This window comes from Betaproteobacteria bacterium, from assembly GCA_016720855.1.
GTDB lineage: Bacteria > Pseudomonadota > Gammaproteobacteria > Burkholderiales > Usitatibacteraceae > FEB-7.
On record JADKJU010000003.1, the window covers coordinates 730,635 to 786,568 of the forward strand.

The 55,934-nt window shown below is 61.9% G+C and carries 61 protein-coding genes and 6 pseudogenes (2 of these 67 cut by a window edge); 37 read left to right on the forward strand and 30 right to left on the reverse strand.

Features of this window, described 5'->3' with window-relative positions; translation table 11 throughout:
* Positions 1-108: the final stretch of a D-aminoacylase gene (locus IPP91_17240; GenBank protein ID MBL0143797.1), read on the forward strand. 1,488 nt of this gene lie to the left of the window's left edge; only the last 108 of its 1,596 coding nucleotides appear in the window; its start codon lies off the left edge, out of view; its stop codon occupies positions 106-108.
* Between the two features lie 16 nt (positions 109-124).
* Here the strand turns inward: IPP91_17240 and IPP91_17245 are convergent, their stop codons facing one another.
* The 4 genes from IPP91_17245 to IPP91_17260 all read right to left on the reverse strand — a co-directional run bounded on the left by IPP91_17245 (position 125) and on the right by IPP91_17260 (position 4,143).
* On the reverse strand, positions 125-1,126 hold the full coding sequence (locus tag IPP91_17245; GenBank protein MBL0143798.1) for an MBL fold metallo-hydrolase: 1,002 nt from the start codon (positions 1,124-1,126) through the stop codon (positions 125-127).
* Positions 1,127-1,163: 37 nt separating this feature from the next.
* The gene (locus IPP91_17250) at positions 1,164-1,424 is read right to left on the reverse strand and encodes a hypothetical protein (protein MBL0143799.1); all 261 of its coding nucleotides are present in this window, start codon (positions 1,422-1,424) and stop codon (positions 1,164-1,166) included.
* Positions 1,417-2,532, reverse strand: a complete 1,116-nt coding sequence (locus IPP91_17255; protein ID MBL0143800.1) for a Fic family protein — start codon at positions 2,530-2,532, stop codon at positions 1,417-1,419. The genes IPP91_17250 and IPP91_17255 overlap by 8 nt, the downstream gene beginning before the upstream one ends.
* A gap of 441 nt (positions 2,533-2,973) precedes the next feature.
* Positions 2,974-4,143 carry a hypothetical protein gene (locus IPP91_17260; GenBank protein ID MBL0143801.1) on the reverse strand — a complete coding sequence of 390 codons (1,170 nt, stop codon included), beginning with the start codon at positions 4,141-4,143 and terminating at the stop codon, positions 2,974-2,976.
* A 112-nt stretch (positions 4,144-4,255) separates the two neighbouring features.
* On the opposite strand from IPP91_17260, the gene IPP91_17265 reads away from it, so the two are divergent.
* Together IPP91_17265 and IPP91_17270 are read left to right on the forward strand one after the other, a co-directional pair.
* Positions 4,256-5,527, forward strand: coding sequence for an ATP-binding protein (locus tag IPP91_17265; protein ID MBL0143802.1), 1,272 nt, complete (start codon positions 4,256-4,258; stop codon positions 5,525-5,527).
* 11 nt (positions 5,528-5,538) lie between these two features.
* Positions 5,539-5,781 (forward strand): hypothetical protein, encoded by a 243-nt coding sequence (locus tag IPP91_17270; protein MBL0143803.1) that lies wholly within the window; start codon positions 5,539-5,541, stop codon positions 5,779-5,781.
* Positions 5,782-5,814: 33 nt separating this feature from the next.
* Here IPP91_17270 and IPP91_17275 read toward each other — a convergent pair.
* Together IPP91_17275 and IPP91_17280 are read right to left on the reverse strand one after the other, a co-directional pair.
* Positions 5,815-6,481, reverse strand: a pseudogene (locus IPP91_17275) (ATP-binding protein).
* A 38-nt stretch (positions 6,482-6,519) separates the two neighbouring features.
* A pseudogene (locus IPP91_17280) lies at positions 6,520-8,042 on the reverse strand (IS21 family transposase).
* 123 nt (positions 8,043-8,165) lie between these two features.
* On the opposite strand from IPP91_17280, the gene IPP91_17285 reads away from it, so the two are divergent.
* A complete protein-coding gene (locus tag IPP91_17285; protein ID MBL0143804.1) occupies positions 8,166-8,615 on the forward strand; it encodes an RloB domain-containing protein in 450 nt (149 codons plus the stop codon).
* On the opposite strand, the gene IPP91_17290 is transcribed toward IPP91_17285, so the two are convergent.
* The 10 genes from IPP91_17290 to IPP91_17335 all read right to left on the reverse strand — a co-directional run bounded on the left by IPP91_17290 (position 8,584) and on the right by IPP91_17335 (position 18,860).
* Positions 8,584-9,339 carry a hypothetical protein gene (locus IPP91_17290; protein ID MBL0143805.1) on the reverse strand — a complete coding sequence of 252 codons (756 nt, stop codon included), beginning with the start codon at positions 9,337-9,339 and terminating at the stop codon, positions 8,584-8,586. The two genes, IPP91_17285 and IPP91_17290, sit on opposite strands and share 32 nt — an antisense overlap.
* A 113-nt stretch (positions 9,340-9,452) precedes the next feature.
* Positions 9,453-10,391, reverse strand: a complete 939-nt coding sequence (locus IPP91_17295) for a hypothetical protein (GenBank protein ID MBL0143806.1) — start codon at positions 10,389-10,391, stop codon at positions 9,453-9,455.
* Between the two features lie 94 nt (positions 10,392-10,485).
* Positions 10,486-11,544 carry a DUF2034 domain-containing protein gene (locus IPP91_17300; GenBank protein ID MBL0143807.1) on the reverse strand — a complete coding sequence of 353 codons (1,059 nt, stop codon included), beginning with the start codon at positions 11,542-11,544 and terminating at the stop codon, positions 10,486-10,488.
* 456 nt (positions 11,545-12,000) lie between these two features.
* Positions 12,001-13,089 carry an endonuclease/exonuclease/phosphatase family protein gene (locus IPP91_17305; protein MBL0143808.1) on the reverse strand — a complete coding sequence of 363 codons (1,089 nt, stop codon included), beginning with the start codon at positions 13,087-13,089 and terminating at the stop codon, positions 12,001-12,003.
* A gap of 187 nt (positions 13,090-13,276) precedes the next feature.
* Positions 13,277-13,969, reverse strand: coding sequence for a hypothetical protein (locus IPP91_17310; GenBank protein ID MBL0143809.1), 693 nt, complete (start codon positions 13,967-13,969; stop codon positions 13,277-13,279).
* Positions 13,966-14,532: a hypothetical protein gene (locus tag IPP91_17315; protein MBL0143810.1), complete on the reverse strand. Its 567-nt coding sequence runs from the start codon at positions 14,530-14,532 to the stop codon at positions 13,966-13,968. The genes IPP91_17310 and IPP91_17315 overlap by 4 nt, the downstream gene beginning before the upstream one ends.
* Before the next feature lie 102 nt (positions 14,533-14,634).
* Complete coding sequence (locus IPP91_17320) at positions 14,635-15,534, reverse strand: histone deacetylase (GenBank protein ID MBL0143811.1); 900 nt, start codon at positions 15,532-15,534, stop codon at positions 14,635-14,637.
* A 95-nt stretch (positions 15,535-15,629) separates the two neighbouring features.
* The gene (locus IPP91_17325; GenBank protein MBL0143812.1) at positions 15,630-16,808 is read right to left on the reverse strand and encodes an ADP-ribosylglycohydrolase family protein; all 1,179 of its coding nucleotides are present in this window, start codon (positions 16,806-16,808) and stop codon (positions 15,630-15,632) included.
* The gene (locus IPP91_17330) at positions 16,808-17,806 is read right to left on the reverse strand and encodes a DUF932 domain-containing protein (GenBank protein MBL0143813.1); all 999 of its coding nucleotides are present in this window, start codon (positions 17,804-17,806) and stop codon (positions 16,808-16,810) included. The genes IPP91_17325 and IPP91_17330 overlap by 1 nt, the downstream gene beginning before the upstream one ends.
* Before the next feature lie 70 nt (positions 17,807-17,876).
* The gene (locus tag IPP91_17335; protein ID MBL0143814.1) at positions 17,877-18,860 is read right to left on the reverse strand and encodes a YafY family transcriptional regulator; all 984 of its coding nucleotides are present in this window, start codon (positions 18,858-18,860) and stop codon (positions 17,877-17,879) included.
* Positions 18,861-19,304: 444 nt separating this feature from the next.
* Between IPP91_17335 and IPP91_17340 the strand changes: the two genes are divergently transcribed.
* From IPP91_17340 to IPP91_17355, 4 genes are all read left to right on the forward strand, one after another.
* Complete coding sequence (locus tag IPP91_17340; GenBank protein ID MBL0143815.1) at positions 19,305-19,754, forward strand: hypothetical protein; 450 nt, start codon at positions 19,305-19,307, stop codon at positions 19,752-19,754.
* Positions 19,755-20,133: 379 nt separating this feature from the next.
* Entirely contained in the window at positions 20,134-20,691 is a 558-nt protein-coding gene (locus IPP91_17345; protein MBL0143816.1) for a thermonuclease family protein, read from the forward strand.
* A 92-nt stretch (positions 20,692-20,783) separates the two neighbouring features.
* Positions 20,784-22,547 (forward strand): DUF262 domain-containing protein, encoded by a 1,764-nt coding sequence (locus IPP91_17350; GenBank protein ID MBL0143817.1) that lies wholly within the window; start codon positions 20,784-20,786, stop codon positions 22,545-22,547.
* Positions 22,544-24,817 (forward strand): DUF262 domain-containing protein, encoded by a 2,274-nt coding sequence (locus IPP91_17355; GenBank protein MBL0143818.1) that lies wholly within the window; start codon positions 22,544-22,546, stop codon positions 24,815-24,817. Before IPP91_17350 ends, IPP91_17355 begins: the two co-directional genes overlap by 4 nt.
* Before the next feature lie 67 nt (positions 24,818-24,884).
* On the opposite strand, the gene IPP91_17360 is transcribed toward IPP91_17355, so the two are convergent.
* From IPP91_17360 to IPP91_17390, 7 genes are all read right to left on the reverse strand, one after another.
* A complete protein-coding gene (locus IPP91_17360) occupies positions 24,885-25,298 on the reverse strand; it encodes a hypothetical protein (GenBank protein ID MBL0143819.1) in 414 nt (137 codons plus the stop codon).
* Positions 25,299-25,354: 56 nt separating this feature from the next.
* Positions 25,355-26,719, reverse strand: a complete 1,365-nt coding sequence (locus IPP91_17365) for a recombinase family protein (protein MBL0143820.1) — start codon at positions 26,717-26,719, stop codon at positions 25,355-25,357.
* Complete coding sequence (locus IPP91_17370; protein ID MBL0143821.1) at positions 26,716-27,168, reverse strand: DUF2924 domain-containing protein; 453 nt, start codon at positions 27,166-27,168, stop codon at positions 26,716-26,718. The genes IPP91_17365 and IPP91_17370 overlap by 4 nt, the downstream gene beginning before the upstream one ends.
* A gap of 5 nt (positions 27,169-27,173) precedes the next feature.
* A complete protein-coding gene (locus tag IPP91_17375; GenBank protein ID MBL0143822.1) occupies positions 27,174-27,359 on the reverse strand; it encodes a hypothetical protein in 186 nt (61 codons plus the stop codon).
* A gap of 126 nt (positions 27,360-27,485) precedes the next feature.
* Complete coding sequence (locus IPP91_17380) at positions 27,486-27,686, reverse strand: hypothetical protein (protein MBL0143823.1); 201 nt, start codon at positions 27,684-27,686, stop codon at positions 27,486-27,488.
* Positions 27,687-27,747: 61 nt separating this feature from the next.
* Positions 27,748-28,413 (reverse strand): ImmA/IrrE family metallo-endopeptidase, encoded by a 666-nt coding sequence (locus tag IPP91_17385; GenBank protein ID MBL0143824.1) that lies wholly within the window; start codon positions 28,411-28,413, stop codon positions 27,748-27,750.
* Positions 28,410-28,706, reverse strand: coding sequence for a helix-turn-helix transcriptional regulator (locus IPP91_17390; GenBank protein MBL0143825.1), 297 nt, complete (start codon positions 28,704-28,706; stop codon positions 28,410-28,412). The genes IPP91_17385 and IPP91_17390 overlap by 4 nt, the downstream gene beginning before the upstream one ends.
* Positions 28,707-29,010: 304 nt before the next feature.
* Here IPP91_17390 and IPP91_17395 point away from each other — a divergent pair, with 304 nt between their 5' ends.
* From IPP91_17395 to IPP91_17470, 16 genes and pseudogenes are all read left to right on the forward strand, one after another.
* On the forward strand, positions 29,011-30,240 hold the full coding sequence (locus IPP91_17395; protein ID MBL0143826.1) for a hypothetical protein: 1,230 nt from the start codon (positions 29,011-29,013) through the stop codon (positions 30,238-30,240).
* A 5-nt stretch (positions 30,241-30,245) separates the two neighbouring features.
* Positions 30,246-31,160 (forward strand): hypothetical protein, encoded by a 915-nt coding sequence (locus IPP91_17400; GenBank protein MBL0143827.1) that lies wholly within the window; start codon positions 30,246-30,248, stop codon positions 31,158-31,160.
* A 209-nt stretch (positions 31,161-31,369) separates the two neighbouring features.
* Positions 31,370-31,573 (forward strand): annotated as a pseudogene (locus tag IPP91_17405) (hypothetical protein).
* Positions 31,574-31,583: 10 nt separating this feature from the next.
* Complete coding sequence (locus IPP91_17410) at positions 31,584-32,066, forward strand: hypothetical protein (protein MBL0143828.1); 483 nt, start codon at positions 31,584-31,586, stop codon at positions 32,064-32,066.
* A complete protein-coding gene (locus IPP91_17415) occupies positions 32,066-32,869 on the forward strand; it encodes an ATP-binding protein (GenBank protein ID MBL0143829.1) in 804 nt (267 codons plus the stop codon). Before IPP91_17410 ends, IPP91_17415 begins: the two co-directional genes overlap by 1 nt.
* Entirely contained in the window at positions 32,866-33,093 is a 228-nt protein-coding gene (locus tag IPP91_17420) for a hypothetical protein (GenBank protein ID MBL0143830.1), read from the forward strand. The genes IPP91_17415 and IPP91_17420 overlap by 4 nt, the downstream gene beginning before the upstream one ends.
* Entirely contained in the window at positions 33,090-33,722 is a 633-nt protein-coding gene (locus IPP91_17425; protein ID MBL0143831.1) for a hypothetical protein, read from the forward strand. Before IPP91_17420 ends, IPP91_17425 begins: the two co-directional genes overlap by 4 nt.
* A gap of 3 nt (positions 33,723-33,725) precedes the next feature.
* Positions 33,726-33,980 carry a hypothetical protein gene (locus IPP91_17430; GenBank protein ID MBL0143832.1) on the forward strand — a complete coding sequence of 85 codons (255 nt, stop codon included), beginning with the start codon at positions 33,726-33,728 and terminating at the stop codon, positions 33,978-33,980.
* Positions 33,977-34,456, forward strand: a complete 480-nt coding sequence (locus IPP91_17435; protein ID MBL0143833.1) for a hypothetical protein — start codon at positions 33,977-33,979, stop codon at positions 34,454-34,456. The genes IPP91_17430 and IPP91_17435 overlap by 4 nt, the downstream gene beginning before the upstream one ends.
* Positions 34,453-35,190 (forward strand): hypothetical protein, encoded by a 738-nt coding sequence (locus IPP91_17440; protein ID MBL0143834.1) that lies wholly within the window; start codon positions 34,453-34,455, stop codon positions 35,188-35,190. Before IPP91_17435 ends, IPP91_17440 begins: the two co-directional genes overlap by 4 nt.
* Before the next feature lie 220 nt (positions 35,191-35,410).
* Positions 35,411-37,679, forward strand: a pseudogene (locus IPP91_17445) (hypothetical protein).
* 128 nt (positions 37,680-37,807) lie between these two features.
* Positions 37,808-38,272 carry a hypothetical protein gene (locus IPP91_17450; protein ID MBL0143835.1) on the forward strand — a complete coding sequence of 155 codons (465 nt, stop codon included), beginning with the start codon at positions 37,808-37,810 and terminating at the stop codon, positions 38,270-38,272.
* Position 38,273: 1 nt separating this feature from the next.
* Entirely contained in the window at positions 38,274-38,486 is a 213-nt protein-coding gene (locus tag IPP91_17455; protein ID MBL0143836.1) for a hypothetical protein, read from the forward strand.
* Positions 38,479-38,868, forward strand: coding sequence for a helix-turn-helix domain-containing protein (locus IPP91_17460; protein ID MBL0143837.1), 390 nt, complete (start codon positions 38,479-38,481; stop codon positions 38,866-38,868). Before IPP91_17455 ends, IPP91_17460 begins: the two co-directional genes overlap by 8 nt.
* Before the next feature lie 381 nt (positions 38,869-39,249).
* Positions 39,250-40,652: pseudogene (locus IPP91_17465) on the forward strand (site-specific DNA-methyltransferase).
* Positions 40,649-41,904: pseudogene (locus IPP91_17470) on the forward strand (site-specific DNA-methyltransferase). The pseudogenes IPP91_17465 and IPP91_17470 overlap by 4 nt, the downstream one beginning before the upstream one ends.
* Before the next feature lie 739 nt (positions 41,905-42,643).
* Here the strand turns inward: IPP91_17470 and IPP91_17475 are convergent.
* The 7 genes from IPP91_17475 to IPP91_17505 form a co-directional block, all read right to left on the reverse strand.
* On the reverse strand, positions 42,644-43,108 hold the full coding sequence (locus IPP91_17475; protein ID MBL0143838.1) for a hypothetical protein: 465 nt from the start codon (positions 43,106-43,108) through the stop codon (positions 42,644-42,646).
* A gap of 79 nt (positions 43,109-43,187) precedes the next feature.
* A complete protein-coding gene (locus tag IPP91_17480; protein ID MBL0143839.1) occupies positions 43,188-43,658 on the reverse strand; it encodes a hypothetical protein in 471 nt (156 codons plus the stop codon).
* A 77-nt stretch (positions 43,659-43,735) separates the two neighbouring features.
* Positions 43,736-44,218 (reverse strand): hypothetical protein, encoded by a 483-nt coding sequence (locus IPP91_17485; GenBank protein MBL0143840.1) that lies wholly within the window; start codon positions 44,216-44,218, stop codon positions 43,736-43,738.
* Positions 44,219-44,511: 293 nt separating this feature from the next.
* Entirely contained in the window at positions 44,512-44,877 is a 366-nt protein-coding gene (locus IPP91_17490) for a hypothetical protein (GenBank protein MBL0143841.1), read from the reverse strand.
* Positions 44,878-44,961: 84 nt separating this feature from the next.
* On the reverse strand, positions 44,962-45,279 hold the full coding sequence (locus tag IPP91_17495; GenBank protein MBL0143842.1) for a hypothetical protein: 318 nt from the start codon (positions 45,277-45,279) through the stop codon (positions 44,962-44,964).
* An 11-nt stretch (positions 45,280-45,290) separates the two neighbouring features.
* Complete coding sequence (locus IPP91_17500) at positions 45,291-45,809, reverse strand: DUF3489 domain-containing protein (protein ID MBL0143843.1); 519 nt, start codon at positions 45,807-45,809, stop codon at positions 45,291-45,293.
* Positions 45,810-45,888: 79 nt separating this feature from the next.
* Positions 45,889-46,086: a hypothetical protein gene (locus IPP91_17505; GenBank protein ID MBL0143844.1), complete on the reverse strand. Its 198-nt coding sequence runs from the start codon at positions 46,084-46,086 to the stop codon at positions 45,889-45,891.
* A gap of 95 nt (positions 46,087-46,181) precedes the next feature.
* On the opposite strand from IPP91_17505, the gene IPP91_17510 reads away from it, so the two are divergent.
* The 13 genes from IPP91_17510 to IPP91_17570 all read left to right on the forward strand — a co-directional run.
* Positions 46,182-46,709: an elements of external origin gene (locus tag IPP91_17510; protein ID MBL0143845.1), complete on the forward strand. Its 528-nt coding sequence runs from the start codon at positions 46,182-46,184 to the stop codon at positions 46,707-46,709.
* Positions 46,709-48,682, forward strand: a complete 1,974-nt coding sequence (locus IPP91_17515; protein MBL0143846.1) for a phage terminase large subunit family protein — start codon at positions 46,709-46,711, stop codon at positions 48,680-48,682. The genes IPP91_17510 and IPP91_17515 overlap by 1 nt, the downstream gene beginning before the upstream one ends.
* 7 nt (positions 48,683-48,689) lie before the next feature.
* Positions 48,690-48,896 carry a hypothetical protein gene (locus tag IPP91_17520; protein MBL0143847.1) on the forward strand — a complete coding sequence of 69 codons (207 nt, stop codon included), beginning with the start codon at positions 48,690-48,692 and terminating at the stop codon, positions 48,894-48,896.
* Entirely contained in the window at positions 48,896-50,392 is a 1,497-nt protein-coding gene (locus tag IPP91_17525; protein MBL0143848.1) for a phage portal protein, read from the forward strand. The genes IPP91_17520 and IPP91_17525 overlap by 1 nt, the downstream gene beginning before the upstream one ends.
* Before the next feature lies 1 nt (position 50,393).
* Entirely contained in the window at positions 50,394-51,656 is a 1,263-nt protein-coding gene (locus IPP91_17530; protein ID MBL0143849.1) for a S49 family peptidase, read from the forward strand.
* 3 nt (positions 51,657-51,659) lie between these two features.
* Entirely contained in the window at positions 51,660-52,040 is a 381-nt protein-coding gene (locus IPP91_17535) for a head decoration protein (protein ID MBL0143850.1), read from the forward strand.
* A gap of 12 nt (positions 52,041-52,052) precedes the next feature.
* Positions 52,053-53,057: a major capsid protein gene (locus tag IPP91_17540; GenBank protein MBL0143851.1), complete on the forward strand. Its 1,005-nt coding sequence runs from the start codon at positions 52,053-52,055 to the stop codon at positions 53,055-53,057.
* 3 nt (positions 53,058-53,060) lie between these two features.
* On the forward strand, positions 53,061-53,363 hold the full coding sequence (locus IPP91_17545) for a hypothetical protein (GenBank protein MBL0143852.1): 303 nt from the start codon (positions 53,061-53,063) through the stop codon (positions 53,361-53,363).
* A gap of 5 nt (positions 53,364-53,368) precedes the next feature.
* Entirely contained in the window at positions 53,369-53,815 is a 447-nt protein-coding gene (locus IPP91_17550) for a hypothetical protein (protein MBL0143853.1), read from the forward strand.
* Between the two features lie 5 nt (positions 53,816-53,820).
* Positions 53,821-54,009, forward strand: a complete 189-nt coding sequence (locus IPP91_17555; GenBank protein MBL0143854.1) for a hypothetical protein — start codon at positions 53,821-53,823, stop codon at positions 54,007-54,009.
* Positions 54,006-54,758 (forward strand): hypothetical protein, encoded by a 753-nt coding sequence (locus tag IPP91_17560; protein MBL0143855.1) that lies wholly within the window; start codon positions 54,006-54,008, stop codon positions 54,756-54,758. Before IPP91_17555 ends, IPP91_17560 begins: the two co-directional genes overlap by 4 nt.
* An 11-nt stretch (positions 54,759-54,769) precedes the next feature.
* Positions 54,770-55,174, forward strand: a complete 405-nt coding sequence (locus IPP91_17565; protein ID MBL0143856.1) for a hypothetical protein — start codon at positions 54,770-54,772, stop codon at positions 55,172-55,174.
* A gap of 193 nt (positions 55,175-55,367) precedes the next feature.
* Positions 55,368-55,934: the 5' portion of a hypothetical protein gene (locus IPP91_17570; protein MBL0143857.1), read on the forward strand. It continues 78 nt past the right edge of the window; only the first 567 of its 645 coding nucleotides appear in the window; the start codon lies at positions 55,368-55,370; the stop codon falls past the right edge of the window.

A 55,934-nucleotide genomic window follows, 5' to 3' on the forward strand; every position in this document is an offset into this window, starting at 1 on the left:
GCGACGGGCGTCTCGACCGTGATCGTGAACGGCGAAGTCGTGGTCGACAGCGGGGCCCACACGGGCGCGCTTCCGGGCCGCGTGATCCGCAGGCCCACCGTGCACTAGCGAGGCGGCGCGGCCCTCAGAAGATGAAGGTCCGCCCCACGGCCGAGGGCAGGAGCACGCTTTCGTCGCAGACGCGGGAAAGCGCGGTGAAGGCGCGCCAGCCCGTGCAGTGCGCGGGGATGATGCGCGCGAGCCCGAAACCCATGAGGTCGCGGATCGTCTCGGGGATCGCCTTCTCGACCGTGGGCCCGGAGAGGTGGAAGCCGCCCACGACGGCATGCAGCGGCGTTCCGGCGAAGGTGGTACGCGCATCCGTGAGGACGTTCACCACGCCCGCGTGCGAGCACATCGAGAACACGACGAGGCCCTTGCCCCGCACGTTCACCGCGAGGTAGCGCTCGTCCATGAGCCAGGGGTCGGGCTCCCACGACTGTCCATCCGCGGATCGCCTCATGTGGCCGGGGTAGCCCTGCTCGTACGGTGTCACGCGCGGGATCTCGCCACCGAGGTAGAAGTGGTCGTCGAGCAGGAGACGCGCATCCGGCGAGAGCACGACCTGGGCCCCCGCCTGCTCGAGCTCGGCCGGCTTCGGGACATCCTGGTACGGGAGATACCCGCCATCGGCCAGCGTATTGGCACGGCTCACCAGCATTCCCTCGTTCAGGTGAACGGGCACGCGCCGGCCGCCGTTGGCCGCGTGGATGAGCCGCACGGCCTCCACCAGCCCGCCGCCGTGGTCCCAGTGGCCGTGGGAGAGCGCCACCGCTTCGATGCTGCCGAAGGGCACACCCAGCCGGCCGCCGTTGCGGGTAACCGTGTAGGCCTCGGGCCCGGCATCGAAAAGCATGAAGCGCGTTCGCCCGCCCACCCTTGCCGCGAGCACCAGGGAAAGCCCGTGGTGCGCGCAGCACTTGGCCTCGCCCGACATCTTCGTCATGCCCGCCTTGAGCAGCGTGGCGGTCTCGTTCACCACGCCCTTCGGAACGGTGGAGAGCGCGTCGGTGACGTTGTCGACGAGAACGAGGACCTCGAGCGCATCGACGGGAGCGAGGCGGGTGGCAGTGTCGGCTTGGGTCACGGCGGGCTTTCTTCCGGGGGGTGGCTTCCCGAGGAGTTTACCCGTCGGCCGTGTCGGAACCCAAGCCCGCAACCGCACCCGCGACTGCCTTTTCGAGCAGGCCGGCGTCCTTGGTGATTGCTGAACGATTGCGATGAAACCTGGTAGACAACTCGTTGATCGTCCTGGGCTCATTCATCACTTCAAGCATCAGCCGCCGGCGCGCCTCAGACAGGCCCGTGAACATGCGCTGCGGATCTTCAAAGGACAGCGTGACCTTGACTTCGAAGGCCTGTCCCTGCACTCCAGGTTCACCCATTGAGTTCGTATGCCGTGCTGCGGCCACCACCCGCCGTCTTGCGCAGCACCCCGAGGGCGAGCAGCTCGTTGATGTCGCGCAGTGCCGTGTCGGGGGAGCACTTGGCGATGGCCGCCCATTTGCTGCTGGTGAGCTTGCCCTCGAAACCATCCAGCACGCGGTTGAGCAGTTTTACTTGCCGCTCATTCAGCGGCGTGGTTGCCCAACGTTGCCAGAAGCGCGCCTTGACGAGCACGGTATCCAGCGTGTGCTGCGCGTTGCCCGCGGCGCGGTTGAGCGTGCCGAGGAACCACGACAGCCAATCGGTCACCTCGAGCGTGCCCTTCTGGGTTTGCTCCAGGATGTCGTAGTAGTCCTTGCGCTCTCGCTGGATCTGAGCCGACAGGCTGTAGAAACGCTGTGGGCTGCCATCAGCGCGGGCCAGCAGCAAGTCGCCTGCGGCCCGGCCGATACGACCATTGCCGTCGTCGAACGGGTGCAGCGTTACGAACCACAAGTGCGCAAGCCCGGCCTTCAGCAGTGGGGGCTCCGTCGTGGTCGCATTCACCCATTCGAGGAATCGCACGAGCTCGGCATCCAACCGATCGGCCGGTGGTGCTTCGAAATGCACACGCTGACGGTGGATGGGGCCCGACACGACTTGCATCGGGCCGTTGGCGTCGTCACGCAACGCGCCGACACGAATGCGCTTCAGCCCACCATGGCCGGTCGGGAACAAAGCTGCATGCCAGCCGAACAGCCGCTCCGAGGTCAGTGGGTCGTTGCAGCGGCCGGTGGCATCGAGGACCATCTCGACGACACCATCAACGTGCCGATCCACTGGCGCCAGCGCCCCGATGTCGACGCCCAGGCGCCGGGCGATGGACGAGCGCACGGAATCGGCATCAAGCTTTTCGCCCTCGATTTCGCAGGTCTTGAGGACGTCCTCCGTGAGCGTGGTGAGGCTGGCCTGCTCGCGCAGAGCCAGGCCAACATCGGCGAGACGCCCCAGGAGAACTCCCTGGGCACGACTGACATCCGCCAGCGAGCCAGCCAATGCGGCGAGGTCGAAGCGCCATCTCGGCCAATCGGGGCGCTGCCAGATATAACGATAATCTCCGCTATTCATGCGGCGATTATGACGCCCATTCCCCGCAATGACAAGTTAATCCCCGCATCTTATGCGGCTATTAAGGGTGCCATTCACCGCAAAGCGGTCGCTCCCGGGTCGTGCCCCGGGAAGCGGTGATAGAGACGGTCTCGGCGCGGCAATCGGCTAATTTCGCGCGAGCCTCAGACCCGGCGGGCAACGCACCAACCCGGAAATGCCGTGAATATCGGGGAAATGGCGGACAGAAAAAAAGGCCAGATCGAGATCTGGCCCTTGAATGATGGTGGCGGGGTGGCGACGCACCTTGACGCGGGAATGCCCCGATAATCGACCATCCGAGTTCATGAGCATCAGGTTAATAATCAGCGATTTAGGATTGGATGAGCCGATTGCCTGGCAGACGCAATAAACGTAGCTCGAAGGCACACTCTAGCGCCCGAATTCAGTGCATTCGGCCGCTCAACGGTTCAACCGGAACTTCTCGAACCACTCGTTCAGGTGAGTGAGAGATCGCGCCCGAGGATCAATGGCCTCCGCCTGAGAAAGTGCCCAACTTCGCCAATGCTCGAACGCGGGAACTTCGTTCGACTGCGACCCGATTCGCTCGTCCAGTGCCCCGATAAGGGCTCGGATCTGGTCAGATCGGGCTACGTTGCTAATCGCGTCATTCAGCAGCTTCTGGCGAGAGTCTAGGAGCGCCTGAAGTTCGGAGGCCTTTCTCTTGCGCTCGCTTTCGCAGGCCTTTTCGTATTCTTCAATCGCTTGCTTGCGGTCGTGCAATCGCCAGTCGTAATTCCGCTTCACCGCATCTCGAAATCCTTTCTCCCATTGTTCGATCGCGAGAAGGGCGATGTTCCGAAGCACTGTTCGAGTAAATGCAGGAAAGATCAGGTCGGGCTTTTTGGACTGACGCTCCCAGGTCTCGGTGCCGAATCTGAATTCGAAGCCGGCTGGCTTGCCTTTGGCAACTCTATGACTGGGGGCCGGCGTAGCTTCGGTCCGGGTTACCTCAAAAGACCTACCCCATCCCTTATGACCGACCCACAGTCTTATGTGGCGATGCCCGCTCGAGCTCGGCTTGAATCCGAGATCCGCCCACATCCATAACAGCTGACTCATCCCCTGCAGGAGTTCCTGGCCCTCGGGGGACTGATATTTTGGCTTATCCCAGCTGTATGACTTGGCGACCTTTGCAAGACGCTCATCTTCAGCGATGAACTTCTGCGTGATCGGATGCAAGCCGCGGGTCGCCTTCGGCATTGGAACTTTGTCCACCAGTAGCCTGTAGCGCTCGAGGGTCTCCTCAATGCTGTAGGGAAAGACAGGGGGCGGTGGTACCGGCTGATCGAAGTCTTTCGGATCGAACTTCGGGAAAGATAACCAAACAGCGTCATGGTCCTCTTCAATGCGTTCCGCCAGGGTGTAGTCGAGTGGCGGTTTGACGAACTTCCTCTTTCTGCGGATGCCAGCCAAATTGGCCCAGTAGCCTCGAGGCGGGGCGGGGACGTTCATTTCGCGGCACAACTTGCCTAACCGGACGTCCGAGATCTCGAGATACTTTGCAATTTCGGTCCGCGGCTTGTCCCAAATGAGGTCGTACAGTTCTTTGCGGGTGAGCTTGAGAGTCATCGCAGGCTCCATGAGCCAAGCATTCGCGCATTGGCGATATTAACGCAAAAATAAATTGACTTATGGAATAGAAAATACAAAAATAGCGTTGTTTTGTTGGTAGGAGGCATAAATGCTGGTTGAATTCAGGATCTCGAACTTCCGCTCGATCCGCGAAGAGCAGTGCCTCAGCTTTGTTGCCACCACAGACAAGTGGCTAGAAGACACGCACTGCATTACCACCGGCAAGAGCACCGTGCCAAAGCTGCTGCGCTCGGTGGTCACCTACGGGCCCAATGCTAGCGGCAAGAGCAATCTGATCTTTGCGCTGATGACCATGCAGCGGTTGGTGCTCAACTCCACACGGCTGCTGGAGCCTCAGTTTAGCGAGCAGTACACGCCCTTCTTGCTCGATGCCGACTCGCGCCAGAGGCCGACACAATTTGAGATCACCGTAATGCTGGACGGCGTGCGGTATCAGTACGGTTTCGAGTACGACGCTGAGCGCATACATGGTGAGTGGTTGCTGGTATATAGGGCTAGCAAAGCGCAGCGCTGGTTCGAATACCATTACAACCCCGAGACCAAGCTGAACGAATGGGAACCGTTCTCGGTCCATTTCAAGGGCGAGAAAAAGGGACAAAGAGAGCTCTGGAAGGCTAATACCTCAGCACACTCGCTTTTCCTGACCCAAGCTTCGCAATCGAACAGCCAGCAACTGAAGGCGTTGTTTGACTGGTTCGTCAACGATCTGATCGTTTTGCCGGCCGGCGCAGCGTTCAACCTGCTGCCCACGCTGATACGGCTCGAAGACCCGAAGTACAAGGAGTGGGTGCTACGCCTGATGAACGCCGCAGACATCCACATCAGCGACATCAAAGTCGAAAAGCGCAAGGGTCAGCAACTGGAATTCAAACTGGAGCCTGGCAAGCCGCCTGAACTGCGCACGGTCGAAGGGGAACTACCCGATATCGAGTTCTGCCATGCGACGGCGGATGGTGGTCAGCAATGGTTTGACCGCCGTTATGAGTCCTACGGTACGCAGCGCCTGCTAGGTTATGCAGGGCCGCTGCTGGATGCCATCGAGAACGGCAAGTTCATCGTCGTCGATGAGTTCGACACGAGCTTGCACCCGCTGCTCACTCGCTACGTGCTGCAAATGCTGCACAAGCCACATCTTTCGCAGAATGGTGCGCAGTTGTGGATGACCACACACGACACGTCTTTGCTAGACCCAGAGTTTCTACGTCGTGATCAGATTTGGTTCGTCGAGAAGAACAAGGAGCAGACTTCTGATCTCTACTCCTTAACCGAATTTAGCCCGCGCAAGACGGAAGCGCTGGAGCGCGGTTACTTGCAGGGTCGTTATGGTGCCATTCCCTTCCTCAGTGAATTTCTGTTCTAGAGGGAGGGCAAGTGAAGGAAAACCAGCCTAAACACCGGCAACTTGCCAAGGAACGAAGCAAAAGTGAACGAAAGATTGCGCTGCGCCGGGAAAATGGCACTGCCCTCTTGGTGTGCGAAGGCAAATGCACCGAGCCGTTTTACCTGCAAGGATTACTGCAATCCCCGATGGCCACCCCAAACTCCCGCACCTGTGGCCGGGTCAAACTCCCGCACCTGAGCAGGCGGCGGGACGCGGCGAAGTTACCCGGTTGATCCCCTCTTGGCAACACGCGCCGCGGCCTCTTTTCAGGCGCCAGCCTTGCCTTCGAAGCGCAGCAGGTAGCCGTGGTGCATGAGGCGATCGAGGAGCGGGGTGACTACGACGACATCGCCGAGGAGCCGCCCCCAGTCCTCGAGCGGGCGGTTGGAGGTGACGATCGTCGAGGCTTTCTCGTAGCGGCTCATGAGCACGTCGGCGGCTTCGTCGCCGGCGTGGGCGGGGGAGCTTGCGCAGGAAGAGGTCGTCAATGACGAGCAGCTCGGCGGCCTTGAGCTGGGCGCGCAGCTTGCGCAGTTCACCGAGTTCGCGAGCTTCGCCGATGTCCTCGATGAGCTGGTGGGCCTCGCGGTAGTGCACGCGCCGGCCGTGGGCGACTGCGAGCGCGGCAAGCGCCTTCGCCACATGGCTCTTACCCGTTCCGGGCGGGCCGATGAGCAGCGCGTCCTCCTTCGCGTCGATGAACTTGAGCGTGGCGAGCTCCAGCACGTCGCGCCGGGGAAGCCGCGGGTTGTAGCTCCAGTCGAAGCTCTTCAGGTCGCATCGCTCGGGCAGCCCCGAGAGCGCGTAGCGTCGCTCGAGCAGGCGCGAGCGGCGCCGGTCGAGCTCGTCCTGGACGAGCCAGGAGAAGGCTTCGACGAAGTCCATTTCATGCGCGCCAACCTGGAGCGCGCGAGCCTGCAGTGTTGCGGTCATGCCGGACAGGCGCAGGCTGCGTAGCGCGCGCTCCAGCTTCAGTGATAGACATTGCCATCGGGATCCTCGTGGTGGACCTGGGAGAGCGCCTCCCAGAGCGTTTGGTACTCGGTGATGTCGCGAATCGCCGGATGCGCCTGCGTGAGCGGCGGGTCGGCCGCAGGGGGCGCCTGGCGCTCGAGCGCGCGCCTGACGGCGGCGTAGGACAAGCAGTTGGCTTGCGTGAGGCGCGCGCACACCGCCTCGATGTCGGCGCGCGCGTGCTTGCGCACGAGGTTTGCGAGGCCGTAGATCGCTCGTTGGCCGGGGCGGCCAAGCTTGGCGAAGAGCTCGCGGCCGGCCTGGGCAGTTGCCGGGCCGATGGTCTCCAGGCGCACGAGCAGGCGCACCGTTTCACGCGACGGGTTGAAGACGCGGTCCTCTCCCTGCATCACGAAGGCGCCCTTGCGAAGCGACTTCTCGTGCCGGCGCAGCACGGTGCCAACGCGCTCGAGGATCTCGATCTCGCGCTCGTACACGCGCACCGTGACTTCGCTGTGAGGCGCGGCTGGAAGAGCGGCGTAATACGAGCCCTCGACCTGCACGAGGCCCGCGTCATCGACCGTGCGCGTGACCTGGCGGAAGTACCTGCAGCCCTCGGCAGGCAACTGCTTCAAGTGCGCTTGCTCCTCGCGGAACATCTCGAGCACCTGACGCTTCTTGCGCCCGTGGATGCGCGGAGCCGCCCAGCGCTCCCCCTTGAGCGCGGTCGACTGCGTGTGCTGAATCGCGTTCTCGACGGTTCCCTTGCGGTTGGGGTCGGCGACACGGCACGGATCGGCGACGACACCGTAGTGCGCGAGCATGGCCGCGTAGACGGGATTCAACTCGGGCTCGTACAGATCGGGCTTGATCACGCCCTGCTTCAGGTTGTCGAGCACGACGTACCGAGGACAGCCGCCGAGGGCACGGAAGGCCTCCTCGTGCGCCCGCGCCCAACTCTCCTGGTCGGCCTTCCACACCGCTTTCCTGAAGCTCTTGCCCGAGTACTTGAGCGTCATCACGAAGAGCGCCGGCTTACGGTACTTGCCGCGGCTATCCAGCGTGGGCGCCCCTTCGCCGTAGTCGACCTGCGCTTCCTCGCCGGGGGCGAATTCCAGTACGTCGAAGCGCTCGGGCGCGCGCGCCTTGAGCCGCGCCACGAAGCGCTTCACCGAGTTGTAGCCGTGTGCGAAGCCGTGGCCCTCCACCAGGTCCTGGTAGATGGCCACGGCGTTCCTGCCCAGCAACACCTGCGACTTGATCCACTCCCGGTGCGGCTCGCACGCCGAGGTCGTCGACTCGTTGGCCGGAGCCGGTGGCCGGGGTGCGGGAGTTTGGCCCTCCGGGCCCCGGAGCCGGTGGCCGGGGTGCGGGAGTTTGCCCATCCGCAGCACCAGAGCCGGTGGCCACCCCGGGGAATTTGCCAGCCTCTGATAACGCCGGACGGTCTTCGGAGACACCCCAGGCGCCGCTCAATCTCCCGCTGCCCCACGCCGCTCTCGAGCAGCGCCAGGACGCTCATGCGCAAATGCGATTTCAAGACGTTCACTTCTCCCTCTCCCCGAATTGGTCGGGGAGGAGCGTACGTCGCGCCGTCCGGCGCCCGGGATCAGGCGCCCTTACGGGTGCTCAGGGTGCGGGAGTTTGACCCGGCCACAGGTGCGTGGTCACCCATGCCCGGAATCGCTTTGAGCAGGTGCCGCGAGATCGTGTGTTCGTACTAATAGATGCCGAACAGGACGACCTGCTGAAGGCGCTCAAACTCTGCGAATTGCCAGTGCAGCGGGAAAGCAAAAAGAAGGGGCTGCCGGAAATCCGAATTGAGCCCGTTGTCTGCGATCCATGTTTCGAATTTTGGCTACTGCTGCATTTCCGCTACTGCGACCAACCATTCGCCAGCTTTGCGGACGTGCTGCCCGAACTTCAGGCTCACTTGCCAGACTACGAAAAGAACGATCCACGAATTTTTGTTCGCGTCGGCGGCGAGCAGGGCATGGAACGCGCACTCTCGAACGTCACCCAACTGAGGAAGGTCCTGGCTCAAACCGGCGCCAGCATTCCCGCCACCGACATGGACAAACTTATAGAAGTACTCCGCGGTCTAACGACGTAACGCCAGTCAGTCCAGCGTCGGCGCTGCCGTCGCGTTTACAGCTATCGACTAACTTGCAAACAGCGTTAGAAGCTATTTGCCACTGCCGCTCTTTTGCGTTCCCGTTGTGGTCGATGGCGCGGGAGCAGGGGTGCCTGCAGCCAGCCGTGGGGACTGCTGGGGTTGCAGGCGCGGCAGCGGGCTTAGGTTGAAGATTTACTACGCCGTCGAAGCTCTTCGTCGCCTCTACGGTTGGCTGAAGCTTACCTGCACCGTTAAAGCTCTCGCGCAATGGGACGGTCTCAGTTTTCTTTGGAGCTTCGTTTGCCATGCCTTTCACCTTTATCGAGTATGAATTGACAGCAGCCGCTATGCCGATGACTGCAGTGAACAGCGCACCGATACCGAATGCCCACGACGCTGTGATGTCGAGCCTTTTTAGCAGTGGATCATTGGATGTGGACTTGCCAGACAGAATGTCTTCGAGGTAGTTGCGGTTACGGCGGAAGACAACCAAGATCGTGACAATTGCCACGACGAAACTCACGATAGCGCAAACGTACAGAATTAGAGCCTCAGCAGAGGTCAGACCGACGGTAGTCAGCAATGTGAGAAGAAGCCCAATTCCACCGGCCGATAACGCCAGAAGGCTCTTGTCATGCTCCAACGAAGTGCTGAACCAAGCGGTGACACTTGCCGCATAGAATTCAACGCGCTTCTGATCGTCGCTTTCTTCAGGTGTCATGTTATTTCTACCGGTTGTGCAAAGCGGCGTCCGCCAATGCGCGGAGCACGTCGCTTATTTCACTTGGTGTCCTCGTCGGTCATTGGCACATAGTAAACCGTGCTTATTGTGATTTAGAGAGCATCAGCATGCTTTTCGGCCGCCGCCTTGTCGGCTTCACCTTCCGTTCGGGCCGCCAAGGACCGATAGCGATCGAGTGCCGTCTGCCTGATGACTTTTGGACTCTTGCACCCGATTCCTGCAAGAAACTCCCGCTCGGCCTTCTCGTCCCTCGATTCAATCCACCATGCGCGCAGCGTGTTGAACTTTCCGTCGTTCCATCGGTAGCCTCTGGCCGACGCGTAATCCTTGTTTTCGATCGGAAGTCCAATAGCGTGCACACGCCAGGAAGGTGCACGAGCCGAGTCCAGGAGCAAGGACAAGACGTCTTGCCCACCAGCCGGCACCTTTTGGGCGAGGAGAGCAAGCAACAGATCGACGTCCGCCCTTGCCCTATGTCCCTCATGAAAGAGCCCGAAGCGAAAGCCGATGTAATCGAGCTTGCTGCTCTTCATGTTCCATTGATCCCAGGGAACCTCTTCTAGCGAGCATGCGAAGTGTTTGTTTGCGAAGTCCGGGTAGCGCGCCTCAAGAAAAGCGCGATCGAAGCGGGCGTTGTGGCAGATCACTAAACCGACCCCGTCCATGACTCTCGCGACGCCGGCCTCATCTATTCGCTGCCCGCGGACCATCTCGTCGCTTATGCCAGTCAGGCGCGTAATTTCCGGCGATATGGGCATTTCTGGGTCTTCCAGGCTCTCGTACCGATCAACTACGCGGTAAAGCCGTCCAGACTCGCGCCCGTATTCGCAGGTCGCAATTGCAAGATCAATAATCCGATCACCAAGCTCTGCCTTAAGGCCGGTGGTCTCAGTATCGATGACCGCTAGCCGCCCGCAAGGCTCTCCGCTGACATTTTCGGCAAAGACATGTCCATCCGAAATGCGTAGTCGACGCAGCACCCTAAAGTCGGGGTGCGCGTCCAGCACTTCAGCAGCTTGGTCGATGTTCATTACTTCCACTGTTGTGCACGCATCAAGTTAAGCTAAGAAACAGACTCGGTCGTATCACGATCATACGAGGACATGACGTGTCCGCATGGTCCTTCTACTGCCCCTTCGATACCTGCAAGATGGTTTTGCACCTCGGATAGTTCCGACACCCCCAAAACGGATTACCGCCTGCCTTCGGCGCTCGGAAAGCCATTTTGATTCCACACGAAGGGCACGTCGGTGTCATGAAGTCGCCTTCAGTGGCGAACTTAAGCAGTGACTGCTGACGATGTGGCGGCAGTGCCTGGAGTTTCGTCAGAATATCTTCGCCATTGATGAGATGGATATTCTTTCCTATCGCGAACTGCGTTGCGTCGCTCGAATATGTACCTGTCGTGGCGAATATCCCTTCTTGGACCTTGTCGGCGGACATGACGCCGAAAAGCTCCCGAATCAGATTCACCCCAACTTTCCGAGATTTCCACGCCTTGCACTGGACGATGATTCCCGGGTGCTCAGCTCCCTCTGTGTAGAGATGGATGTCGACGCCCCCATCTGGTCCGGCGCGAACTGTCTTGGCACGAAAGCCCAACTCCTCAAAGTACCCTGCGCAAACGTACTCGAAGCGCTTCCACTCCAAGGCCTTGAGTAGTTCGAGGCTCCACCTACTTGTGTCGACAGCCTCGGGCTCATATCCCCCCAGCCCGGCTTCTTTCCATTCGGAGTAGAGATCCAAACCTGGGTTCAGAGTCTGCTCGGAAGCAGCGGGTTGCGGGCTTTCCCCGTCCCATTCCGGCTCGCGCTTCATCAGGTCGACAACACGTTTGCGCTTGGCGCCCTGAAATGCAGAAATTGCGGCCCCGCCGAGAAAGACTAGCGGCATCAGGAACTGGCCTGCCAAAGCTAGCGCTCGCGCAATGGATGATCCCACGACCGCACTCGGCGGGCGAACTGATCCAGGGGTCGCAGGTTCGGGCACGGCAAGCCAGCGAAAGACGAAGTACGTCCCGATTGCAAGCAGTACGCCGAGCCACCACGGCAGCTTTGCCGCGGCATCCAAAACGTCTTCTATTACGCTCTGTCGTCTTCTTGCCATTCGTCCTGAGTTGCCTTTACGGTCGCGGCCGTGCTTTAGGATCGGTACGGCTTTCCCGGTCGAGCCGAAGGTTCGCAAACCATTCCTGCTCTATGACGTGAACGTAAGTACGAAGGCTCCGGAGGGGCATGTTGTCACCTCTTTCAATTGCCTCCTGGCAGGTCGCAACTTCCCGTTTGATGGTGTCATCCTTCAAGTCGCGAGAGTAGCCACCCCTTCGCACGTGTGCAACAAATGCTTTCCAAGCGAAAGGTCGCGAGAATCTCGCGTGGAGCTTATTCCGGTGACACTCTTTGCATAACGCGAACAGGACTGTAGGACCCCATTCATACGGCTTGCTGTAATCCTCGTCGTGGTATTCGACGGGCCCATCGGGATCATTGCAAAGTCGACACGGACCGGTTGCCGGCTGCACATTGCCCAATGCAATCTGGCGCATCAGTTCCTTTAGCTTTTCCTCGCGCTCGCTCCATTTGTAGCCGTTGTACCAACCGCTGTCATTCGCGCGATCCACTACACCCTGCCGTATCCTCCCTAGCTGCGACATAACGTCTCCCACTTCTCAAACGTGGAGTAGGCGCCCCTGGCATTCGAGCCATATCTGCTGACCACCGCGTCGAACAGTGCTTTTCGAAATTCAGGATGAACCTTTATCGGCGTGAGACGGTGCCAAGGGTACCGATCAAGCAGATCTAGTGCCGCGTCCCAGGTGTCAACAGTCTGGGATTCGTGCTCGATCCACTCTTCGTCCAGTAGTTCTGGCGTCCAGTCACGGACACTTCGTCGAAACACCCACCCACCACCCTTTCGGCACCCTACGAGATCCAATCCCCCTCCCTCGGCTGCAACGTGCACGATGAGTTCGGCGCGCGAGGCTGTGAATTCACTAATGGCGGCCTCTCCATTTGCCTTGAGCTCCACCACCAAGATGGCGTGATCGGAAAGAGGCGCCTGGTCGTTGGCGCCAGCCACAACATGCCCCCCGACCCTTGTGATGTACGACGCTGTGATGGCACCGATGCTTGCCGTTGCAAGCACATGGTCAATGCGGCTGCCAGTCGATCCGGTGCCGAAGCTGTAGCTCCACTCGCCTATTGGATTTGGAATCGTCCAGCCACGCTCTCGCAGCTGGCCTAGATGCTTTCCGCCCACGGAATGCGGATTGGCGGGATCGCCATTCATATCGCCAATAAGGAGAACGCTTCGATCGGTCACTCCTTGGAGACGGTGCTCCAGCGCCGCCCAATAGGCTTCAACCCCTGTCTCCGTCTTATAAGCGGGTGCGCGGATGCCCACTACTTCAAGACATGAGTCCAGAAGACGAATGCACCCAAAGTTTGTTTCAGCATGGCTGTCACTCAAAGGAGCTACGACAGAACCCTGCGTATGCCCATGCCTTGACGCAATCAGAACCTGATTGTGACCTTCGATTTTCTTTGAGACGGAGATGTGCAAGAGCCCCTGCACTTTCAGGGCCTCCTTGAATGCAGCGCGCGAGTCGCCGTCGACATATTCAGTGAGCACCAGGACATCGGGGGCAATCTCGCCAATCACTTCGAGAATGCCTTGAGAAAGGTCCTTCATGCGGGTACGGTGGTTCAGGTTCCAGGCGGCGATCTTCATTGAGCATGTTTCCTTGCGCGGCGAGTCAGAATTTCTGTCACCCGCACATCATCGCAGGCGGCTGGCTCAGGGAATGAGCTTGCATGCGGGCTTGCCGGGCCTGACGGACTTGCGACGTGCGCAGCCGACGAGCAACAGAATCTTGAGTGCCCGTTACAGAGGCAGCATGCTCACGGAAGCGCTCCGCTTAGGAGTCGCGTTCGAGGAAATACTTTCCAAATCGCATGCTGCCGTCCGTCGCGGAGGGATAGCACTTCGGGCGCTCTGCCTCAGGCATGGAGGGGAAGCGTTCATTCCAGAATGTCTCCCCCATATGCTCGATTTTGTTACCTCCAGCAGGACCCTCGCCTGCCGGCACCCACTCCACCCAGACGCGCCGAGGCAATGGACCGATGGTCATGCAGCAAACGTTGCTTCGCTGCCACTGCATGAGCAGATCAATATCGAGATTGAACATAATCCACTGGCCAAACTCGAGCTTGCTCACAAGGCCGTCTTCGACGCAGAAGGGCAAAATGTCGACCCGCGCGTATACCTCACCGGGGAAAGGGCCCCCTCTGTCCCACTGGTGGGGCGAGCTCGAATGCCCCTTTGCGAGCCGCTCCTCCGGAGTCCACCGTCGCTCAATCGTTTCCCGGTTTTGGTACCCGAACGTAATGGCAAAGCGCCCAAAGTGATCAAGCAGGGGCTCAAGAAGCTTTTCACAAAGCAGCCGGCCAGACTTGATCACATGCTCTGAGTCATCAGTAGGAAAGTTACTGTGACCCGCGACCGCGGCTTCCACAGAGAACAGAAAATCTCGCAACAGGAAGTTTGGCGATAAGCGAACTCGTGATAGCTCTTCGTATCGATTGTAGAACTCGCTATCAAACGCAGTCACTCGGCAACCTCCGCAGAGCGTCGACGGATTGGCAGGTACGGGAATCGGATTGATGTGCCGCCAGTGGACTTAGCGTCGTACTCGAGCTGCCCCGGATGTGTCGCTCCGTGGACATTCGAAAGGGTGAAGACCGCGAGCACCGCCACGTCCGCATAAGGAATCGGACGAGCAAGGTCAACGAAGTAGTTGGGCGAGCCGTCCGCCTTGCGCCCGAATTGGTCGGGCAAGTTGGTCGGAGCGCTCCAGCCCAGCTTCATCAGGGTCGCGTAGTCCTCCTCGGTCAGGTGTTCGTCCTCCGGCAGGTAGTAGTCCGATACGGCCTCCATTCGCATGCCGTAGGCCCCTTGATCCATGAACTGGACGTAGCGGTCGGTGCCCTTTACGGAGAGGATCAGGTATTCGTCTTCCTCGAGAGCGATCAGGGTATGGACCAAACGGTCGGCGAAGTGGCTCCAGGCCTCCCGGGCGGAATCCTGCTTCGGGGCAGCGTGGATCGGCGAGCAGTCCTCCTCCCGGCCTTTCGGTGCCGGCTTGTTCCGCGGTTTCATGGTCTTTGCGGTCATCGGAATCCTCTCTTTCTAGCGCCGCTGGAACCTCAACGGCACGGTCCTGAACCCACGATTAGAGTGTAGAAAATGGCAAGCTCAGGGGATGAGCTTCTGCATCTACAAATCGGTACGGTGAAGGCTGTCTGCGACGCAAGCCTCCATCGTCCGGTCATGGATATTCAGCACCTTGTCCAGGGGTTCCTGATAGCCGCCCGCCAAGTTCCACGCCACGGGTATTCCGAGTTCCCGCGCTGTCGTGAACACGATCGCGTCGCGCTGGGCGAGTTGCTCATCGTCGAGAAACCCGCCAAGCGGATCCTCGATATGAGGATCCGCACCCGCCTGGTACAAGAGGACATCACAGCCGGCGAATGACTTCACGAGTCCTGGTAGGGCGCCCAGGAACCGTGTGGCGACGCGCGGGTAGTCGCGACCGGCGGTTAAGTGGCGGATCCAACCGCGCGCGTTCACGCGCTCCATGATCTCCACCGTGCCGTCCCCGAAATGCTGGTCGCAGTCGAGGATTCCCACTTGGGTCGCGAGGCCTTCGGCCCGAAGCGCAAGCGCGGTCACCATGAGACCATTAAACGTGCAGAAGCCGCCCGGTGTGTCCCAGTGCGCATGGTGGAAGCCGGAACAGGGGGCGCAGGCGATTCCTCGAGACCCCACCACGTGGCGGGCTGCCGAGAGCATCGATCCGTTGGTCCAGGGAAGCGATTGGGCAACGGATGCGCTTTTGTTGAAGAAGCCATTGCTTTCCCGGCACGCGAGAATGTCCCCTACATACTTCCTATCGTGGGCGCGGGCGAGATCCTCGACGGTGGCGGGCTGAGGCTCGCGGACGTCAATCGGAAAGTGCTTTTCCCGCCAGCGCTGCATCACACGGCGCGGCTTGCTCGCAGAAGGGGAAGCGCGCTGGGGTTCTGCAACCTGCCGCTCGGTGTAAAACACCGGAACGCAAGCGTTGGGCGATCGTGACTTGAGCGGGCTGGAGTTCGTCGATGGCATGCCGTTCATGATCCGGCATGGCAGGCTCAGGGGATGAACCTGTAAAGGAAGCGCGATGTTGCAGAGCGAAACGCACGCCTGCCCTGAGGCGTTCCTCGTCGACCTTAGAATCCCGGATACCGATTCCAGTAGAACCGGTCCTCTTCGGAATCCTCGTACTCCCCAACCTGCCATTCGTTGCACATCAACAGGTCTTCGGCCACCTCCTGGATGACTTCGTGCAATTCCAGTGGCTTGAGCCAGCGCTCCGGTATCGCGCCAACTCCCCACATTAAACCGAGCAGATTTCCGGCAATGGCGCCCGTCGAATCACTGTCGCCGTCGTGGTTCACGGCGGCCAATACGCCCTCCTCGAAGGTTTGGGCGGTCAAACCGCAGTAGAGAGCGATCGCCAAGGCCTCTTCGGCAATCCACCCTTGGCCAAGCTTCGCGATGCCGCGGTGGGTGGACAACTCAAACTGCGCGGCACGCTCCGCGCCATCTATCGCTTCCAGGGTTTCCCGGCTGTCCGGGCGGTCGCGGAGCACTTCCTTGGCGTCACGAATGGCGCCTGGGAGTTCTGATCCTTTCAGGAGCTTCAACAGGATCAGGGAAAGCACGCCCGCGGGCAGCCGTCCCGAGGGATGCCCGTGGGTAATGCCGGCCAGCGAACACCCCAGATCGAAGCAGTAACCAAAGCTCTCGGCTTCGTCACCTGACCAAGCGACGTGCATGAAGAGAGCGACAGGTGCGATGCGCATGAGGCCCCCGCAGCCCTTGCTGTTGTTTTGCGCGAGATCACCAAGACTTTCCATCGCCTCCAGCGCGGAAAGACAGGTGTTGCCGGGAACCCGGCGCTCATGGAGTTCGCGATGCCCGATGAGCCACCCGTCCCCCATATCTTCACCCCGGCACTCCACGTCACGGTTTCTCGTATGTCCGCCTTGCGTGCGCAGCCAACGCAGATAGGCGTTGGCGGTAACCGACTCAAAGGCCGGCCCGATCCCGCGGTGGTTGAAACGGACCAATCCGCGCAAGAGGCCTTCGGCGGTGAAGAGCGTCATTTGCGTGTCGTCAGTGATGGCGCCCACGCGGCCGAAAGCGCGGTCGAAGTCGCGGATCCCCTCCTTGCCGTAGCGGGCGCGAATCTCCCGGCCAGTCATGAACTCCACCGGAGCGCCAAGGGCGTCCCCGACCGCGCCGCCCAGCAGACAGCCACGATACCGGGAGGCGAGGGATGCCTTGTCGGGCCCTGGCTTTCGGGGGAGATTCTGTGGCGTTGCCAGTGCAATTTCGTCTGTCATCAGCGCTCCAAGAGCCCGGAGAGCATTTCCGGAATCTGCTGCAGCCGGTCAAGTTGTGCCGAGGGGTCCTTGCGACTTCTCGCAATCCAGGACAGCGCTTGGGCGACATGCCAGGCGCTGGTCGCCTTCTCCGGGCTTCCGGGCACTGGCAGGGTCGACTTCATGTGCTTCTCGCTCGGAAAGCCAGGCTGGAAGCGGTCTACCAGTTCCGCATCGTGGCCGGTACGGGCGATATTGAGGAAGCGCGCCGCGTCTACCGAGCCCCATCGTGTCTTGAGCGTCGTGTCTACAAAGGAGGGCAGTTTCGCGGGGTCCACCGGCAGATGGAGCGTCCGGGCCATCTCTAGGCGCTCCCGACGCGCGATCACAAGCCCCGCTGTAAGAAAGTCGATCACGTCTTCGACGTGCGTTGCCTCCCGATGCACGAACCCGCGCTGTTCACGGGCCGTCCCCACGATGAGGCCATTGGTGCAAACAAGCCGATACCAGACGAGGGCGACCCGAAGTTGCGAGGTGCCATCGACGGAATTCTGGCATCGCAGCTGTAGCAGTAATGGGTGCCCGTCACCAGGATCGAACATCCAGTTGGGAGGCAGATTCACTTCGAGGCTCATCGTGGCCCCGTATCGCAAAAGCGTTGCGTGCGTATCCAGGCCGTACGGGTCAATGCCGACTTTGCCGAAGGCGTGGGCAAGGACAGCGGCCGCGTCCCGGTGCTCGATCAGGCGGTACGTCTTGGAGACGACGCCGGTCGGGCAGGGTGTCCAGGCGCCCTCAGCCTGCTCCCGGCGCACGATGAGGTCGTAGAGCTCGTTCGCATTAGAGTCCGGCATCGCAGCACCTTGGAGCGAAAATGGCTTCCGATCGAACTGCGGCAACACCGCCGCCACCTCGTCGAATCGACCGCGAAACCAGCGTGAAACAGGTTGCCGGAAACCGGCGGGAATCCATTCCGCACCCTCGGGCTCCCGGAGGGCTGCGGCCACATGATCATTCATTCGAACTCCTCGTCCCGGAAACGCCGGGTTACGAGGTCAGAATCGCTGCGCCGAGGCTCACCTCGTGAGCTTACTTGCCCTTTGTTACGTAGAGTGCGGCAGTCTTTCGTGCCAAGTCGGCGACGTGCGTCCGGAGTTCGGGCGGTTCCTCGACCCGGCACTCGGGGCCGTACTTGAGGATGTCCATGACGAGTTCGCGGTCGTCCCCGAAAGGCACTTCGAGGACGTAGCCCCCATCAGCCTCAAAACGCCCACGCTGCTTGGAGTGCCACTTCTCGTAAGCCACCCAACGGGAGGCGGTGGGGCTGAACCGAAGCTTGGCCCATCCCTTGGGCCGTCCAGCGAATATGCCGTAGCTTGAGGCCAGGAAGTCGTCGAGGTCAGCTTCCGAGACGTTCTTTGCTCTTTCGGAGAGAACCTTGGCAGCGCGGATGCCATCCAGCGCGAAACTTCTGATGCCATCGCGCAGGTGGCACCAAGCGTCCAGATACCAGTTACCACGATAGAAAACCAAACGCTGCGGTGAAACCGTTCGTTCCGTGGTTTCGTCGCTGTGTCGGCTCCAGAAGGTGATCGCTAAACGATAGCGCTTGAGGGTAGCGGTGGCCGCGAGTTCAAAGAATTCCAACTTCATCCCGCGCGCGGCCATGCGCACAATGCGGATACGCTTCGAAATTTCCGCAGCCGTTCCGTCACGGCTCTCGCGCAGCGCATCAAGACGAGCCCGCAGCGGCTCTACATGCGGAGACAGAATGCCTGGATCCAACCCCCTAAGCAGCTCCTGCATCGTCAGGAGCGCATGAACCTCGGAGGCATTGAACCAAAGACCTGGCAGCTCGTATCGAGGGCCGGATGGCGTTTGCTTCGAGAACCGGTAGCCGTTGTTGTCGCGGTCGTACTCAATGGGCGCATTGAAGCGGTCCTTCATGTAGTCCAAGTCCCGCTTGAACGTGGCGCGTGATATCTCCAACTCGTCGAGAAAGGACTGAATGGGCACCACGGTGCGCTCCTGAATCATCTGATCGATGCGATAAAAGCGCTCCAATCGTTCCATGACCGACCTCCCTGTAGCTCACGTCATGAGCCCGCTCGATCCTAGCATTATCGACTTCAAGAGACAGATCACCATATGACGACAGTACGCAACTTACGATTCCCAGATCTGAAGAGACATGAGCAGCGCGGAAGTAAGCCCCGCTGCCATCTCCTAACTCATGGCCCGGACAACGAGGTCGCAGAGAGGCTCTCAGGGCTGCTCGCCCCATTCGGGAAGGTTTCGGCCTCCGATCATTGGATGCCGAGGGGGTTTGAGAATACCCAGGAGTGCGAACTCCATCGGCCCTCACCAGTTCTCGACTCCGATCTATGCGAGACATTGGCGGCCTGGTGGTTGCCAAGGGATCAATTGAGAGACCGGTCGCCACACTTTGATATCGCCGCTACTTGTACCATCGGAGAGCGACCCGGGCTCCTCCTTGTTGAAGCAAAGGCATACGACATGGAGTTGATTCGCGAAGCGGCCGGAAGACGACTGCAGATAAAGGACTCGCGCGAATTGCAATCGGCAAGATCCGCCAGCCACGTGACGATTGGCAGGGCGATCGACGAGGCCCGGGCCGGTCTTGCTACGGACACGGGGCTCCCATTCGGGATTTCGAGGGACGCCTGTTATCAAATGTCGAACCGCTTCGCCTGGTCATGGAAGCTCGCGGCCTCCGGTATTCCCGTTGTGCTTGTCTATCTCGGATTCCTGGGTGCCGACGACATGATGGACAAAGGTCTCCCGCTCGAATCGCACGAGCAATGGTCGGTGCTGGTAACGTCTCATGGCGGAGGCATCGTGCCACGCGAGTGTTGGGAGCATGCCTGGCATGTGAATGGGCAGGCAATCGTACCTCTCATTCGCACTCTCGATGTCCCGTTAGCTCCCGTACAACCGCATTCCTAACCACATTTATTCAGGTCCATGATGAGCTTGGCTGAGGACACGAGCTGGCCTCCGTCGCCAATTCCCGCCACACCCACCCTGCTTCCGATTACCTCGTGGGCGGAGATGTATCAGGAGACACTGGCCACGGGCGTAATGTTCGAGTCCTGTTGGCTTGATAGCGTGGAAGCCGGAGTCGCATATTTTTTTCGATGGGTCGGAACTCCGCGGGCGACCGTCCTTGCGGTCTGGAACGAAGATAGCCTCAGCTTTGTGGAATGCCGGGGAACACGTGACCGATTGCTGACAGCCACGGAGTCACAACAGGTCATGGCAGAGATCCACCGCTTGTTTTCGCGGGCTGGCTATTCGATTTCCGTGGGCGGTAATGCTTAGCCCGATGCACTGCGCTACCTTTGGTGTGTCACTGGGCATCGTCCTGGTCGCATTTGGGCTGCGCGCATCTGCTGCCACGCTTGAGGGCAAGGTGGTTGCAGTTGCTGACGGCGACACGCTGACCCTGCTCGACGACTCCAAGACGCAGCACCGTATACGGCTACAGGGCATTGATGCTCCGGAGAAGGGACAGCCATACGGGCAGCGGGCCAAAGAGAATATGTCCCGGCTAACCTTCGGCAAGCCCGCTCGCGCGGACTGTCACAAAAAGGACCGCTACGGCCGTCAGGTCTGCATCGTGTGGGTGCAGCCTCCAGATTGCCCAGCCTGCCAACTCACTCTCGACATCGGATACGCACAACTCACACGGGGTCTCGCATGGCACTACAAAACATACGCGCGTGAGCAGACGGCCGCTGACCGAGCAACATATGCCGACGCGGAAATTGAGGCCAGGAAGCAGAGGGCCGGGCTTTGGATGGATCCGAAGCCGGTGGCGCCGTGGGATTGGCGCGCTTCAGGTCGGACAAATCGTAGCATCGGCAACTTCAGCGGTCCGTAACCGACTTTTGTCTCGCGAAGATCACTGCGGATTGACCGGGGTGCCATGGCTGGCGATACTGGCCGATTGACCTTTGAGCTACCCGCCTTTCAATGTGCCCTACCTCTGTGCTACGCACTTCAACCGACCCCGCCGTTGGCGCCATTCTCGAGTCCAAGTTGGTTGGGGACATCACTGGCCAATTCTTTGTTGCCAGGTACCAGCGCGGTTATCGCTGGGGCAAGCTGGAGGTCAAGTGTCTACTCGACGATATCCTAAGTAGTAAGGGAAATCCGTACAGTCTGCAGCCGGTCGTCGTGAAGTGTCGTACCGAAGGCGAGTGGGAACTCGTTGACGGTCAACAGCGCCTCACTACGCTCTACCTTATCTTCCTCTACATGCAGCGAGAGGGGCTCCAAAAGACTGGCCCAACCTTCTCCATCACGTATGAAACCCGGCCAGGCAGTGAGACCTATTTGAAGGAACCGGATGCCGCCCTCAGCGGCACCAACATCGACTTCTTTCACCTTTACGCGGCTTATGACTGCATCCGGCAATGGTTTGAAAGCAAAGGCCACCGACTGCAGTTCGTGGCCAACGAGTTTTACGGATTCCTATTCAAGAGCGTGCGGGTCATCTGGTACGAAGCGCCGGTTGAACTGGACTCCACAACCCTCTTCACCCGTCTTAATGTTGGTCGCATTCCCCTCACCGACGCCGAGCTCGTCAAAGCGCTCCTGCTTTCGCGCAGTCGTGGTGCAGCCGAACGGACAGACCGTGCCCACGAGCTCGCTGCACAGTGGGACAGCATTGAGCGAGACCTGCGCGACCCCGATGTATGGGCTTTCGTGACGGACGCGAAGGCTGATGACAGCCCCACCCGTATCACGCTTCTTCTCGACACTCTTGCTGGCGGTCCCAGAGGGCGCGATCGGCCGCGCTTTCACACCTTCGATATGCTGCGGCAACAAATCGAAGAGCGCTCGCCACAAGCGGTGTGGAACGAGGTGGTCGATCTTCACGCGCTAGTACTAGGCTGGTTTGCGAACCGCGACATCTACCACAAGATCGGCTACCTCGTTGCGGTCGGCCATCGCTTCGAGGACCTCGTAATGCTCGCTGATCAGTGCGCTAAGAGCACGTTTGAGGCTCTGCTAGACGAGCGCGTGCGCAATAGCATTGATCTCAGCGCGTCTGGTGTCAGAGAGCTTACGTACGACACCGACGCCGGCTACGACAAATGCGCGCGCCTCCTGCTGCTGATGAACGTCGAGACTGTGCGTCGTATGGAGCATTCCACAGAGCGCTACTCCTTTCGGATGCGCGGCGCGAAGGAGTGGTCACTTGAGCACATTCACGCTCAGCATGCGGAGAGCCTGACCAAAGTGGAGCAGTGGAAGGAGTGGTTGCGGCTACACCGGGAGGCGCTCGTCACCCTCCCAGCGACCGATGAACAGCGGCGCGACGCGCTTATCGCCAGGATTGACGATGTGCGGGACGATATTGACCGTCCAGCCTTTCACGTTCTGGCAAGAGACGTAGCCGACATGTTTACGCTCGCAGATAGCGCGAGTGCTACGCCCCTGCACTCCGTGCATTCGATTACTAATCTTGCCCTCCTTTCGAGCGGTGATAACAGCGCCCTCGGTAATGCCGTGTTCGAGGTCAAGCGGCGGCGAATGTTGGAACTTGACCGAAAGGGTGCCTATATCCCGATCTGCACACGTCACGTGTTCCTCAAGTACTACACGAACACCGAGGCCCAGCAGATTCACTTCTGGAGCTCTCAAGATCGGGAGAGCTACCTCGAGGCAATGATCTCTCCGGCAAAGGGGGTGATCTACAAATACCTGAAGCCGGAAGAAAGTAAGCCATGAAGAGCTTCCTCAGCTCATACAACGGTCTCTTCATGCATCACTCGCCCGATGCACCCACTGTTGAGAAGATCGAGATTCCCCTCATACAGCGCGATTATGCGCAGGGCCGTCAGGGTGGAGTGGTCGAGCGCATCCGAGACAACTTCCTCAACGTCCTTCAGCGCGCGGTCTCCCATGGTGAGCACGTGACGCTCGATTTCGTCTATGGCGAGGTTAAGGAAGGTACGCTGCACCCACTGGACGGACAACAGCGGCTCACCACTCTTTTTCTGTTGCATTGGTACCTCGCGTATCGCGCAGATCGCCTGGACCAGGAGCAGGGGTGGAAGCAGTTTTCTTACGCGACCCGCGCGAGCGCGCGTCTATTCTGCGAACGCCTCGTGGAGCGCCAACCGCCGGCCGGAACCGAGCGACTCTCGTCGTGGATCGAAGACCAGCCATGGTATTTGTACACTTGGCGCCATGACCCGACGATACAGTCGATGCTTGTGATGCTCGACGCGATGCATCAACGCTTTCGCAACGATGATTGCCTCACGGCCTGGGAGCGCCTTGTCGATTCCAAGAGCCCAGCTATTTCCTTCCATCTGCTGCCGATGGAGGAGATGGGCCTTAGCGACGATCTCTACATCAAAATGAATTCGCGGGGGAAACCCCTATCCCCATTCGAAAACTTTAAGGCTCGCTTCGAACAAACGCTCGAGGAATCATGCCCCGACCGCGTTAAGGAGCTTGCCCTAAAGGTAGACGGCGCCTGGTCGGACATGCTCTGGCCCTTCCATGGCAATGATTTCATCGTCGACGACGAGTTTCTGCACTACTTCCACTTTGTGACCGAGATTTGCGAGTGGCGCAGAGGACGCCTTGCCGTCGGCGAGATTGCTCCTCTTGCCGAGCGCGTGTACGGGTCAACTAATCCCAAGGCTGCGGAACACCTCGACTTTCTATTTCAAGCCTTCGACACGTGGGTCGAGGCCGACACTGCTGCTGTATTCGGAGGTCTGTTTGTGGCCGCCCCGGCTTCCTCTGAATTGAGTGACCCCACCAAGACCGTGCTTTACGGCCAAGAAGGTAGTCGCCTCGAAATCAACCTCTTCTCCGCTTGTTGCCGTAGTTACGGCGAGATGCGCGGCAAGAGCCGTGTCTTTAGCTTGGCGCATACCTTGTTGCTTTACGCGGTGATCCTGCACCGCCTGCACGAGACTCCCGAATTCGCGCGGCGGCTGCGTGTTTTGCGCAACCTAGTGGAGGCTTCCAGCAACGAGCTACGTTTGGAAAGAATGCCCGCGCTCGTCGCAGACGTTGAACGCATCGTCGTAGGGGGAGCGCTCGAAGGGGTAACCTCGTTTAACCAGACGCAGGTTGCCGATGAACGCCTGAAGGCAGAATGGCTCGCGACGAATCAACAGCTTGCAGGTGCCTTGTTTCAGCTCGAGGACCACCCGATATTGCGCGGCTGCCTCGCGGCATTCGATCTCGATGCAACCTCTTTTGCACAGCGGGCGAGCGCCTTTCATCAGCTTTTCTCAGACCCCGGCTGCTGGTTGTCGCTCACGGGGGCACTGCTTGCTACGGGCGACTATTCCCGGCAGGTCACCACACGCATCTTTCAGCTCGGGTCATCTTCAAACCTCGTGCCCTGGCGCAGACTGTTGACTAACGTCGAGCGCTCCGACCTAAAGCTCACACGTGAGGTACTTGGGCGACTCCTCGATGAGGTAGCGAACGCCGGTGGTGACCTGCACGGCTGCCTCAGTGGGATGCAAGAGCGTTGGCTCAAGACATGCGAGGACAATCAAACCTTTGACTGGCGATACTACCTTGTGAAGTACGTCGCTATGCGCGAGGGAGGTTCAGGGATCTACATCGGCTGGAATGGTGCGCTGGGATACCTGGTCTGCATGCTCGACAAAATTCAGATGAACAGTTGGTACCGTGATCCTTATCTACAAGCGATCCATCGTGAAAGTGGCGTAAAGGGTGCTGTCGACGACCCGTGGTTCACCGGCTACGAGACACAGCCCCGATGGATGCGACTGGTAAAGACCGGCATTGAACTGCGGTGCGTTGAGGCCGGAATCGAACTGAAATGCACTGTCGCCAGCGACGCCTTCACGCGCATCTGTGAGAAGCATGGTGCTCAATGCATTGGCGACAAGACGTTGTTGCGAATTCCGCAAGTCGAGCGCGACGGTAAATCTGTCGATGCCAGTGACAGAGTTCAGTTGGGGGCAGCGCTTCTGCGTGACCTCGTTGAGGCCGCGCTGTAGCTTCAATGCGGGTTCGCGGCGGCTGCGTCGCAATTCCGAGTCTGCTCGGTAGATATTTGCACGCTATTCAGCGAAGAACTTGCCCTCGTTGCGCGTTCCAGCATGACGGGACGCCGTCTCGCAGCAACCCCAATAGCGTCACATTGCGCGGCAACTCGCCCCGCAGGGCTGTTTCCACGAGGTCCGGCGCCAGTATCGCGAGCCTCAAGTGGTCGCTGACGAACGTCTTGTGGAGTCCTTCGCGCCCCGCGATCTCGGCGGTATCAGCGACCACGCCGGTATCCAGGAGGTGTTGCCAGTAGATTCCCCGGCCGAGCGCCCGTAAGAGCGTGGTGTCGTAACTGGGCGGCAGTGACGGGCTCTGGCTGCGATCCGTAACGGGATCTTCAACGTTTGCGGGCGCGACTACGACCTTCCTGACGCCGCGTCGCTTGAATTGGAGGGGCACAAACGTGGTGATCTTGATCCCCCCGTTTTCCAAAGGATGGCGGCGTTCATGGGGCGCGCCGATCTGAAGCACTTTCTTCCGGTAGACAATCATCGCGCCTCCACCTCGAACATTTCGCTACCGATCGCATCGGGTGAAAGCTCGCCTGCCAACTCCTTCCAGCCGGTCTCCCGCCAGACAATATCGATGCCATCAGAGAGCAGGTTTACGCGCTCGATCAAGAGGTTCACAAGGCGTTCTTGCTCCTCCTCGAAGATCTGCTTCCACACGAGCCCGAGGCGTCGCATAGCAAGGACGACGGTCGGCTCCCCTATCTTCGGGTGTAGGTGCTTCACCTGCTCCCAGACGCACTGAACTGACTCGGGCGACTGCAAGGCAGCGATTACCTGGGCTACGACGACCTCTTCGATTTGCTCGGCCGGGATGAACCCGCTCGCACTGGCGCCGTTCCCGTAACGCCTGTCCTCCTTCGGAACGTAGTAGCGGTACTTCTTGCCGGCGGCATTGGTCGTGAACGTGACGTGGTATTTGTCGCCGCCAGGTCCGTAGAGAAGCCCTCGGAGGAGCGCCCCCGTTCGTCCGCGTATGGCTGTTTTGCCACCTCTTTCCTTGGAGTCCTCCGCATGGATCGCCTGGACGCGATCCCACAGTTCGCGCGTGATGATGGGCTCGTGTTGGCCGGCGTAGACGACGCCCTTATGTCGTATCTCCCCCACGTAGATCGGGTTTCTTAGAGCCTTGCCAAGATACTTCTTGTCCATGGGAGTCCCGACGTGGGCTCTACCCTCCGTCGATACCCAGGATTTCGTGGTGACGCCATCGTAGGCGAGTTCCCGACATAGGTCGGTCGCGGAGCGAGTTACCACAAACCTCTCAAACATTCGCCTAACGGTCGGCGCTTCCGCCTTGTTGATCACAAGGTGCCGATCTTTCACGTCATAGCCGAGCGGGGGGAAACCTCCCATCCACATCCCCTTGCGCTTGGATGCCGCGATCTTGTCGCGAATGCGCTCGCCCGTGACCTCGCGCTCGAACTGGGCGAAGGAAAGGAGAATGTTCAACATGAGACGCCCCATGGAGGATGTCGTGTTGAACTGCTGGGTGACGGAAACAAAGGACACCTTGTGCCGCTCGAAGACCTCGATCAGCCGGGCAAAGTCGGCGAGGCTTCGAGTCAGGCGGTCGATCTTGTAGACGACCACGATGTCGATCTGGTCGGCCATGATGTCGTCCATCAGGCGCTTGAGCGCTGGGCGCTCCATGTTGCCGCCCGAGTAGCCGCCATCGTCATAGTCATCACTCACCGGCAGCCACCCCTCCGTCCGCTGGCTCACGATGTAGGCTTGCCCCGCTTCACGCTGGGCGTCGAGCGAATTGAAGGTCTGGTCCAGTCGTTCGTCGGTGGACACGCGGGTGTAGACGGCGCAGCGCTTCCTGATCACGACGGCGTTCATTTGGCCCCCTTCTGATACTTCCCAAGGCCAAAGAACAGGGGACCCGACCAGGGCGTTCCGGTGATGTGGCGGGCGACGGCGGAGAGACTCTTGTATCGACGTCCCTCGTACTCGTAGAGGCCGTCGGCAAGTGCGAGGACGCGATGCTCGCGATCGCCGAAGTCGCGCAGGAGTACGGTGCCCGGCACGATGTGGATATCGGCGGGCCTGCGGAACTTGATCTTCGAGTTCGCCTCACCGATTTGCAGGTACTGCTTACGCACCTCGGGCTTTACGCCTCCGAACGCCTCCTCCTGGATCTTGTAGGCGACCCGCGCTTCGACGTAGTCCCGGTTGTGATGGCCCGGGCGACGCGGGAAGTACTGATCCCACAGCGCCCACAGTTCTTTCATGTCGAGGTTCGGCAGCGCCGCAACCTGGGCGGCCACCGACTTCTCCTGCGATTGCACCTTCATCATCGAACCCTTTCTTGAGACGGGGTTGTATGAAGGCGCTCGGGGGGCGAGAAGCCAAGCGAAATGTCGCTCTCGCGGGGAAGTGTCGCGTGCAGGCGCGCGATGACATCCACCAGGATCGAGGCGACCTCGCGGGCCCTGGCCTGCGGTGTCATCGCCTCCGATGGAATACGTTTGACGGTCATATTGGTATCCGTGAGGTTGTTCAAACCGTCACAAAGAATATGACCGCCCCAAGGGCAGAAAAGCGCGCGTTAGCGTCGATCAGCGATCGAGAGCAAAGAATCGCGCGGCCCCGCGAAAGCCGGCAATCAGCGGGTCGGGTACTGGCCGCTTTCGATGAAGCGATCGTACGTGTCGGAGATGGGCTCTTCGCCGTCCCGCGCCCAGCGCGGCTCGAACTTCGGAACGATGAGGAGGGAGAGCACTCGTTCCAGAGCGTCGGACGTGTGCTTCATTTCCCGGAGCATCTCGCCCGGTGGGGCGTTCTTGAACCAGCGGTTGGCTGGCACCAGCGCGCCCTCGGCGCATTGGCGCACCGAACTGTTGGCTGCCAGGGTATCGGGAAAGGGTTCAAGGGGGCCATTCCGGGGGCGCTTCAAGCCTCAGTCGCTGAAGCCTGGCCGGACGGCTGCGGGACCACCGCCGCATCATGCCGTTATCCCAGTAGACGAGGACCGCGGGTTGGTCCGTGATTTCCACCACGCGGATGCACATGGCTTCGAAGGACACTCCGTAGAACTTGGCCATCTCGCTTACGAGGTCGAAGGTGATCTCTCCGCTTTCGATCTCTTGGCGAACGAGGTTTGCGGGCATGAGGAGGTAGCTCGCGAATTGGTTCGCCTGCGCCTCGATGTTCTCTTCCCCGGTGTCCTTCTCGACGATCACGGCAGACCCGCAGCGAAACTCCGTCTGCCGCTGGCTGTGCAGCACGTAGTGACCCAACTCGTGGGCCTTGGTAAAGCGCTGCCGTTCGGGGGAGGCCGTCGCCTTAAAGCTTAGCCACCACTCCTGGGGGTTGGCGGGATTACGGGCCAGGCAGCCGTCGATGTCTTTCCAGTCAGCACCATGAATGCGGGTAATCGGATCGTCCCGCTGATACATGGTGTGAGCGGTGAGCGCCAGGTGGTCGACATCAATGGGAAAGCGCCCCTCGCCCAAGGGCTCGAGCCAGCGGGAGATCTTGTTGGCAGCCTTTGCGCCGGTGGTGTCCGGCGATTTCGGGGCGCCAGGGGTCACTCGCCCTTCTTTCCGTGGAACACCTCCATCATTTTCCGGAAGGTCTCGCGGTCAGCAGGCGTCATTCCCAGGTAGTTCCGGAAGAACGCGACGTCCTCGGGCTTGGTCTTGGCACCCGCGGCCTCGGACATCTCCTCGCCCATCAGGTCTTGCAGGGTGACACCGAGCGCTTTTGCAAGATTGCTCATGACAACGGCCGACGTGCGCTGCTCGCGTTGCTCAGGGTTGTTCTCCAGGGCCCAGATATAGCTCTTCGAGACACCAACCTCGTCGGCTAACTGCTCCATCGTCATTTTCCGTTCCTGCCGGAACCGTCGAAGTCGTTTGCCGAATGCTGCGCTGGCTGGTTGTGCCATGGGTTATCCACAAGGACCTGTTGATATCCTGTGGAAAATAGCACAACTGAGAACTTTTGGGATCACGGTAGTTGACCTGCGAACTTGCGCGGGTAGAATAGGCGCCAAGTTCACTATCGTTGTACCGGCATTTGCCGAGTGTGGGTGAGCGATGAACTGGTCAACCCGCTTGGCACGCGCCGGAAGATCCCATGGCAGGACTTGGGCGTGCGACCTGGCACAGAAACAGGGGCACACACTGATGATTTACAACCACCGGGCGTTTCTGCGCAATCTTCCTCTGGCGACGGACTTGATGCGCGAATTCCTCTCCGAGCACGTGTTTGACACCCAGGCCGTGGATTGGTCGGCTGAGGAGCCTACCTTGGCGGAAGCCCTCGCAGACGCCATCGAAAGCCACCCCGACACCTCGGTACGTGACGAACTCATTGCCGCCATCGAACAGGTGGCCCAATTGGCCGACGGCGCCGGCACCCGCCAGATGCTCACTGTCTGCAGCACCGACCCCAAGATCACGGCCGCCTTCGAAACGCTCGAGTCGCCCGAGGAGCGGGCCCTCTGGCTCTACGTGAATAGCCCCGCCAAGTTTAATGAGGCGGTGCTGGCGCGCCTCTTCGATGACGGGCTCACGCGCGGCTCCTCCCAACGCTGGACCCTCCCGCCCTTCCCCGCCCTGCAGTTAGACGAGACTGCCCAAAAGGCCGTCTCGAGTACGGTCGCTGCGTATTACCTCAAGAAGTTTGGCTACGGCCACCACCACAAGCCCTACGTCGTGACTCGCCACATCGAGGGGAGCATCCTCGTGGTCATCGACCTGTCGGATCACGCCTGCAACCGAGCGCGGTGGGAAAAGGGAGACCTGCGGCGCGGGCCACTGATTCTGTCCCGCACCTTGGTCCTCAATTACCAGCTGGCTACCGGCCGCACAGAGACGGTGGCACCTGGAGGCGCTGCCGCGCAGCAAACCCTTGTCGACGCGTTCGCCAAGCACGGCCTCAAGATCAAGGAGCAGGCCAAGCAGATTTTCCCGGCGCGCTACCAACTCGACTCGCTGCGAAACGGCGTGGATATCTTCGATCGCGAATCCCTCGGCATCGAGCAACCGCGTCTTAAGGCCATCTCCGTCTACCGTCCGGACGATGGCCTGTGTAGCGAATTCAAAATCCTGGGGCGCGAAAGCCGCGCCTCCGTGGAGACGCTCGTCAAGTCGTCCTATCCCACGGATAGGCCTCTCGATCGGAACTGGCCGATCGTGGGCGCCACGATCGAGTTGCCGTTCTACCCCGAGGCGAGCAAGGGAGGCGACAAGAAGAAGTCCCTGCGACTGCGATTTAACCGCAAGGGCCAGGCGAATCTGCACAAGTTCACCGAAGGTGAGCGCAAATTGATCGAGCCCCTCCTTGTCGAGTGGGGGTTGGTGCCCGCGCCTAAGGTCGCAAGCCCCGCGCCCGCGGAGCCCGTGCAGCAATGACGCCGGTGGCACCCCGCGCACTCACCCTCCTCGTCGATACCTTCGAGGGGGGTGGGAGTGTCATCGAGGATCTCCTGGACCCCGCCCACCACGATGCGTTCAGGGTCCTGAAGGACTGTGGGGCGCTCACCGCCGCCAAGGACGTCCCGGTCGTCCTGTGTCCCTGGTGCGGGGAGCAAGACATCGCCCCCCAACAAGCCGGCAAGGCGCTTCAAGGCCTGTGCCCGGATTGCGGCTTCGTGCCGATCACCAACGCCGCACTTCATGCCTGGGCCGCGGACCCCGATTGGCTACTCGCGCGGCTGCGCCAAGCGTTCGGAATTGCCGCGAGACAGGACTCGTCGGAACTCGTGCCGGGCACCCTGTGGAAGGTTGGCGACCACAAAGAGAATCGGCGTGCACGACGGATTGTGCTTGCCCGCCAGCTTGCCGAACCCGGGGTCCACAGATCCTCCCTGGCCGCTCTCAAGGACAGCATCGAGCGGGACAACGCCGTCATCATCGGGACGACGCCGCGATCCGCCGCCCGCATCGACGGGATCTCGTCACCCTACGTGCACCTCACCGAGATCGTCCATTTCCGAAGCAACAAGCTCGAGCTCGATGAAGCCCGCTGGGAGTGGTGCCTCAAACCCGCCCACCTACGCACGCACGAGGCGAGCCCCGTATTCCACGAGAACTTTCGCGTAGCCGTGATCGAGGGCGACGCGTGCGAGTTCAGCGCCAAGCAGGCAGCCATCTTCGGCTACCTCTACGCGGCCAAAGGCAGGAAGTGTCACAAGGACTCGATCATGGGCGAGGTCGATTCCGCACAGAAGAATCCAGTTGAGCTCTTTCGGCACAACACCCGCCAGTTCGAGGCCTTCAGCAAGGTGGTCGAATGGGATGACTACGGCTTCTACGCCTTGAAGCGCTTCTAGTCGCCCCCCGCCTCCGATGTCCCCGGTGCCCCGCTCTGTGCGGGGCATCGTCGTTTGAGGGGTTCGCAGCCGCAATCTGCAGATTTCCCGCCGCTTTTCCCACCGGATTTCCCGAAGGTGGGTTTCAGTATTCGGGTCACCGATCAACCACCCGAAAGGACATCCCGGTGACCTGCAAGACACCCCTCGCGCCGTCGAACATCGACAACAGGCGCTTCCTCACCCAGCGCGAACTCGCTGACCGGTGGGGCCTCTCCCCCAAGACGCTCGCTCGCTGGCGCTGCATCGGTTGGGGACCGCACTTCGCGAAACATTCGAAGAAGGTCACCTACCCGCTCGACGGCGAAGGCGGCGTCCTCGATTGGGAACAACGCACCCTTTACCGCTCGACCTCCGAGCGGGTCTACGCCTGAAGGAGCGCCCATGAACGACCTCTTGATCATCCCTACGGACCTGCCCGAACTGTCGGTCGCCCAGATTGCCCGGCTGCCGCACGAACAGCTCCAGGAACTCGACCACTCCCTCACCGCACTCGCGGCCTGGACCAAGCAGTTCCGCGATCGCATGACCACCGCACTCGAACAGCGCTATGGCGAGACGGCGCGCACTGCCCTCGTGGAGTCGGGACGTGACTTCGGCGTCACGCACTTCGCTGACGGCCCGCTTCGCATCTCCTATGAGCTGCCCAAGCGCGTCACCTGGGACCAGAAGCGCCTGTCTGACATCGCCGAGCGCATCTCCGCGTCCGGCGAGCGCGTCGAGGATTACATCGACGTCGAGCTCTCGGTCTCGGAATCCCGCTTCAACGGCTGGCCCCCGGTCCTCAAGGAACAGTTCGCTCAAGCCCGCACCGTCAAGGCCGGGAAGGCGAAGTTCGTCCTCGAACTTGATAAGGAGGACGCGTAATGGCGCTTCCTATCATTTCGGCTGAAGAGCGCCTGCGCGAGAAGCACAGCGCCAAGATCGGTCTCGTGGGCCCTCCCGGGGTCGGCAAGACCTCGCAACTCAAGACTCTGCCGCCCGAACAGACTCTCTTCGTCGACCTCGAAGCGGGGGATCTCGCGGTAAAGGACTGGCCCGGCGACACGGTGCGGCCCCGCACCTGGGGGGAGTTCCGCGATCTGGCGGTTTTCCTGGCCGGGCCCCTGCCCACTGCGACCGCCGACCAGGCGTTCTCCGAGGCGCACTACCAGCACGTCTGCAATACCTACGGCGATCCCTCGCAGCTCGCGAAGTACGACTTCTATTTCGTGGACTCGCTCACCGTCCTCTCGCGCCTGTGCTTTGCCTGGTGCAAGGCCCAGCCGCAGGCCTATTCGGAAAAGAACGGCAAACCCGACACCCGCGGAGCGTACGGACTTCTCGCCCAGGAAATGATCACCGCGCTGACCCACCTGCAGCACGTCCGCGACAAGCACGTGATCTATGTGGCGATCCTGGAAGAGAAGACCGACGACTACAACCGCCGCTACCACCAGCTGCAGTTGGAGGGCAGCAAGACGGCTCTCGAGCTTCCCGGCGTACTGGACGAAGTCATCACGCTCGCGGTCTTGAAGGCCGACGACGGCACGCCCTACCGGGGCTTCGTCACGAGCGCTGTCAACGCCTTCGGTTACCCCAGCAAGGACCGCAGTGGCCGACTCGATGCGATCGAGGAGCCCCACCTCGGAAAGCTGATCCGCAAGTGCCTGGGCGAGGTGACGTCGTGACCGAGGACGAGTTCGTCACCTTCGAGAAATCCGCCCGCGCCACGGTGCGCCGGATTTCCGCTGAGAACACGTGGCTACGGCACAGCCTTCTGCAACTCAAGACTCGGGTCGCCGCGATGGCAGAGCAGTTGACCGTCCTTGAGAAGCGAGCGCGGTCGCTCAAGAAGTTGCTCGGCGCCCCGACCCCCACCCCGACATCCAAGACAGCAAGGAGCAAACGATGAACACCAACGCATGGCAAGACTTCAACGACGCCGAACAGCAACAGGGCTTTGACCTGATCCCGAAGGGGAGTCTCGTGCGCGTGCGCATGACCATCAAGCCGGGCGGACACGATGACCCCGCCCAAGGTTGGACGGGCGGCTACGCGACCGAGAGCTTCGACACGGGCGCGGTGTACCTCGCCTGCGAGTTTGTGGTCCTCGAGGGCCCGTTCGCAAAACGCAAGATGTGGTCGAACATCGGCCTTCACTCCCGCAAGGGCCCGACCTGGGGGCAGATGGGCCGCAGCATGATCCGCGCAATCCTCAACTCCGCGCGGAACATCCATCCGCAGGACAACGCTCCCGCGGCCGCCACTGCCCGTCGCATCCAGGGTTTTCACGAACTCGATGGCATCGAGTTCCTCGCCCGCGTCGATGTCGAGAAGGATGCCAAGGGCCTGGATCGCAACGTCGTGAAGCTCGCGATCGAGCCCGACCACAAGGACTACGCCGCCCTCATGGGGTCCGCCCCCCGCGTGTCCGCGCAGGCACCGGCCTCCCCGCCGCCGTACACCGCCCCGGCGGCCGCCAGCCACCAGGCGCCCCCTCGCCCGGCCCCCGCCACCAACAAACCCGCGTGGGCGCAGTAAGCCATGGCGACCAAGAAGAAGTCCTACCCCGTTTGTTTCAACTCGAAGCGCCAGTACGAGGTTTGGGAGGAAGGAGCAGGGGACAGCAATCCTGGCGACAGCCGCTACTGCACTGACTGCACCGTCGCGTATCAGCGGCAAATGATCGCTCAACACCGGTGCGCGCACCCCTGCACATCGTTCTATCTCGACAAGGATGGCTTCCTCGAAGGTCGCCGGCGCGTGGAGGACCGCGTGCGGCTGAAGGAGGCTGCGTGAAATGCTGGGTCTGCCAACGCGAAGCCCGGGGGCTTGGCCACACCGACACCCGTCACGGTGTGGCCGATCCTCGGCGCTACCCGATCGACTGGGTGTTTTGCTCGCCCCGGTGCCAGAACGCCTTTCACGCGATGTACGGCAACTGGGTGCGGGCAAAGGACAGCGCGGCCATCGACATCAAGGGGGTCGAGATGATTGATCCCTCTGATGTCGAACTCGTCGCGATGCGCTCCTGCCTCAAGTCCTTTGGCGAGGCCGCGAGTGAAATCGGCTTCGACAAGCCCCTGGGGGCCTACACCGAGGCCGAGGCTCTGCAAGTGATCGACGCCATCGTCTCCCACTACACGGAGGCGATGGTCGAGCACCACGAGACCACCAAGTTCCCGCCGGTACGGGGACTGCCGGCCACACCGGACCCCCTCACCGGGCCATTTGCGGATCTCAAAGACGATCTGCCGTGGGAGACGAAGCCATGATCGACTTCAACTCCTCCTCGAGCATCTCCGGGCAGGTGATGGCCCTCGTGGATGCGGGTCTCCAAGAAGCTCGCGCTCGCGAAACCGTGCGGCAATACCTCGGCGCATCGCGCCTGGGTGCGGCTTGCGAACGCGCGCTGCAGTACGAGTACGCAAAAGCGCCGGTCGATTACGGCCGCGAGACTTCCGGTCGGATGCTTCGCATCTTCGAGCGCGGTCACGTGATGGAGGACTGCATGGTCACGTGGCTCCGGGGAGCAGGGTTCGATCTTCGCACCCGCAAGGCGAACGGAGAGCAATTCGGCTTCACCGCCGCCAATGGCCGCCTACAGGGGCATGTCGACGGTGTGATCGTCGGCGGCCCCGAGGGCTTTGCGTACCCCGCACTTTGGGAGAACAAGTGCCTGGGCGCCAAGTCCTGGCGCGACCTCGAAAAGAATCGCCTCGCGGTCGCAAAACCGGTCTACGCCGCACAGGTGGCGCTCTATCAGGCGTACCTCGAACTGCACGAGAACCCGGCGTTCTTCACCGCCATCAACGCCGACACGATGGAGATCTACACCGAGCTCGTCGCCTTTGACGGCGCTCTCGCCCAACGCATGTCCGACCGGGCAGCGAAGGTGATCACGGCGACCGAGGCAGGGGAATTGCTGCCGCGCAGCTTCACCGACCAGACCCACTTCGAATGCCGGATGTGCGCCTGGCAGGACCGCTGCTGGAGAACTCAACCATGAAACATCACCTTTCCGTACCAGGCCCTGTCGAGCCCATGGTGGACGCCCGCCATGCCGCCCGGGCGCTGAACCTCCCCTTTCACTACTTCCTAAAGCCAGCCAGTCGGAGGCTTCACAAGATTCCGCACTACCGGATTGGCCGAACGATTCGGTTTCGGCTCTCCGAACTTCAGGTGTGGTCGACGCGCTTTCGCCAACGACCGAAGAGAGCGGGGGCGAAATGATCGACTTCAACGACGTGCGCGATGCGCCCGAATCCTCGAAGGAGGCGACGCGAGACGAGATTCGCGCGGAGTTGCTTTCGCGGCTCGAGTCCGTGCTTTTCACGATCTTCCCCGCGGGCAAGAAGCGCAAGGGCAAGTTCCTGATCGGAGACGTCCTCGGGAGCCCCGGCGATAGCCTCGAGGTCGTCCTCGAAGCCGAGAAGGCCGGGCTCTGGACCGATCGCGCGACCGGCCAGGGGGGCGACATTTTCGACCTCATCGCGTTACGGATACCGGTAAATGCGACAACCGACTTCGAGCGGGTGCTCGAGGAAGCCGCCTCTATCCTCGGCCGCGCGCTCTCGACGTCCCCCAAGAAGGCGAAGCCGAAAGTGGCGACTGATGAGCTCGGACCGGCGACCGCCAAGTGGGACTACCTCGATGCGAATGGCAGCCTCATCGCCGTCGTCTCTCGCTACGACCCGCCCGGAGGGAAGAAGGAGTTCCGTCCCTGGGACGCACGGCGCCGCAAGATGTCCCCACCCGAGCCTCGGCCTCTCTACAACCAGCCCGGGATCGCGGCCGCGAGCAACGTCGTGCTGGTGGAAGGCGAGAAGTGCGCTGGAGTCCTTGATCGCTCACGGTGTGGCCGCCACCACCGCCATGCATGGCGCCAAGGCCCCGGTCGAGAAGACCGACTGGTCGCCGCTTACCGGAAAGTCGGTCCTCATCTGGCCGGACCGCGACAAACCCGGCTGGGAGTACGCCATGGCGGCGGGGCAGGCGGCGCTCGCGGCAGGTGCTCTTTCGTGCGACGTCCTCCTCCCCCCGGACGACAAGCCCGAAGGGTGGGATGCGGCTGACGCCTTGGCCGAGGGATTCGATGTCGCGGGCTTCCTCGGCGCCGGCCCCCGGATGTGCATCAAGCCCAGCACCGGACTCCCCGCCCAGGACGCAACGGTGTGGGCGACCGACGATGCCTTGGCCCTTGCCTTCACCGCGCGCTACGCCGAGGACTGGCGCTACTGCGCCGCCTGGGGCAAGTGGCTCGTCTGGACCGGGACGCACTGGAAGGCCGATGAAACGCTCCTGGTCCATCACCTAATCCGGTCGGTCTGCCGGGAGGCCGCCGTGAAGGTCGACTCGCACCGACTGGCCGCCAAGCTCCTCGCGAGCAGCACGGTGGGCGGCGTCGACCGCCTCGCCCGCACCGACCGGCGGCACGCCTCCACGTCGGAGGAGTGGGATGCCGATCTCTTTGCACTCAACACCCCGGGCGGCGTGGTCAATCTCAAGACCGGCCGACTCCGCCCTCACGAAAGGACTGATCGCATGACGAAAATCGCAACGGCGACACCGCGGGGCTCGTGCCCCCGGTGGCACGCGTTCCTGAACGACGTGACCGGCGGAGACACAGAACTGCAGGCCTATCTGCAGCGCGTGGTCGGCTACACCCTCACCGGGGCCACGACTGCCCACGCCCTCTTCTTCCTGTACGGCACCGGGGCCAACGGGAAGTCGGTCTTCGTAAACACCCTGTCCACCATCCTCGGGGACTACGCCACCAGCGCTCCCATGGACACGTTCATGGAAGCCCGAGGCGACCGGCACCCCACCGATCTGGCCGGACTTCGGGGCGCCCGCTTCGTCTCCTCGATTGAGACCGAACAGGGCCGGCGCTGGAACGAGTCCAAGCTCAAGGCCATCACCGGAGGCGACAAGATCTCGGCGCGCTTCATGCGCCAGGACTTCTTCGAGTACCCGCCTCAGTTCAAGTTGCTGATCGCCGGCAATCACAAGCCCTCGATCCGCAATGTGGACGAGGCCATGAAGCGTCGGCTTCACCTGATCCCGTTCACGGTCACCATCCCGCCCGACAAGCGCGACGGCGCCCTCACCGAAAAGCTTCTCGCCGAACGCGACGGGATTCTCGCCTGGGCCGTCGAAGGCTGCCTTCAGTGGCAGCAGGTGGGCCTCAAGCCCCCGGAGTCCGTGGTGTCCGCGACCGAGGAGTACTTCGACGAGGAGGACGCCATCGGAGACTTCCTGGAAGAGGAAGGCCAGCGCCATGAGCAGGCTCGCGTGGCCGTGGGCGAGGTCTTCCAACGCTGGCAAGAGTGGGCCGGCAAACGCGGCGAATACGTGGGCACCAGCCGCTGGCTCGCCCAGCAGCTCGCCAACCGGGGGTTCACGCGGACTCGGCTGCATGCCGGCGTGAAGGCGCTCGCTGGACTCTCCCTCAAGCCCAAGGACTACGGCACGCGTCTGCCGTACCGCGACGACTGACCGTGGTGACCGAAGGTGACCTGTCTGCGGATTACTTCTTACGCCTGCGCGCGCACGCACGTAAAGAGACTCATACGTCACGCCGGCCACCTTCGGTCACCCAACCCGAACGGAAGGACCACACAACCATGAACACAACGATCCTCGCCCTCGACCTGGGCACCCACACCGGTTGGGCGCTGTACCACCGGGACGGCACCGTCACGAGCGGCACCGAGCACTTCAAGCCGGGTCGCTTTGAGGGCGGCGGCATGCGGTTCCTGCGCTTCAAGCGCTGGCTCACCGAACTCCTCGCGGCGAGCGGCGCCCTCAACGCCGTGTACTTCGAGGAAGTCCGGCGACACGCCGGCGTCGACGCAGCCCACGTCTACGGCGGGCTCATGGCCCACCTCACCGCGTGGTGTGAGCACCACAACATCCCCTACCAGGGAGTGCCGGTCGGGACGATCAAGAAGCACGCCACCGGCAAAGGCAACGCCGCCAAGGAGGAAATGCTCGCCGCCGCCTCCCGCCGAGGCTACGCGCCCATCGACGACAACGAAGCCGACGCCCTCGCCCTCCTTCACTGGGCGATCGAGACGCAGGAGGGCTGAGATGCGCATTCCGGAGCAACGCTACCGCTGCCCCCTGGGGCAACTCCAGGGTGAAGCCCGCATGGACCCTGAGGCCATCAAGCGCGAGGGCTGGCGAGACCAACGCATCCTCGTGGTAAGCGACGCGGACGATCGCCTGGACTTTGTCGAGCGTGAGTTCGTTCGTCGAATTGGGGAACGGCTCTACGGAACGAAGGAGGGCCGCCATGGCTGACTGGGACAAGGCAACCGTCGACGCAAGGCTTGTGGAGGCGGTACGCACGGCACGACGACTGCCGCCCGCACGCGTGCGTGGCCACTTCAACGCATGGCCCGAGATCATCCGGGAGGAATGGGAGACCTATGGGGTAGACGAACCAGATCGTCGGCCCATGCCGCCATCGCCAGAGGCCATTGATCGGATGCTCGAGACCACGCGCTGGATGCAGTGGCTGGAGGTGGAGCAGCGTCACCTCGTGTGGATGCGGGCGAAGCGCTACGGCTGGCGAGACATCTCCATCCGCTTTGCCTGCAACCGCTCGACCGCGTGGCGGCACTGGCAGCGCGCACTGCAGCAGTTGGCCGATCACCTCAACCAGCGCTTAGTCACGCGGTAGCAATTTGGCGCAATTGGGCAATGATCCGCGTGCATGAGCAATTGCGAGCGACGATGTGCGCACTTTGCACGTGCAACAACATTGCCGATTCGCTGTAGGATTCGAGTTATCTTCTGGACAGAAGTGCGAACCCGCGAATGAGACGGGTCCTTCCTGGCCGAAGAGCCATGCGGGAGGCGCGAGCGCGGCATTCGCCTAGCGTCAGAGTGCAAACCTAGGTTTGCGCTGGTTTGCAGTTTGCACCCCCGCCTCCTCAAGCCCGCCCACGACCCAATCGTCGGCGGGCTTTTCATTTCCAACGGTGTGCGCCGCTTGCGGCCCGGTCCGGGGTCTACTCCTTCCCTGGGTCGGGCCGCTTCTTTTGGGATGCCAGAACTGAACATGCTCAACGTCGAGTACCGGAAGGTCGAGACGCTGATCCCCTACGCCCGGAATCCGCGCACCCACAGCGACGAGCAGGTGGCGAAGATCGCGGCCAGCATCGTCGAGTACGGCTGGACCTCGCCCGTCCTGGTCGATGGCGCGAACGGCATCATCGCAGGCCACGGGCGCCTCGCTGCCGCGCGAAAGCTGGGCCTTGCCGAGGTACCGGTGATTGAACTCGCGCACCTTTCGCCCGCGCAGAAGCGCGCCTACATCATCGCGGACAACCGCCTGGCGCTCGACGCCGGCTGGAACGACGAACTGCTGGCGCTCGAGTTGGCGGATCTGACGGAGGCCGGTTACGACCTCGCGCTGACGGGGTTCGAGGCGTCCGAGATCGAGGCCCTGCTGGCGGACGATGCCGACCGAGGCGGCGACCCAGAGAACGACGGCGACGGACCGGACGCGGCCGATGACGTACCCGAGGCGCCAGCCGTTCCGGTCACGCGGCCGGGCGACGTATGGCTCCTGGGGACCCATCGCCTGATCTGCGGGGATGCAAGTGACAACACTGTGGTTGCGGCGCTGATGGAGGGCTCGCAGGCCCGCCTGTGCTTTACCTCCCCGCCCTACGGCAACCAGCGCGACTACACCAGCGGCGGCATCGCCGATTGGGATGGCCTGATGCGTGGCGTGTTCGCGCTCGGCTCCCGATGGCCGAGGATGGCCAGGTGCTCGTGAACTTGGGTCTTATCCACCGCGACAACGAATTCATCCCCTATTGGGACGGTTGGCTCGAGTGGATGCGCACCCAAGGCTGGCGGCGCTTCGCGTGGTACGTCTGGGACCAGGGGCCCGGGATGCCGGGCGATTGGGCGGGACGCTTCGCCCCGAGCTTCGAGTTCGTCTTCCACTTCAATCGCCAGAGCCGCAAGCCCAACAAGATCGTCCCCTGTAAGCACGCCGGCCAGGACTCGCACCTGCGGGCAGACGGATCCTCCACCGCCATGCGGAGCAAGGCCGGCGAAGTGGGCGGCTGGACGCACGCAGGCCAGCCCACGCAGGAGACCCGGATCCCGGACTCGGTGATCCGCGTCATGCGCCACAAAGGCAAGATCGGCCAGGACATCGACCACCCGGCCGTTTTCCCGGTGGCGCTGCCCGAGTTCGTGATCGAGGCCTACTCGGACAAGGGCGACATCGTATTCGAACCCTTCGGGGGAAGCGGTACCACGATGCTGGCCGCCGAGCGGACCGGTCGCGCCTGCCGTTCGGTCGAGATCGCGCCCGAGTACGTGGACGTCGCCATCAAGCGCTTTCAGCAGAACTACCCCGCCCTGCCGGTAACGCTGGCGGCCACCGGACAGTCGTTTGAGGAGGTCCGCCGGGAGCGGCTCTACCTCACGGAGGCCGCGGCATGACCTCCTCCTGGCTTGCCGACAAGATCGAGCGGTGGCCGACCGCGAAACTGCTTCCCTACGCCCGGAATGCGCGGACCCACTCGGACGAGCAAGTCGCGCAGATCGCCGCCTCGATTGCGGAGTTCGGCTTCACGAACCCGATCCTCGCCGGGGCCGATGGCGTGATTGTCGCCGGCCACGGAAGGCTCGCCGCCGCGCAGAAGCTTGGCCTCGAGACGGTGCCGGTGGTCGTGCTGGATCACCTGACGCCGACGCAGCGCCGGGCGCTGGTCATTGCCGACAACCGGATCGCGGAGAACGCGGGCTGGGACGACGACGTGCTCCGGACGGAACTTGCTGCCCTGCAGGATGAGGACTTCGATCTCGCGCTCACCGGCTTCGATGCCGATGCGCTGGCCGAACTCCTGGCAGATGAGAACGGTGCCGGAAGTGGCGAGACCGATGACGATGCCGTCCCCGAGGTCACGGAGACTCCAATCTCCCGCCCCGGCGACATCTGGGTCATGGGCCACCACCGGCTGCTGTGCGGCGATGCCACATTGGCCGAGTCGTACCAGAAGCTGCTCGGAGACGGGTCGGTGGACATGGTCTTCACGGACCCACCGTACAACGTGAACTACGCCAACTCGGCGAAGGACAAGATGCGCGGCAAGGATCGCGCGATCCTGAACGACAACCTGGGGGATGGCTTCTACGACTTCATCCTGGCGGCACTGACGCCGATGCTCTCCCGCTGCCAGGGCGCCGTGTACGTCGCGATGTCCTCCAGCGAACTGGACGTCCTGCAGGCGGCCTTCCGCGCTGCCGGCGGCCATTGGTCCACCTTCATCATCTGGGCCAAGAACACCTTCACCATGGGCCGGGCCGACTACCAGCGCCAGTACGAGCCGATCCTCTATGGCTGGCCGGACGGCTCGCAGCGGCATTGGTGCGGCGCCCGGGACCAGGGCGACGTCTGGCAGATCAAGAAGCCGCAGAAAAACGACCTGCACCCGACCATGAAGCCGGTCGAACTGGTGGAGCGCGCCGTCCGGAATTCAAGCCGCCCCGGGCAGCTGGTGCTCGATCCCTTCGGCGGATCCGGCACCACACTCATTGCGGCGGAGAAGGCGCAACGGCGTCGCGGCTGATCGAACTCGATCCGAAGTACGTCGATGTGATCGTACGCCGGTGGCAGGACTGGACCGGAAAGTCGGCAAAGCGGGAACAGGACAATGCGCCCTTCGGCGAGGAAGCGATCATGCAAAGCTAAACGGCCACCAGTCACAATCGACCCGAAGCGGCTCTTCGCGCACGGCCGCCATTGGGACGTGAGGCCAGTGTCCCCAGACTTTCTTGTTACCTATCTCCCCGACTGATCACGTCGTCACGGCTTTGCGACCACCAGATCGCATCGAGGTGAAGCCTGGAAATACTCTTCCTTCCCGCTATTACTCGTGCCGCCTCCTGGAACTGCGCACTTGTGGATGGCGTCAAGTGCTTTACGCCTGGCCACTTCGGCAGTGTCCCGCGTCCGCTCGCGCGTTTCAGTTGTGTTGCTGTAATCAAATCAAGCGGCAACTCGAACTCGGCGTGCGCCCGGCTCAATCGAAAGGCGGACTCCAAATAGGTCGTATACGAACAATCTCGAAGGAATATGTTCAGGAGCTTTCGCGCGAGGCCCCAGTGGCGCGCACTCCGAGGAAGGGACTTGAGTAAGCCATTCGTTTCCTCTTCGAGGGCTATCCGGAATGCCGCGGGACGGGCACCAAACTTTGCGAGCTGAACCTGTCGCAGGTATGTGCGAGCAGCTTTCACCGTCCCGGCATTGCCACGACCTCGCACGGCAGAAGCTCCAACCGCGACGCGCGCGACACGACTTTGGATCGCTTGAAGAAACTCACCCTTTTTCATCCGTGGCCCTCGACGTGCTCAGCCTAACGTCTTGTTGCTGTACGACCAATCTTCACGATGGTGACAAATGGCAAAGCGGTTCCGGTCCGTCCGCACCGCTAAAGCTGGAGGCCTACTGCCCGACAAATCTTGGACCACGCCGGTTGGTCTTTGGCTTCGAGGAGTTTGCGCTCAATTGAGACAACACCTTTGCCGGAATACTTCTTTCCGTACTTCGCAAAATACTTCGCGTTGTACGCCTCGTGTCCGGGCAACACCAATTTGCGAAGCTCTGCGCTCGTCAGAACGAAGTACTCGGGCGAAGCGCTTTCGTCCAGAGGCAGGTATACAAGAACCCAGATATTTGAATTGTCTGCGGGGAGAACACCGCCAAGAACCCACTTGGATTGAGAGGTTGACTTGACCTCAATCGGCGCTGCTTTGGCCCCATTGACCGCAATGACATCGGCCTTCTTGGCGTTGCCATAGGTAACAGCGGCCATAATGCCGCGGCGGAGCAACTCGCCAGCGACCAGGAATTCGCCGGCGAGACCGATTGCATGCTTGCGTGATTGATTGGACATGGGCATCACCGTTTGAAGTCGTTGGCCTGCGCAGTTTTTCGCGCGGGACCGGCGGAATGATCGGTTCGGCAACATGCTTTCATCGCTGACTTTCGAACCCCTCGAACATCGGCTTTAGTCGGCACTGAAGAAAAGACTCCAAGAGAGAAAGCACTGGAATACCGCATTCCACACTCAGAAGAAAGTTGGCGCGATCAACGTTGCTTTTGATCCATTCGCCGACGTTGGAGTCGGTAATGCCGGACAGCCCTAGTTTGCCTTGCCCTGCAACAAGGGACTTTGCCAGATTGCTGTTTGAACTGGCTGGGCTGTAGTGTTGGCTTGTGAACCGGGCCTGACTCTTGGGGCCGACCTTTCCAACCTTGAGGCAGATCCCATTCCAGACAAATACGTAAACGGCCGCCTTTCCATTCGGTAGGGCAGACGGAGGTCTGTGTGGTGCGGGAAATGTCTCAATTGAAAGTGCGGCGGACGGCAAGGACGTTCCAGCAAGCGCAATCACTTCTCGGAAGTCGTCGAGAAGGACGTTCAAGTCACCGAGCGTCTTCATGCTGTCAACCGTCTAGGCGAGCGGCGGGCCGCTACGAATTGAGCACGTGGCACAGCACTTCCGTCCGTCCGTTCGGCCTAGAGTTGGGCGAAGTCATTTGTACCGATGGATTCGTCCTTCCAGCAACTATAGTCAACATATGGTTGCTGCAACAATTTCTGGCGAGCCTTTCTGGAGAAACGAAGAGCGACTCCATGTTTGGCCCTGGGCAAGTCCGTCAGATTGGCAGCTGGAATGACAAGAAGATGTATGGTTTTCTCGTCCGATAGACAGAGGGCAAGAGCAAAGAGAGGAGTCATGTCAAACTGCGTGGCAAAATAGTTGAGTTTGTCGATATGGCCTTTCTCTACGACGAAATTGAGACTCTCTTTCGAGCCAGGCCTAAAGAGACGGGTCTTCACCGAAACCGCGAATCTTTTCCCGCTTTTTTCAGCGATTAGGTCAGCACCCACATGGTCAACGTTGGCCACTTCAAAGCCTTTGCGGATCAGTGCGTAGGTGGCAAGTCCCTCTCCGAAATCACCGAGAAGTTTGGGAGATCGTGAGTGCGTCATGAACATTGCTTCTCCCTCCGCCTGACCAGTATTGGGTTGCCTAGTACTTGAAGCATTATCGTCCGGTAATGCAGGCATGATCATCCCCGCAGGACGACGGGTCAATGGCAGTTCGCTGTTCCGAATGTCATTCTTATGACACGCATACGGTATGCGCCGTCTGGTATCCATGGAATGTGACGTAGCGAAATGCTCGACTTCGAAGGCCTATTGTTGGCCGATCGCGCAATCTGGCAGCCGCAACCAATCGACCGCTTTAAACTGTGCAAAGCTTTCGAGGTTTGACGCTTTTGCGCACGTTAGCAGACGAGATCTTCGCTGATATCGCAGTGCGCCACGAACCCCGTCAGGTAGGGCAGCCCGCGCGGGATGCCGTGCTGCTTGCTGGTGTGGCGCCCGATCTTCCAGCTCATCCACTGTTGGGTGGCGGCGTGGATCGCGTCCTTGGGGACGCGGCCCGCGTGCATCTGGTTCAGGACGTCGTCGGCAAAGTGGCGGCCGTGCCGACTGTCGAGGAAGATCCGCACCGCGTCGAGGGACTCGCCGGTGGCATCCGCAATCGTCGTCATTGCCTTGGACCAGGCCGCGGGGGCGTCGCCCGCCATCGTTCCCCAAAAGCCCCAGGCTTCGTTTTGGGTTGCGGGGATTTGCGTGGTGGTCGTCATCGTGGTCTCCATGCGTTTGGTCGTTGCGATGGCTGTATGAACGCGCTGTTCAATCGAGAAGCCAAGCTCTTTCGGGGCGAAGAATTAGATACTCACGACGTCCAGGTTCCGGCCCCGTAACTGCACCGGGATACGCCCGTCGTACTCCGCAGGGCGCTCCTGGTAGTCGGCAAGCGCGGCCTTCAGCACCGCGCGCAGGTATCTCTCGGGATTGCGGTAATCGCGCAGGGTCGCAAGCTTGCCCGCGACCTCGGTCACGTTGAACCACTCGCCAGGCAACACGGCATCGCACAGTTCCAGCCACACCGCCATGCCCTGCGTTTCGACGAACTGCTTGGCGCCGGTGAAGACGGTGGGCGTGCTGTCAGGGTAACGCATGAGGGGTTCGTCGGGAGTCAGCATCGCCGGCATCGTCAGGCAGCGATCCGGTAAATGCGCTCGCCCCCTTGGGCCTTGTCCGAGACGACGTTGAATCCGAGCTTCTTCTTGAGGGCCCCGGCGAAGGTGCCGCGCACCGTGTGTGCTTGCCAGCCAGTAGCCTCGCAGATCTGCTGCACCGTCGCGCCCTCGGGTCGCTGGAGCATCCCGATCACGGTGGCCTGCTTGCTGTTTTCGCGGATGCGGGGACGGGGTGTCACGGCTTCTTCCGCCTGTGCCGCCACAGGAGGCGTCTCCCGGGCGTGTTCTTCGGCGGTGGCGGTGACAGTGGCCGGCGCGGGTCGCTCGCAGCCCAGGGCGTCGTAGCCCTCGGCAGCCACGAACCAGTTGGTACCGTCGGTGGTGATGAGGGCGCGGTTGAAGAGTCCGTCGAGGACTTTCTTCTTGGCGCCGCCTTTGATGTTGTCGGGGAACCACTCGATCCTGCCGTCGGTGTTCTGAATGGCGTAGGCGAGGATGGCGTGTTGGGCGGGGCTGAGTTGCATCGTGCTCATGTGCGGCTCCTTCTGGTGGTTGATGGGGTGATGTGATGAACGCGCTTCGTCCGATGGAAGCCAAGCGCTTTCTGCTTCATCAGGACGGCGACTTGATTGCCATGTGGGTGGGCGCCCCCTGCTCTGTGCCGGCTTTGTAAGCAGCCTCCAGGGCGTCGCGCAGGCTCCACACCGCGACATCGTGAAAGTCGAGGCTGTCCGAGTTGCGGGCTGCCAAGGTTTCGATCCCAAGGTGCTTCTGGGCGATGTGGGTGAGGAGGGTTTCGATTCGGCTCATGTGCTTGGTCCTCGGGGGGTGATTGAAGTCGAACGTATGAACGCGCTACTTCCGATGGAAGCCAAGCTGAATCTGCAAAATGATTGAAGAGGCTGATGGGGATCTCGATTCGCGCTTACGGCCGGCACCGTGGAGTCACCGATACCGCCGTGCACAAGGCCATTCGCGCCGGTCGTATCACGCCGGAGGCTGACGGCACCATCGATCCCGAGCGTGCCGACCGCGAATGGGCGCGCAATTCGGAGGCTCCCAAGTCCGGCACACGAAAGCCCACGGTCAAGGTTGCAACGCCAGAGCCCATAGGTGAGGCTGCTCCCGCACTCCCTGCCGGAGGCACATCGCTTCTTCAGGCGCGCACGGTCAACGAGGTGGTCAAAGCGCAGACCAACAAGGTGCGCCTGGCCCGCCTCAAGGGCGAACTGGTCGATCGGCCGCAGGCCATCGCCCACGTGTTCAGGTTGGCGCGAAGCGAGCGCGATGCGTGGCTCAACTGGCCCGCACGCATCTCAGCGCAGATGGCGGCCAGATTGGAAATCGACGCCCACGCGATGCACGTAGCGCTGGAAGCGGCCGTGCGTGAACACCTGCAGGAATTGGGCGATCTGCGCCCACGAGTGGACTGATGGGGGACGTGGATTACGAAGGGGCGGCCGAGATCGAGCGCGCGTGGCGCGAGGGGATGACCCCCGATCCGCTGCTCACCGTCTCCGAATGGTCGGATCGGCACCGGATGCTCTCCAGCAAGGCCTCGGCCGAGCCGGGGCGCTGGCGGACAAGCCGCACGCCGTACTTGAAGGCGATCATGGATTGCCTCTCGCCGACCTCACCCGTGGAACGCGTGGTGTTCATGAAGGGCGCGCAGTTGGGTGCAACGGAGATGGGGTCGAACTGGATCGGCTACGTGATCCACCACGCGCCGGGTCCGATGATGGCGGTCTGGCCCACGGTGGAAATGGCCAAACGGAACTCCAAGCAGCGGATTGACCCGCTGATCGAGGAGTCCGGGGTGCTCGCGGAGTTGATCGCGCCGGCCAGGAGCCGCGATTCAGGGAACACCATCCTCGCGAAGGAGTTTCGAGGCGGGGTGCTGGTCATGACCGGGGCTAACAGTGCCGTGGGCCTGCGATCGATGCCGGTCCGATATCTCTTCCTCGATGAGGTCGATGGATACCCGGTGGATGTGGAGGGCGAGGGGGATGCGATCTCGCTCGCGGAAGCGCGCACGCGCACCTTCGCGCGGCGGAAGATCTTCATCGTCTCCACACCCACGATTTCCGGGGCAAGCGCCATCGAGCGCGAATTTGAAGCGTCCGACCAGAGCCGCTACTTCGTGCCCTGCCCCCACTGCTCGCACCGGCAGTGGTTGCGCTTCGAACAGTTGCGATGGGAGAAGGGAAAGCCCGAGACCGCCGCTTACGTCTGCGAATCCTGCGATGAGGTGATCGCCGAGCACCACAAGACGTGGATGCTGGAGCACGGCGAATGGCGCGCGATGGTGCCGGAGAATGGGGCGAAGACCGCGGGCTTTCACCTGTCGTCGCTCTATAGCCCTGTGGGTTGGCGCAGTTGGCGAGAGATCGCGACCGCTTGGGAGGCCGCGGTGAACAAGGAAACGGGATCGGCTGCGGCGATCAAGACCTTCAAGAACACCGAACTGGGCGAATCGTGGGTCGAGGAAGGCGAAGCCCCCGATTGGCAGCGGTTGATCGAGCGCCGAGAGGACTATCCGCCAGGCACTGTCCCCGCGGGCGGTCTGCTTCTGGTGGGCGGGGCGGACGTGCAGAAGGATCGGATTGAGGCCTCCATCTGGGCATTCGGGCGCGGCAAGGCTTCGTGGCTCGTCGAACACCGAGTGCTCATGGGCGACACGGCACGCGAGGCCGTGTGGAAGCACCTCGGCGCATTGATCGCCGAGCAATGGACGCATGCCTCGGGGGCAACGATGCCGCTCGCCCGGTTTGCGTTGGATACGGGGTTTGCCACGCAGGAGGCCTACGCATTCGTGCGTGCCTCGCGAGATTCGCGCCTCATGGCAGTCAAGGGCGTTTCACGTGGCGCAGCCCTCATCGGCACGCCCTTGGCCGTGGACGTCTCGCAGGGTGGCAAGCGCCTTCGCCGAGGTATCAAGGTGTTCTCGGTGGCGGTGGGGATCGCCAAGCTTGAGTTCTACAACAACCTGCGGAAGGTCGCGGACGTTCAAGAGGACGGGGTCACGATTCGCTACCCTGCGGCCTTCGTGCACCTGCCGCAGGTGGATGCGGAATTCATCCAGCAACTCTGCGCCGAGCAGTTGGTCACCCGACGCGATCGCAATGGCTTCGCGCACCGCGAGTGGCAAAAGATGCGCGAGCGAAACGAAGCGCTCGACTGCTATGTCTACGCCCGGGCCGCCGCCTGTGCCGCGGGCCTGGACCGATTTGAAGAGCGCCACTGGCGCGAACTGGAAAGACAACTCGGCGTTGCGCCACCCGACGAGGCGCCGCCCCCGATTCATGCACTCGACTCCAACGAGGCCACCCAGAGCGGTGGCCTTGTTACTTCTGGGTCCCGAAATCCCGGCCGGCGCGTGATCAAGAGCCGCTGGCTAACCCGCTGAGGACAGGATGAGCTACACCCAAGACCAACTTGCTGCCCTGAAACGTGCACTCGCCAGCGGCGAGCGGCGCGTGAGCTTTGGCGACAAAACGGTCGAATACCGATCGATCGAAGAGCTGCAGGCAGCGATCCGGTCGGTGGAAGCCGCGCTGGCCAGAACCGCGGGCATGCCGCGCGCTCGCCAGATCCGTCTCACTTCCTCGAAGGGGACCTGATGGGCTGGCTGATCAAACTCCGGCGCAGCCTCTTCGGTGGCCGGACGCCGACCTATGACGGCATCGGCGGGGGACGACGCGCTTTCGCCTGGCAGGTGGGAAATCCCGGTGCGGTGGCCGCCCTTGCCTTCAGCCAAAACGAACTGCGCGCCAAGAGCCGCGACCTGGTGCGCCGCAATGCCTGGGCCAACTCCGCACTCGAGTCCTATGTCGCCAATGCGATCGGGACCGGCATCAAGCCGCAGTCGATGGTGGAGGACGCGAGCTTGCGCGAATCCATCCAAGCGCTCTGGCGCGATTGGACGATCGAGGCGGATGCGGCAGGACTCACGGATTTCTATGGGCTGCAGGCGCTCGCCTGTCGCGCCATGCTCGAAGGCGGCGAAGCCCTGGTTCGGCTGCGCTATCGCCGTCCCGAGGACCAACTGCCGGTGGCGTTGCAGATTCAGGTCCTGGAAGCCGAGCATTTACCGATCACGCTCAATACCACGGCCGAGAACGGCAACGTGATACGCGCCGGCATCGAATTCGACCGGCTCGGGCGCCGCGTGGCCTATCACCTGTACCGCTCGCATCCCGAAGACGGAATGCTAGCGCCGATGTCGGGTGCCGGCGGACTTTCGACCGTGCGCGTGGACGCGGCCGAAATCATGCATCTCTTCCGGCCCCTTCGCCCTGGCCAGATTCGTGGCGAGCCATGGCTTGCACGCGCGCTGGTGAAGTTGAACGAACTCGATCAGTACGACGACGCGGAACTCGTGCGCAAGAAAACCGCCGCGATGTTCGCAGGCTTCGTGACGCGGCTTGCCCCCGAGGACAACCTGCTCGGCGAAGGGGTTGCCGACGCCAACGCGGTGGCACTCGCGGGGCTGGAGCCGGGAACCATGCAGATTCTGGAGCCTGGTGAGGACATCAAGTTTTCCCAGCCGGCCGACGTGGGCGGTACCTACTCGGAGTTTCTGCGCATGCAGTTTCGCGCGGTGGCGGCCGCCATGGGTGTCACCTACGAACAACTGACGGGCGACCTCACGCAGGTCAACTACTCCTCGATCCGGGCGGGACTCCTGGAGTTTCGACGTCGCGTCGAAGCCATTCAGCACGGCGTCATCGTTCATCAACTGTGCCGCCCGATCTGGCAGGCATGGCTCAGCCAAGCCGTTCTGGAAGGTGCACTGGTCTTGCCCGGCTATGCCCGGGGCGGCCAGGCGAAACGTCGCGAGTACCTGGCCGTGAAGTGGATTCCTCAGGGCTGGCAATGGGTCGATCCCCTGAAGGAGGCGGACGCCATGAAAGCCGCTATTCGATCGGGGCTCATGTCCCGGTCGGAAGCGATCTCGGCCAACGGCTACGACGCTGAGGATGTGGACCGCGAAATCGCCGCCGACAACGACCGCGCCGATGCCTTGGGTCTCGTCTTCGACTCCGACCCGCGTCACGAGGCCCTTGCGGGCCGGCAGTCGACAGCCCAACCGCCGCAAGACACTCAAGGAAACTGATATGCAGCTGCCGCACCTTGCGTCCCGTCTGTACGGGACGCCGCTCCTGCTCGCCCGTTCCAAGCTCGACATCATCCTTGCCGTGCTCGGTGATCGTATCGGCTGGCCCGAACCGTTGTCGGCGCTACCGATTGCGCCGCAGCGAGGGCAAGTAGATCGGCCTCCCGGCATCGCCGTCATTCCCATTCACGGCACGCTCGTGCGCCGCGCGGTCGGTCTGGACGCGGCTTCAGGCCTCACGTCCTACGGCGAGATCGGCGCAATGCTGGATGCGGCGATCGCGGATCCCGCCGTCACCGGCATCTTGCTCGATGTCGATTCACCGGGTGGGGAGGCCGGGGGCGTCTTTGAACTCGCCCAGCGGATCCGCTCGCTCGCTGCGGTAAAGCCCATCTGGGCACTCGCCTGCGATTCGGCGTTCTCCGCGGCCTACGCGATCGCAGCCGCGACTTCCCGCGTCTACGTGACACAGACGGGCGGCGTGGGCTCGATCGGCGTCATCGCCATGCACGTCGATCAGTCCGCACGCGATGCCCAGGAAGGCTATCGCTACACGGCGATCACGGCCGGGGACCAGAAGGATGATTTCTCTTCCCACCAGCCGCTCGACAAGGAAGCCACCGCCCGCCTGCAAGCCGAAGTGGACCGGCTCTACGCCATCTTTGTCGATCGCGTCGCCTCGATGCGCACGCTCGAACCCCGATTCGTGCGCTCGACACAGGCCGGGCTCTATTTCGGTCCGGAAGCCGTCACGGCGGGCTTGGCCGACGCGGTGAGCAGCTTTGATGAGGCCATCGCGGACTTCAGCACCTTCCTCGCAACTCCCCGAGTGCGAAGTCTCGCGCTCGCTGCCACACGCGCGTCCCACTGCGTATCTCCCATCCCCCTTACGGAGGCAACAACCATGACAGAACCCAATCCCCCTGCAGTGACCAAGGATCCGGCAGCGCCCGCTGAACCGGTGCCCGTGCCCGACGCACCGATTGCTCGCGAAGACGATGCTGTGCAAGCGGCGATTGCGGCAACGCGAGCGGACGCCATTGCGGTAGCCGAACTCTGCCAACTAGCCGGCCAACCGCAGCGCACGACCGCATTCTTGACCGAGGGAGCGAGCCTCTCCCAGGTACGACGCACGCTGCTCGCCTCGCGTGCCGAGGGCACCGAGATCACCTCTGTCATTTACCCCGACGCGGCCACCCGGGCCGATTCTGCCGAGCAGAGCCCGCTCATGAAGGCCGTCAAGAAACTCACCGGAAAGGACTAAGCCATGAACGCACTGAACGAAGCCCTCAATCTGGGCGATCTCCTCAAGTACGAAGACGATTGCCTCAACTACTCCCGCGACCTGGTCACCGTGGAATCGGGGCAAACGCTCGAACTGGGCGCAGTCCTCGGTCGCGTGACCACCACCGGCAAGGTAAGGCGCCTCAATCCCGCGGCCACCGACGGGACCGAACACGCGGCCGGCGTCCTGCTGGGCGCAATCGATGCGGGGCTCGCCGATCGCAACGACGGCTTGCTCCTCGCCCGTCACGCCATCGTGGCCTCCAGTGCCGTGGTCTGGCCCTTCGAGATCACCTCCGAGCAAAAGGCCACCGCCACGGCTCAACTCGAAGCTCGCGGCATCCTCATTCGCCAATCCGCCTAAGGGAACCCCACCATGAACAACCCGTTCAACACTCCGGCCTTTTCGATGGCGGCTTTGACCTCCGCCATCAACATCATTCCCAACCGCTACGGTCGAATGGAGGCGCTGAACCTCTTTCCGGTGCGGCCCGTGCGCACCCGGCAGGTCATCGTCGAAGAGCAAAACGGAGTGCTGAACCTCCTGCCTTCCCTACCGCCCGGCTCTCCCGGCACGGTGGGTACGCGCGGCAAGCGCACCGTCCGCTCCTTCGTCATTCCCCACATCCCGCACGATGACGTGGTGCTGCCCGAAGAAGTTCAGGGCATTCGTGCCTTCGGGTCGGAAACGGAGATGGAGAGTGTCGCCGGCGTCATGGCGCGGCACCTGGAGACGATGCGCAACAAGCACGCCATCACGCTGGAGCACCTGCGCATGGGCGCGCTCAAGGGCGTGATTCTGGACGCCGATGGCTCCGTGATCTACGACCTCTACAGCGAGTTCGGCATCACACCGGCAACCGTCAGCTTCGAACTGGCGAATGCCACTTCCAACGTGAAGAAGAAGTGCGCCGATGTCCTGCGCCACCTCGAGGACAACCTCAAGGGCGAATTCATGACCGGTATTCACTGCCTGTGCTCGCCGGAATTCTTCGATGCGCTCACCGATCACCCAAAGGTGAAGGATGCCTACACCATGTGGCAGCAGGGTGCGGTGCTCATCAACGACATGCGCGCCGGCTTCACCTTCGGCGGGCTGACCTTCGAGGAGTATCGCGGTCAGGCAACCGATGCCAATGGGACCACGCGCCGCTTCATCGCCGCCGGCGAGGCTCACGCCTTCCCCGTGGGGACCGTGGACACCTTCGGCACGTACTTCGCGCCGGCAGACTTCAACGAGACTGCCAACACCCTGGGTCAGCCGCTCTACGCGAAGCAGGAACCGCGCAAGTTCGATCGGGGGACGGATCTGCACACGCAGTCCAATCCCCTTCCGATGTGTCACCGGCCCGGCGTGCTGGTAAAGCTCACGGTCGCGTAGGCGATGGGGCTTGTGGAGCGGATCTACGAGGCGGCTGCCAATGTGGGGTTCCTGAAACCCTGCACTTGGCAGCCTTCGGCCGGGGGCGCCCGGCAGACCCACCCGGTGGGTTTCGCCGCCCCCGACGAGATGCTCCTCGATGGGCTCACCGCGAGCACCGAGTATGTGATGTCCTACCCCGCCACGATTTTTACGGGCCTCGCTCCCCGCGAGGTGGTCGAGATCGATTGGGTGGCGTTTCAGGTGCGTGAAGTCCGGGCAGTGGGCGACGGCTCGGAGATGCGCGCCAAACTCACCCGGCTCTAACTCCCATGGCAGGTAACTCGATCCGCGAACAGATCCTGCTCGCGGCGATAGAGGCTTTGCGTCCATCGGCCACTGCACTCGGCGCGACGCTGCACCGCTCGCCAACGGTTGCCATCACTCGCGATCTTTGCCCGGCGCTGGTCGTGTTCCCGGAGAGCGAAACCATCACCGAGCGGGCGAATGACCGGGTCACACGCGAACTCACCGTTCGCATCGTGGCACTCGCCCGCGCGGTTCCTCCCGTGGCGCCGGAAACGCAGGCCGACCAGCTTCTCACGGCAGCCCACGCCGCCTTGATGGCCGACGTGAACCTCGGCGGTCTTGCGCTCGGCATACGAGAGCAGGAGTGCGAGTGGGAGGTGGAAGACGCCGATGCGGTGGCCTCCGCCATCCCGGCGCGCTACCGCATCACCTACCGAACGCTTGCCACCGATTGCTCAGTCCAAGGATGAAATCCATGACGCGAATCGTCTTGAACCGCCCGCACACCCATGCGGGAAAGCACTACGGGGTACGCGATCGGCTCGAGGTCGATGCCGCTACCGCCGATTGGCTGGTGAGCCACGGCATCGCAGCCCTCGACCCCGCGCTTCCCAAGCCTGACTCCGAACTCAAACCTTCCAATCGCAAGGAACCCAAGCCATGAGCACCTATGCCTCCTTTCAAGGCCGCGTCTTTCTCGGAAAACGCGACGCCGCAGGTCTTCCCATCGAAGTGCGCTCCCCCGGCAACGTGGCCGACTTGAAGCTCTCACTCAAGACCGACGTGGTCGAGCACTACGAGAGCCAGACCGGCCAGCGAACGCTCGATCACCGCATGGTCAAGCAGAAGTCCGCCACCGTGAACTTGACCATCGAAGAGTTCACGAAGGAAAACCTGGCGCTTGCCCTCTACGGGAACCACGTCACCGGCACCACCGGCAGCGTGACCACCGAGACGGTGGGAGGTGCCACTCCCGTCGTCGGCGACCGCTACTTCCTGGCGCACCACAAGGTGTCGTCTCTCATCCTCGTGGATTCCGCCGCCACGCCGGCAACGCTGACACTCGGCACGCACTACACGGCGGACACCGATTTCGGCGCCATCCAGTTTCTCGACGTGACGGGACTCACCGCTCCCTTCAAGGCGAGCTATACCTACGGGGTAGCGACCGAGATCGGGATCTTTACGCAACCCCTGCCGGAGCGCTACCTGCGCCTGGAGGGACTCAATACCGCCGAAGCCAATGCAAAGGTGCTGGTGGAGCTCTACCGCGTGGCCTTCGACCCCCTGAAGGAGATCTCCTTCATCTCGGACGATTACAACAAGTTCGAGATGGAAGGCTCGCTCTTGGCGGACACGACGAAGCCTTACGACACGGTGCTGGGTCAGTTCGGCCGCATCGTGCAGCTGTGAGCCGGTGACCCATGAGTGATCTCGATACCCTGGTCCCGCCGAATATCAAGCTGATCGTGGCCGGCGAGGCGATCGCCATCAAGCCCTTGAAGGTGGGCCAGATGCCCGCGTTTCTGCGCGCTGTCACCCCCGTTATGCAGAGTCTCAATCGACCCGACATCGACTGGCTGGCCCTCTTTGGCGAGCGCGGTGACGACCTCCTCTCGGCCATCGCCATCGCCGTGGGCAAGCCTCGCGACTGGGTCGACGATCTTGCGGGCGACGAGGCGATTCTCCTCGCCGCCAAGGTGATCGAGGTGAATGCCGATTTTTTTACCCGGACGGTGATCCCGAAGCTGGACGGCCTCTTCACGCAGGCCAAGCATCTGAATCCGGCTCCCGCAGCGGCCTCTGGTTCGACGCCATCCAGCGGCTGATCGATCACGGCCACCGCCTGCCGGACATTCTCGACTACACCTTGGCGCAGGTCCGCGCCTTTACCCACGCAACCGCTCGGCAGGAGGCAGCCCACGAGGCTCGTCTTCTCTCCCTCATTGCCATCGGCACGCGCGGGGACGCCAAGAGCCTCGACCAAACGCTCGATCGACTGACCGACCGCGCCCACCCATCATGAGGATCACCTTTCGGATCGATAGCGCCGCCGCCCAGGCGCAGCTTCGCCGATGGGGGGGTGAAGTGCGCGCGACCGTCCGGCAGGCGGTCGAACGGGCCATCGCCGGGGAGGCAAGCGAGATCCGGGAAGAGGTACGTAGCCACGTGGCCGGCGAGATGAAGGTCGTCAAGAAGTCCTTCCTCAAGGGCTTCACCGCCAAGGTGCTCGCCAAAGATCCCACGCGCCTGCCTGCGCTCTATGTGGGCTCGCGCATTCCTTGGTCGGGGATACACGAGAGCGGTGGCGCGATCGGTGCTCGGATGCTCATCCCGCTGCATGGGCGCGTCGGACGCAAACGCTTCAAGGCCCAAGTGGCGGAGTTGATGCGTGGTGGCAACGCCTATTTCGTGAAGAACGCCAAGGGAAATGTGGTTCTGATGGCTGAGAACATCAAGGAACACGGACGCCCCCTCGCGGGATTCAAGCGCCGCTACCGCAAGGCCGAGGGGATCAAGCGCTTGAAGCGCGGCACCGCCATTCCTATCGCAGTCCTCGTGCCGAAAGTGCGGCTCAAGAAGCGACTC

Excerpts from the sequence above, each read along its gene's own strand:
- IPP91_17505 (MBL0143844.1), bottom strand. The coding sequence starts at position 46,086 with ATGAGCCGAATCGAAACCCTCCTCACCCACATCGCCCAGAAGCACCTT.
- IPP91_17305 (MBL0143808.1), bottom strand. The coding sequence starts at position 13,089 with ATGAAGATCGCCGCCTGGAACCTGAACCACCGTACCCGCATGAAGGAC.
- IPP91_17250 (MBL0143799.1), bottom strand. The coding sequence starts at position 1,424 with ATGGGTGAACCTGGAGTGCAGGGACAGGCCTTCGAAGTCAAGGTCACG.
- IPP91_17350 (MBL0143817.1), top strand. The coding sequence starts at position 20,784 with ATGTGCCCTACCTCTGTGCTACGCACTTCAACCGACCCCGCCGTTGGC.
- IPP91_17450 (MBL0143835.1), top strand. The coding sequence starts at position 37,808 with ATGAACACAACGATCCTCGCCCTCGACCTGGGCACCCACACCGGTTGG.
- IPP91_17530 (MBL0143849.1), top strand. The coding sequence starts at position 50,394 with ATGCAGCTGCCGCACCTTGCGTCCCGTCTGTACGGGACGCCGCTCCTG.
- IPP91_17500 (MBL0143843.1), bottom strand. The coding sequence starts at position 45,809 with ATGAGCACGATGCAACTCAGCCCCGCCCAACACGCCATCCTCGCCTAC.
- IPP91_17345 (MBL0143816.1), top strand. The coding sequence starts at position 20,134 with ATGCACTGCGCTACCTTTGGTGTGTCACTGGGCATCGTCCTGGTCGCA.
- IPP91_17265 (MBL0143802.1), top strand. The coding sequence starts at position 4,256 with ATGCTGGTTGAATTCAGGATCTCGAACTTCCGCTCGATCCGCGAAGAG.
- IPP91_17480 (MBL0143839.1), bottom strand. The coding sequence starts at position 43,658 with ATGAAGACGCTCGGTGACTTGAACGTCCTTCTCGACGACTTCCGAGAA.
- IPP91_17430 (MBL0143832.1), top strand. The coding sequence starts at position 33,726 with ATGGCGACCAAGAAGAAGTCCTACCCCGTTTGTTTCAACTCGAAGCGC.
- IPP91_17365 (MBL0143820.1), bottom strand. The coding sequence starts at position 26,719 with ATGAACGCCGTCGTGATCAGGAAGCGCTGCGCCGTCTACACCCGCGTG.
- IPP91_17415 (MBL0143829.1), top strand. The coding sequence starts at position 32,066 with ATGGCGCTTCCTATCATTTCGGCTGAAGAGCGCCTGCGCGAGAAGCAC.
- IPP91_17475 (MBL0143838.1), bottom strand. The coding sequence starts at position 43,108 with ATGTCCAATCAATCACGCAAGCATGCAATCGGTCTCGCCGGCGAATTC.
- IPP91_17375 (MBL0143822.1), bottom strand. The coding sequence starts at position 27,359 with ATGACCGTCAAACGTATTCCATCGGAGGCGATGACACCGCAGGCCAGG.
- IPP91_17290 (MBL0143805.1), bottom strand. The coding sequence starts at position 9,339 with ATGACACCTGAAGAAAGCGACGATCAGAAGCGCGTTGAATTCTATGCG.
- IPP91_17520 (MBL0143847.1), top strand. The coding sequence starts at position 48,690 with ATGAGCTACACCCAAGACCAACTTGCTGCCCTGAAACGTGCACTCGCC.
- IPP91_17495 (MBL0143842.1), bottom strand. The coding sequence starts at position 45,279 with ATGCTGACTCCCGACGAACCCCTCATGCGTTACCCTGACAGCACGCCC.
- IPP91_17340 (MBL0143815.1), top strand. The coding sequence starts at position 19,305 with ATGGAGTTGATTCGCGAAGCGGCCGGAAGACGACTGCAGATAAAGGAC.
- IPP91_17540 (MBL0143851.1), top strand. The coding sequence starts at position 52,053 with ATGAACAACCCGTTCAACACTCCGGCCTTTTCGATGGCGGCTTTGACC.
- IPP91_17425 (MBL0143831.1), top strand. The coding sequence starts at position 33,090 with ATGAACACCAACGCATGGCAAGACTTCAACGACGCCGAACAGCAACAG.
- IPP91_17315 (MBL0143810.1), bottom strand. The coding sequence starts at position 14,532 with ATGACCGCAAAGACCATGAAACCGCGGAACAAGCCGGCACCGAAAGGC.
- IPP91_17460 (MBL0143837.1), top strand. The coding sequence starts at position 38,479 with ATGGCTGACTGGGACAAGGCAACCGTCGACGCAAGGCTTGTGGAGGCG.
- IPP91_17440 (MBL0143834.1), top strand. The coding sequence starts at position 34,453 with ATGATCGACTTCAACTCCTCCTCGAGCATCTCCGGGCAGGTGATGGCC.
- IPP91_17560 (MBL0143855.1), top strand. The coding sequence starts at position 54,006 with ATGAGCACCTATGCCTCCTTTCAAGGCCGCGTCTTTCTCGGAAAACGC.
- IPP91_17320 (MBL0143811.1), bottom strand. The coding sequence starts at position 15,534 with ATGAACGGCATGCCATCGACGAACTCCAGCCCGCTCAAGTCACGATCG.
- IPP91_17260 (MBL0143801.1), bottom strand. The coding sequence starts at position 4,143 with ATGACTCTCAAGCTCACCCGCAAAGAACTGTACGACCTCATTTGGGAC.
- IPP91_17330 (MBL0143813.1), bottom strand. The coding sequence starts at position 17,806 with ATGAATGATCATGTGGCCGCAGCCCTCCGGGAGCCCGAGGGTGCGGAA.
- IPP91_17550 (MBL0143853.1), top strand. The coding sequence starts at position 53,369 with ATGGCAGGTAACTCGATCCGCGAACAGATCCTGCTCGCGGCGATAGAG.
- IPP91_17525 (MBL0143848.1), top strand. The coding sequence starts at position 48,896 with ATGGGCTGGCTGATCAAACTCCGGCGCAGCCTCTTCGGTGGCCGGACG.
- IPP91_17395 (MBL0143826.1), top strand. The coding sequence starts at position 29,011 with ATGATTTACAACCACCGGGCGTTTCTGCGCAATCTTCCTCTGGCGACG.
- IPP91_17485 (MBL0143840.1), bottom strand. The coding sequence starts at position 44,218 with ATGTTCATGACGCACTCACGATCTCCCAAACTTCTCGGTGATTTCGGA.
- IPP91_17255 (MBL0143800.1), bottom strand. The coding sequence starts at position 2,532 with ATGAATAGCGGAGATTATCGTTATATCTGGCAGCGCCCCGATTGGCCG.
- IPP91_17510 (MBL0143845.1), top strand. The coding sequence starts at position 46,182 with ATGGGGATCTCGATTCGCGCTTACGGCCGGCACCGTGGAGTCACCGAT.
- IPP91_17355 (MBL0143818.1), top strand. The coding sequence starts at position 22,544 with ATGAAGAGCTTCCTCAGCTCATACAACGGTCTCTTCATGCATCACTCG.
- IPP91_17490 (MBL0143841.1), bottom strand. The coding sequence starts at position 44,877 with ATGACGACCACCACGCAAATCCCCGCAACCCAAAACGAAGCCTGGGGC.
- IPP91_17410 (MBL0143828.1), top strand. The coding sequence starts at position 31,584 with ATGAACGACCTCTTGATCATCCCTACGGACCTGCCCGAACTGTCGGTC.
- IPP91_17335 (MBL0143814.1), bottom strand. The coding sequence starts at position 18,860 with ATGGAACGATTGGAGCGCTTTTATCGCATCGATCAGATGATTCAGGAG.
- IPP91_17565 (MBL0143856.1), top strand. The coding sequence starts at position 54,770 with ATGAGTGATCTCGATACCCTGGTCCCGCCGAATATCAAGCTGATCGTG.
- IPP91_17455 (MBL0143836.1), top strand. The coding sequence starts at position 38,274 with ATGCGCATTCCGGAGCAACGCTACCGCTGCCCCCTGGGGCAACTCCAG.
- IPP91_17390 (MBL0143825.1), bottom strand. The coding sequence starts at position 28,706 with ATGACGATGGAGCAGTTAGCCGACGAGGTTGGTGTCTCGAAGAGCTAT.
- IPP91_17545 (MBL0143852.1), top strand. The coding sequence starts at position 53,061 with ATGGGGCTTGTGGAGCGGATCTACGAGGCGGCTGCCAATGTGGGGTTC.
- IPP91_17325 (MBL0143812.1), bottom strand. The coding sequence starts at position 16,808 with ATGACAGACGAAATTGCACTGGCAACGCCACAGAATCTCCCCCGAAAG.
- IPP91_17515 (MBL0143846.1), top strand. The coding sequence starts at position 46,709 with ATGGGGGACGTGGATTACGAAGGGGCGGCCGAGATCGAGCGCGCGTGG.
- IPP91_17295 (MBL0143806.1), bottom strand. The coding sequence starts at position 10,391 with ATGAACATCGACCAAGCTGCTGAAGTGCTGGACGCGCACCCCGACTTT.
- IPP91_17535 (MBL0143850.1), top strand. The coding sequence starts at position 51,660 with ATGAACGCACTGAACGAAGCCCTCAATCTGGGCGATCTCCTCAAGTAC.
- IPP91_17555 (MBL0143854.1), top strand. The coding sequence starts at position 53,821 with ATGACGCGAATCGTCTTGAACCGCCCGCACACCCATGCGGGAAAGCAC.